62 protein-coding genes (2 of these 62 only partly in view) are annotated in these 54,678 nt (G+C 73.2%); 30 read left to right on the forward strand and 32 right to left on the reverse strand.

Features of this window, described 5'->3' with window-relative positions; translation table 11 throughout:
• Together HD595_RS43230 and HD595_RS43235 are read right to left on the reverse strand one after the other, a co-directional pair.
• Window positions 1–1,032, reverse strand: partial view of an amidohydrolase family protein gene (locus HD595_RS43230; RefSeq protein WP_253780047.1) — the 5' portion only. It extends 402 nt beyond the left edge of the window; 1,032 of the gene's 1,434 nt are visible here — the first part of the coding sequence; the start codon lies at window positions 1,030–1,032; its stop codon lies beyond the left edge, outside the window.
• Window positions 1,033–1,034: 2 nt separating this feature from the next.
• Window positions 1,035–1,784 (reverse strand): sulfite exporter TauE/SafE family protein, encoded by a 750-nt coding sequence (locus HD595_RS43235; protein WP_253780049.1) that lies wholly within the window; start codon window positions 1,782–1,784, stop codon window positions 1,035–1,037.
• Window positions 1,785–2,277: 493 nt separating this feature from the next.
• On the opposite strand from HD595_RS43235, the gene HD595_RS43240 reads away from it, so the two are divergent.
• Window positions 2,278–3,102 (forward strand): PIG-L family deacetylase, encoded by an 825-nt coding sequence (locus HD595_RS43240; protein ID WP_253780052.1) that lies wholly within the window; start codon window positions 2,278–2,280, stop codon window positions 3,100–3,102.
• Between the two features lie 234 nt (window positions 3,103–3,336).
• Here HD595_RS43240 and HD595_RS43245 read toward each other — a convergent pair whose 3' ends face one another.
• Window positions 3,337–4,023 (reverse strand): SDR family oxidoreductase, encoded by a 687-nt coding sequence (locus tag HD595_RS43245; protein ID WP_253780055.1) that lies wholly within the window; start codon window positions 4,021–4,023, stop codon window positions 3,337–3,339.
• Window positions 4,024–4,103: 80 nt separating this feature from the next.
• Here HD595_RS43245 and HD595_RS43250 point away from each other — a divergent pair, with 80 nt between their 5' ends.
• Window positions 4,104–4,760, forward strand: a complete 657-nt coding sequence (locus HD595_RS43250) for a TetR/AcrR family transcriptional regulator (RefSeq protein WP_253780058.1) — start codon at window positions 4,104–4,106, stop codon at window positions 4,758–4,760.
• A gap of 142 nt (window positions 4,761–4,902) precedes the next feature.
• Here the strand turns inward: HD595_RS43250 and HD595_RS43255 are convergent, their stop codons facing one another.
• The 5 genes from HD595_RS43255 to HD595_RS43275 form a co-directional block, all read right to left on the reverse strand.
• Window positions 4,903–5,433, reverse strand: a complete 531-nt coding sequence (locus HD595_RS43255; RefSeq protein ID WP_253780060.1) for a hypothetical protein — start codon at window positions 5,431–5,433, stop codon at window positions 4,903–4,905.
• A 130-nt stretch (window positions 5,434–5,563) separates the two neighbouring features.
• Window positions 5,564–6,577, reverse strand: a complete 1,014-nt coding sequence (locus HD595_RS43260; RefSeq protein WP_253780063.1) for a LacI family DNA-binding transcriptional regulator — start codon at window positions 6,575–6,577, stop codon at window positions 5,564–5,566.
• A 19-nt stretch (window positions 6,578–6,596) separates the two neighbouring features.
• Window positions 6,597–7,406: an ATP-binding cassette domain-containing protein gene (locus HD595_RS43265; RefSeq protein WP_253780065.1), complete on the reverse strand. Its 810-nt coding sequence runs from the start codon at window positions 7,404–7,406 to the stop codon at window positions 6,597–6,599.
• Window positions 7,403–8,365, reverse strand: coding sequence for an ABC transporter permease (locus tag HD595_RS43270; protein ID WP_253780067.1), 963 nt, complete (start codon window positions 8,363–8,365; stop codon window positions 7,403–7,405). The genes HD595_RS43265 and HD595_RS43270 overlap by 4 nt, the downstream gene beginning before the upstream one ends.
• A gap of 10 nt (window positions 8,366–8,375) precedes the next feature.
• Window positions 8,376–9,365: a sugar ABC transporter substrate-binding protein gene (locus tag HD595_RS43275; RefSeq protein WP_253780069.1), complete on the reverse strand. Its 990-nt coding sequence runs from the start codon at window positions 9,363–9,365 to the stop codon at window positions 8,376–8,378.
• Between the two features lie 203 nt (window positions 9,366–9,568).
• Here HD595_RS43275 and HD595_RS43280 point away from each other — a divergent pair, with 203 nt between their 5' ends.
• Window positions 9,569–10,522: a carbohydrate kinase family protein gene (locus tag HD595_RS43280; RefSeq protein ID WP_253780071.1), complete on the forward strand. Its 954-nt coding sequence runs from the start codon at window positions 9,569–9,571 to the stop codon at window positions 10,520–10,522.
• A gap of 158 nt (window positions 10,523–10,680) precedes the next feature.
• A complete protein-coding gene (locus tag HD595_RS43285; protein WP_253780073.1) occupies window positions 10,681–11,097 on the forward strand; it encodes an SRPBCC family protein in 417 nt (138 codons plus the stop codon).
• Between the two features lie 117 nt (window positions 11,098–11,214).
• On the opposite strand, the gene HD595_RS43290 is transcribed toward HD595_RS43285, so the two are convergent.
• The 7 genes from HD595_RS43290 to HD595_RS43320 all read right to left on the reverse strand — a co-directional run bounded on the left by HD595_RS43290 (window position 11,215) and on the right by HD595_RS43320 (window position 16,473).
• Window positions 11,215–11,583, reverse strand: a complete 369-nt coding sequence (locus tag HD595_RS43290; RefSeq protein WP_253780076.1) for a hypothetical protein — start codon at window positions 11,581–11,583, stop codon at window positions 11,215–11,217.
• A 236-nt stretch (window positions 11,584–11,819) separates the two neighbouring features.
• Window positions 11,820–12,323: a DUF6328 family protein gene (locus tag HD595_RS43295; protein WP_253780078.1), complete on the reverse strand. Its 504-nt coding sequence runs from the start codon at window positions 12,321–12,323 to the stop codon at window positions 11,820–11,822.
• A 122-nt stretch (window positions 12,324–12,445) separates the two neighbouring features.
• Entirely contained in the window at window positions 12,446–13,081 is a 636-nt protein-coding gene (locus HD595_RS43300; RefSeq protein WP_253780080.1) for a hypothetical protein, read from the reverse strand.
• A gap of 81 nt (window positions 13,082–13,162) precedes the next feature.
• Entirely contained in the window at window positions 13,163–13,939 is a 777-nt protein-coding gene (locus HD595_RS43305; RefSeq protein ID WP_253780082.1) for a hypothetical protein, read from the reverse strand.
• The gene (locus HD595_RS43310) at window positions 13,936–15,159 is read right to left on the reverse strand and encodes an NRAMP family divalent metal transporter (protein ID WP_253780084.1); all 1,224 of its coding nucleotides are present in this window, start codon (window positions 15,157–15,159) and stop codon (window positions 13,936–13,938) included. Before HD595_RS43310 ends, HD595_RS43305 begins: the two co-directional genes overlap by 4 nt.
• The gene (locus HD595_RS43315) at window positions 15,156–15,566 is read right to left on the reverse strand and encodes a hypothetical protein (protein WP_253780086.1); all 411 of its coding nucleotides are present in this window, start codon (window positions 15,564–15,566) and stop codon (window positions 15,156–15,158) included. Before HD595_RS43315 ends, HD595_RS43310 begins: the two co-directional genes overlap by 4 nt.
• Before the next feature lie 133 nt (window positions 15,567–15,699).
• Window positions 15,700–16,473 (reverse strand): oxidoreductase, encoded by a 774-nt coding sequence (locus tag HD595_RS43320; protein WP_308211386.1) that lies wholly within the window; start codon window positions 16,471–16,473, stop codon window positions 15,700–15,702.
• Window positions 16,474–16,514: 41 nt separating this feature from the next.
• Here HD595_RS43320 and HD595_RS43325 point away from each other — a divergent pair, with 41 nt between their 5' ends.
• Together HD595_RS43325 and HD595_RS43330 are read left to right on the forward strand one after the other, a co-directional pair.
• Window positions 16,515–17,024 (forward strand): LysR family substrate-binding domain-containing protein, encoded by a 510-nt coding sequence (locus HD595_RS43325; RefSeq protein WP_308211349.1) that lies wholly within the window; start codon window positions 16,515–16,517, stop codon window positions 17,022–17,024.
• Window positions 16,973–17,176: a type 2 periplasmic-binding domain-containing protein gene (locus HD595_RS43330; RefSeq protein WP_253780093.1), complete on the forward strand. Its 204-nt coding sequence runs from the start codon at window positions 16,973–16,975 to the stop codon at window positions 17,174–17,176. Before HD595_RS43325 ends, HD595_RS43330 begins: the two co-directional genes overlap by 52 nt.
• Before the next feature lie 34 nt (window positions 17,177–17,210).
• On the opposite strand, the gene HD595_RS43335 is transcribed toward HD595_RS43330, so the two are convergent.
• On the reverse strand, window positions 17,211–17,387 hold the full coding sequence (locus tag HD595_RS43335) for a YegP family protein (protein WP_253780095.1): 177 nt from the start codon (window positions 17,385–17,387) through the stop codon (window positions 17,211–17,213).
• A gap of 209 nt (window positions 17,388–17,596) precedes the next feature.
• On the opposite strand from HD595_RS43335, the gene HD595_RS43340 reads away from it, so the two are divergent.
• The 7 genes from HD595_RS43340 (at window position 17,597) to HD595_RS43370 (ending at window position 24,705) form a co-directional block, all read left to right on the forward strand.
• A complete protein-coding gene (locus tag HD595_RS43340; protein ID WP_253780096.1) occupies window positions 17,597–18,727 on the forward strand; it encodes a sialidase family protein in 1,131 nt (376 codons plus the stop codon).
• Window positions 18,728–18,818: 91 nt separating this feature from the next.
• Window positions 18,819–19,586, forward strand: a complete 768-nt coding sequence (locus HD595_RS43345) for an SDR family NAD(P)-dependent oxidoreductase (protein WP_253780098.1) — start codon at window positions 18,819–18,821, stop codon at window positions 19,584–19,586.
• A 43-nt stretch (window positions 19,587–19,629) separates the two neighbouring features.
• Window positions 19,630–20,763 carry an L-talarate/galactarate dehydratase gene (locus HD595_RS43350; RefSeq protein WP_253780100.1) on the forward strand — a complete coding sequence of 378 codons (1,134 nt, stop codon included), beginning with the start codon at window positions 19,630–19,632 and terminating at the stop codon, window positions 20,761–20,763.
• Window positions 20,764–20,766: 3 nt separating this feature from the next.
• A complete protein-coding gene (locus HD595_RS43355; protein ID WP_253780102.1) occupies window positions 20,767–21,447 on the forward strand; it encodes a FadR/GntR family transcriptional regulator in 681 nt (226 codons plus the stop codon).
• 44 nt (window positions 21,448–21,491) lie between these two features.
• Window positions 21,492–22,769: a GNAT family N-acetyltransferase gene (locus HD595_RS43360; RefSeq protein WP_253780104.1), complete on the forward strand. Its 1,278-nt coding sequence runs from the start codon at window positions 21,492–21,494 to the stop codon at window positions 22,767–22,769.
• A 107-nt stretch (window positions 22,770–22,876) separates the two neighbouring features.
• Window positions 22,877–23,806, forward strand: a complete 930-nt coding sequence (locus tag HD595_RS43365) for an NmrA/HSCARG family protein (protein WP_253780106.1) — start codon at window positions 22,877–22,879, stop codon at window positions 23,804–23,806.
• Entirely contained in the window at window positions 23,803–24,705 is a 903-nt protein-coding gene (locus HD595_RS43370) for an LLM class flavin-dependent oxidoreductase (protein WP_253780108.1), read from the forward strand. The genes HD595_RS43365 and HD595_RS43370 overlap by 4 nt, the downstream gene beginning before the upstream one ends.
• A 28-nt stretch (window positions 24,706–24,733) precedes the next feature.
• Here the strand turns inward: HD595_RS43370 and HD595_RS43375 are convergent, their stop codons facing one another.
• Window positions 24,734–26,059, reverse strand: a complete 1,326-nt coding sequence (locus HD595_RS43375) for a phosphotransferase (RefSeq protein WP_253780110.1) — start codon at window positions 26,057–26,059, stop codon at window positions 24,734–24,736.
• Between the two features lie 105 nt (window positions 26,060–26,164).
• On the opposite strand from HD595_RS43375, the gene HD595_RS43380 reads away from it, so the two are divergent.
• Both HD595_RS43380 and HD595_RS43385 read left to right on the forward strand, forming a co-directional pair.
• Complete coding sequence (locus HD595_RS43380) at window positions 26,165–27,097, forward strand: MerR family transcriptional regulator (protein ID WP_253780112.1); 933 nt, start codon at window positions 26,165–26,167, stop codon at window positions 27,095–27,097.
• 113 nt (window positions 27,098–27,210) lie between these two features.
• Window positions 27,211–28,359, forward strand: a complete 1,149-nt coding sequence (locus HD595_RS43385) for an FAD-dependent oxidoreductase (RefSeq protein ID WP_253780114.1) — start codon at window positions 27,211–27,213, stop codon at window positions 28,357–28,359.
• Window positions 28,360–28,374: 15 nt separating this feature from the next.
• Here HD595_RS43385 and HD595_RS43390 read toward each other — a convergent pair whose 3' ends face one another.
• Entirely contained in the window at window positions 28,375–28,836 is a 462-nt protein-coding gene (locus HD595_RS43390) for a TetR/AcrR family transcriptional regulator (protein WP_253780116.1), read from the reverse strand.
• Between the two features lie 45 nt (window positions 28,837–28,881).
• On the opposite strand from HD595_RS43390, the gene HD595_RS43395 reads away from it, so the two are divergent.
• Window positions 28,882–29,721: a hypothetical protein gene (locus tag HD595_RS43395; RefSeq protein WP_253780117.1), complete on the forward strand. Its 840-nt coding sequence runs from the start codon at window positions 28,882–28,884 to the stop codon at window positions 29,719–29,721.
• Window positions 29,722–29,879: 158 nt separating this feature from the next.
• Here HD595_RS43395 and HD595_RS43400 read toward each other — a convergent pair whose 3' ends face one another.
• Window positions 29,880–30,458 carry a hypothetical protein gene (locus tag HD595_RS43400; RefSeq protein ID WP_253780120.1) on the reverse strand — a complete coding sequence of 193 codons (579 nt, stop codon included), beginning with the start codon at window positions 30,456–30,458 and terminating at the stop codon, window positions 29,880–29,882.
• 650 nt (window positions 30,459–31,108) lie between these two features.
• On the opposite strand from HD595_RS43400, the gene HD595_RS43405 reads away from it, so the two are divergent.
• The 3 genes from HD595_RS43405 to HD595_RS43415 are packed head-to-tail and all read left to right on the forward strand — an operon-like array spanning window position 31,109 to window position 33,215.
• Window positions 31,109–31,729, forward strand: a complete 621-nt coding sequence (locus HD595_RS43405) for a TetR/AcrR family transcriptional regulator (RefSeq protein WP_253780123.1) — start codon at window positions 31,109–31,111, stop codon at window positions 31,727–31,729.
• Window positions 31,726–31,944, forward strand: coding sequence for a ferredoxin (locus tag HD595_RS43410; protein ID WP_253780126.1), 219 nt, complete (start codon window positions 31,726–31,728; stop codon window positions 31,942–31,944). The genes HD595_RS43405 and HD595_RS43410 overlap by 4 nt, the downstream gene beginning before the upstream one ends.
• On the forward strand, window positions 31,941–33,215 hold the full coding sequence (locus HD595_RS43415; protein WP_253780128.1) for a cytochrome P450: 1,275 nt from the start codon (window positions 31,941–31,943) through the stop codon (window positions 33,213–33,215). Before HD595_RS43410 ends, HD595_RS43415 begins: the two co-directional genes overlap by 4 nt.
• Window positions 33,216–33,264: 49 nt before the next feature.
• Here HD595_RS43415 and HD595_RS43420 read toward each other — a convergent pair whose 3' ends face one another.
• Window positions 33,265–34,041, reverse strand: coding sequence for an SDR family NAD(P)-dependent oxidoreductase (locus HD595_RS43420; protein ID WP_253781461.1), 777 nt, complete (start codon window positions 34,039–34,041; stop codon window positions 33,265–33,267).
• A 91-nt stretch (window positions 34,042–34,132) separates the two neighbouring features.
• On the opposite strand from HD595_RS43420, the gene HD595_RS43425 reads away from it, so the two are divergent.
• Window positions 34,133–34,795, forward strand: a complete 663-nt coding sequence (locus HD595_RS43425) for a TMEM175 family protein (RefSeq protein ID WP_253780130.1) — start codon at window positions 34,133–34,135, stop codon at window positions 34,793–34,795.
• A 9-nt stretch (window positions 34,796–34,804) separates the two neighbouring features.
• Here HD595_RS43425 and HD595_RS43430 read toward each other — a convergent pair whose 3' ends face one another.
• From HD595_RS43430 to HD595_RS43450, 5 genes are all read right to left on the reverse strand, one after another.
• Window positions 34,805–35,965 (reverse strand): ABC transporter ATP-binding protein, encoded by a 1,161-nt coding sequence (locus HD595_RS43430; protein ID WP_253780132.1) that lies wholly within the window; start codon window positions 35,963–35,965, stop codon window positions 34,805–34,807.
• Window positions 35,966–35,974: 9 nt separating this feature from the next.
• On the reverse strand, window positions 35,975–36,805 hold the full coding sequence (locus HD595_RS43435) for a carbohydrate ABC transporter permease (protein WP_253780134.1): 831 nt from the start codon (window positions 36,803–36,805) through the stop codon (window positions 35,975–35,977).
• Window positions 36,805–37,701, reverse strand: a complete 897-nt coding sequence (locus tag HD595_RS43440) for a carbohydrate ABC transporter permease (RefSeq protein WP_253780137.1) — start codon at window positions 37,699–37,701, stop codon at window positions 36,805–36,807. Before HD595_RS43440 ends, HD595_RS43435 begins: the two co-directional genes overlap by 1 nt.
• Window positions 37,698–38,957, reverse strand: coding sequence for an ABC transporter substrate-binding protein (locus HD595_RS43445; RefSeq protein ID WP_253780139.1), 1,260 nt, complete (start codon window positions 38,955–38,957; stop codon window positions 37,698–37,700). Before HD595_RS43445 ends, HD595_RS43440 begins: the two co-directional genes overlap by 4 nt.
• 75 nt (window positions 38,958–39,032) lie before the next feature.
• On the reverse strand, window positions 39,033–39,524 hold the full coding sequence (locus HD595_RS43450) for a MarR family winged helix-turn-helix transcriptional regulator (protein ID WP_253780142.1): 492 nt from the start codon (window positions 39,522–39,524) through the stop codon (window positions 39,033–39,035).
• Window positions 39,525–39,593: 69 nt separating this feature from the next.
• On the opposite strand from HD595_RS43450, the gene HD595_RS43455 reads away from it, so the two are divergent.
• The 5 genes from HD595_RS43455 to HD595_RS43475 all read left to right on the forward strand — a co-directional run bounded on the left by HD595_RS43455 (window position 39,594) and on the right by HD595_RS43475 (window position 44,321).
• Window positions 39,594–40,370 (forward strand): SDR family NAD(P)-dependent oxidoreductase, encoded by a 777-nt coding sequence (locus tag HD595_RS43455; RefSeq protein WP_253780144.1) that lies wholly within the window; start codon window positions 39,594–39,596, stop codon window positions 40,368–40,370.
• A complete protein-coding gene (locus HD595_RS43460) occupies window positions 40,367–41,086 on the forward strand; it encodes an NAD(P)-dependent oxidoreductase (protein ID WP_253780146.1) in 720 nt (239 codons plus the stop codon). The genes HD595_RS43455 and HD595_RS43460 overlap by 4 nt, the downstream gene beginning before the upstream one ends.
• Window positions 41,087–41,166: 80 nt before the next feature.
• Entirely contained in the window at window positions 41,167–43,002 is a 1,836-nt protein-coding gene (locus HD595_RS43465; RefSeq protein WP_253780147.1) for a DUF2264 domain-containing protein, read from the forward strand.
• Window positions 43,003–43,085: 83 nt separating this feature from the next.
• Window positions 43,086–44,042: a helix-turn-helix transcriptional regulator gene (locus tag HD595_RS43470; RefSeq protein WP_253780148.1), complete on the forward strand. Its 957-nt coding sequence runs from the start codon at window positions 43,086–43,088 to the stop codon at window positions 44,040–44,042.
• Window positions 44,043–44,102: 60 nt separating this feature from the next.
• Window positions 44,103–44,321: a cold-shock protein gene (locus HD595_RS43475; protein ID WP_253780149.1), complete on the forward strand. Its 219-nt coding sequence runs from the start codon at window positions 44,103–44,105 to the stop codon at window positions 44,319–44,321.
• Window positions 44,322–44,335: 14 nt separating this feature from the next.
• On the opposite strand, the gene HD595_RS43480 is transcribed toward HD595_RS43475, so the two are convergent.
• Window positions 44,336–45,004: a restriction endonuclease gene (locus tag HD595_RS43480; protein ID WP_253780150.1), complete on the reverse strand. Its 669-nt coding sequence runs from the start codon at window positions 45,002–45,004 to the stop codon at window positions 44,336–44,338.
• Window positions 45,005–45,106: 102 nt separating this feature from the next.
• Entirely contained in the window at window positions 45,107–45,703 is a 597-nt protein-coding gene (locus HD595_RS43485) for an Rv1733c family protein (protein ID WP_253780151.1), read from the reverse strand.
• Window positions 45,704–46,018: 315 nt separating this feature from the next.
• Between HD595_RS43485 and HD595_RS43490 the strand changes: the two genes are divergently transcribed.
• Both HD595_RS43490 and HD595_RS43495 read left to right on the forward strand, forming a co-directional pair.
• Window positions 46,019–46,297 carry a hypothetical protein gene (locus HD595_RS43490; protein WP_253780153.1) on the forward strand — a complete coding sequence of 93 codons (279 nt, stop codon included), beginning with the start codon at window positions 46,019–46,021 and terminating at the stop codon, window positions 46,295–46,297.
• Window positions 46,298–46,356: 59 nt separating this feature from the next.
• A complete protein-coding gene (locus HD595_RS43495; protein ID WP_253780154.1) occupies window positions 46,357–46,581 on the forward strand; it encodes a hypothetical protein in 225 nt (74 codons plus the stop codon).
• A 10-nt stretch (window positions 46,582–46,591) separates the two neighbouring features.
• Here HD595_RS43495 and HD595_RS43500 read toward each other — a convergent pair whose 3' ends face one another.
• From HD595_RS43500 to HD595_RS43515, 4 genes are all read right to left on the reverse strand, one after another.
• On the reverse strand, window positions 46,592–46,915 hold the full coding sequence (locus HD595_RS43500; RefSeq protein WP_253780155.1) for a sensory rhodopsin transducer: 324 nt from the start codon (window positions 46,913–46,915) through the stop codon (window positions 46,592–46,594).
• A 164-nt stretch (window positions 46,916–47,079) separates the two neighbouring features.
• A complete protein-coding gene (locus tag HD595_RS43505) occupies window positions 47,080–48,288 on the reverse strand; it encodes an acyl-CoA dehydrogenase family protein (protein WP_253780156.1) in 1,209 nt (402 codons plus the stop codon).
• Between the two features lie 123 nt (window positions 48,289–48,411).
• Window positions 48,412–49,368 (reverse strand): glucosyl-3-phosphoglycerate synthase, encoded by a 957-nt coding sequence (locus HD595_RS43510; protein WP_253780158.1) that lies wholly within the window; start codon window positions 49,366–49,368, stop codon window positions 48,412–48,414.
• Between the two features lie 81 nt (window positions 49,369–49,449).
• Window positions 49,450–50,922, reverse strand: coding sequence for a helix-turn-helix domain-containing protein (locus HD595_RS43515; RefSeq protein WP_420540739.1), 1,473 nt, complete (start codon window positions 50,920–50,922; stop codon window positions 49,450–49,452).
• Window positions 50,923–51,180: 258 nt separating this feature from the next.
• Between HD595_RS43515 and aceA the strand changes: the two genes are divergently transcribed.
• The 3 genes from aceA (at window position 51,181) to HD595_RS43530 (ending at window position 54,334) form a co-directional block, all read left to right on the forward strand.
• Window positions 51,181–52,467: an isocitrate lyase gene (gene aceA / locus HD595_RS43520; RefSeq protein WP_253780160.1), complete on the forward strand. Its 1,287-nt coding sequence runs from the start codon at window positions 51,181–51,183 to the stop codon at window positions 52,465–52,467.
• Between the two features lie 194 nt (window positions 52,468–52,661).
• Entirely contained in the window at window positions 52,662–53,171 is a 510-nt protein-coding gene (locus HD595_RS43525; RefSeq protein WP_253780162.1) for a SigE family RNA polymerase sigma factor, read from the forward strand.
• A complete protein-coding gene (locus HD595_RS43530) occupies window positions 53,168–54,334 on the forward strand; it encodes a TolB family protein (protein ID WP_253780164.1) in 1,167 nt (388 codons plus the stop codon). Before HD595_RS43525 ends, HD595_RS43530 begins: the two co-directional genes overlap by 4 nt.
• 19 nt (window positions 54,335–54,353) lie before the next feature.
• On the opposite strand, the gene HD595_RS43535 is transcribed toward HD595_RS43530, so the two are convergent.
• Window positions 54,354–54,678 carry the 3' portion of a siderophore-interacting protein gene (locus tag HD595_RS43535; protein WP_253780166.1) on the reverse strand. It continues 509 nt past the right edge of the window, so 325 of the gene's 834 nt are visible here — the last part of the coding sequence; its start codon lies beyond the right edge, outside the window; its stop codon occupies window positions 54,354–54,356.

The raw sequence follows: 54,678 nt of genomic DNA on the forward strand, positions 1-54,678 counted from the left end.
GCGGGCGGCCTCGACCGAGACGATGGCGCGCAGGTGGCCGAGGATGTCGGCGCTGGTGGGCATGGCCAGGGTGTCCAGGGACAGCGACACGCGCACGCCCGCGTCGAGCAGCTCGGTCAGCAGCGGGAAACCCATCGTCCGCATCTCGGTCATCGGGCTCAGCGACACGCGGGTGCGGGTGCGGGCGAGCGCCCGGATGTCCTGCTCGCCGGCGTGGACGGCGTGGATGACCTGCACGTCCTCCCCCAGCAGGCCGAGCTCCTCCAGTCGGGTCAGGCCGCAGCTCCGGCAGCCCTCCTCGCGCAGGCAGCGGTCGCAGTGCATGGTGATCGGCAGGCCGAGCGAGCGTGCCGTCGCCCACTCCCGCTCGTACACCTCGGGCGGGGTGCGGTACGGCCCGCGCACCGCGATGCCGAAGTCGAGCCGCCCGTCCAGGCGGGCGGCCGGCCAGCGGGCGCGCAGCGCCGCCAGGTCGTCGAGGTCGTTGGGGCTGTCGGGCGCGGCGGAGTCGGGCGGGCCGTAGGAGAAGCGGCCGCGCAGGCCGGAGTCGAGGTGCGCCCGGATGTTGGCGTCGGCGTCCTCGGGTCCGCGGACGTTGTGGTCGAAGTTGTGCACCGTGGTGATGCCGCCGCTGACCGCCTCGGCCAGCCCGAGCCGGGCCGCCCAGTAGAAGTCGTCGAGCTCGAAGTGCGGGGCGAGCGCCCGCTTGACGGTGAAGTAGTCGGTGCCGGGCCGGTCGCCGACCGTGCCGCGCAGGAGCGAGTTCCACAGGTGCCAGTGGGTGTCCACGAAGCCGGGCAGGGTCACCGTCCCGGTCCCGTCGATCACCGTCACGCCACCGTGATCGGCGGGCCTGCGCCCGGGGGCGGCCGGCTGGTGGGCATCGGGGTGCGCGACGGGGTCGTGCGGCCGCACGTCGACGATCCGGCCGTCGCCGATGAGCACGTCGGCGCACGGCAGGTCGCCGACGTCCGGATCCATCGAGATCAGGTACGTGCCCGAGATGAGCAGGTCAGTACGTTTCGGAAGCATGGTCACCTCAGGAAGAGCACGGCGGACAGGACGAGACCCACGCCGACGACGAGCCTGCGCAGGACACCGGGCGACACGCGCCGGGCGAGCAGCACGCCGCCGCGACCGCCGGCGAGCCCGGCGAGCGACATGACGGCGACCGGCAGCCACTGCACGGGGCCGAAGGCGGCGAAGCACAGGGCGGAGACCCCGCCGACCACCAGCGACAGCGCGCCCTTGAGGGCGTTGAGCCGGTGCAGGTCCTCGGCGAGGAACGCGCCGAGGACGGCGAGCATCATGACGCCGAGCCCCGCGGCGAAGTAACCCCCATACATGGAGACGACGAACTGGGCGGCGAGCAGGCCGACCCCTCCCCCGGCCGCCCTGGCGCTCGCCAGCCGCCGCGCCACCAGACCCTGCGCCGCCAGCGCCGCGACCGACACCAGCACGAGGTACGGGACGACGGACGTGAACCGCTCGGCGGGCGCGACCAGCAGGATCACCGATCCGCAGGCCGCGCCGCCGACGCTCACCGCCGCCAGGCGCGGCACGCGCCCCCGGACCTCGGCCAGCTCGTCGCGGTAACCGGCCAGGCCGCCCGCGTAACCAGGCAGGGTGGACAGCGCGCTGGTGACGTTGGCCGTGAGCGGCGGGTAGCCGAGGGCCAGCAGGGCGGGGAAGGAGATCAGCGATCCGCCGCCGGCCACGCCGTTCACCGCACCGGCCAGGAAACCGGCCACGGTGAGAACGGTCAGGCGCAGCACCTCCGGCACGGCTTCCTCCTTGGTCGGCGTCGCTCGAAGGCTAAGGTATGCATTGCATGCAAAGTATGTCAACAGAGCGACGTCGCTGGTGAGACGCCTCGCGAGCCGCCACGCGGCACGCCAGGGCGACGTCAGCGAGCGGACGGCCGGGCGGGCGTGAGACGCTCGCGTCCGGGGTGGAGGACGGGAGCGAGCAAGGCGGGCGGGTGGGGGCGGCTCACCGAGGAGCTGTGGCAGGGCTCGGAGCCCGCGTGCAAGCGATACGCAGTCGCGGTGGCCGGGTGGGGCACGCTTCGCCGTCGCGGCAGACGCTCTGGGGATGATGCGCCTCACCGTCGCGGGGGCGAGCTTCGGTCGCGGCCCGGATCAGGCCCTACCGTCGCGAGCCAATTCGGATTCGCGGCGGGTCAGCGGGACAGGGTGACCTGCCGGGAAGCACCCGGCCAGGCAGGACGGACGACTTGGCCGCGGGTTGTCGGTGCCGGGGAGTAAGGTCGCTCCCATGGATCGGCAACTCACCCTCATGGCCGTACACGCCCACCCCGACGACGAGTGCCTGAGCACCGGCGGCGTCCTCGCCCGCTACACCGACGAGGGCATCCGCACGGTCCTCGTCACCTGCACCAACGGCGAGCAGGGCGACGGCCCGGGCGGCGTCAAGCCGGGCGAGCCCGGCCACGACGACGCGGCGGTGGCCGAGCGGCGGCTGGAGGAGCTGCGCGAGTCCGTGGCCCACCTCGGCATCGACCACCTGGAGCTGCTGGGCTACCGCGACTCCGGCATGGAGGGCTGGGAGACCAACGAGCATCCCGAGGCGTTCGCCAACGTCCCGGTCGAGGCCGCCGCGGCCCGGCTGGCCGAGCTGATCGAGCGCTACCGGCCGCAGGTCGTGGTGACGTACGACGAGACCGGCGGCAGCGGCTACAACCACCCCGACCACGTGCAGACCCACCGCGTCGCCGTGGCCGCCGTGGAGGCCACCGGCATCCCCGACAAGCTCTACTACACGGCGATCCCGCGGGCTGCCATCAAGCGCATGTTCGAGCTGATGGCCGAGTCCGGGGTCGACTTCGGCGACTTCCAGCCGTCCGACGACTTCGGCACGCCCGACGAGCTGGTGACGACCGTCGTCGAGGTCGCGCCGTGGGTCGAGCGCAAGTTCAAGGCGCTGCAGGCGCACGAGAGCCAGGGCGACAACATCTTCCTGCTCAGCATGCCGGAGGAGACACAGCAGGAGGCGTTCTCGCACGAGTCGTTCACCCTGGTGCGAAGCAGGGTCGACACCCCCGACCACGAGGACGACCTCTTCGCCGGCCTCCGCCCGTAACCGGCATCCACCAGGGCACCTCCCTCCCCCACGGCGGCGAGGTCTGAAGGCGACTACTTGGCGGGCGCACGTGCTGGTGCCGACGCGCGGGCGGGCCCATGGGAATGTGAGTCCACATGGCGAACGTCGGCGTACGAGGCTCCGGCGTGCGTGGGCGAACCGCCGCAGGAGTGCCGGTCACGCCGTCGCCCGGGCGACCATGAAAGGACGCCCGGGCGACGGTTGAGCCAGCCCTCAGGCGACCGTGAACCCGCCGTCCACCGGCAGGATCGTGCCCGTCACGTACGTCGCGCCCACGAGGTACCGGATCGCCTCCGCGACGTCGTCCGGGCGGCCGACCCGCTTGGCCGGCAGCCCGCTCGCCATCGCCGCGAACTGCTCCTGCCTGGCCTCCTCCGGCAGGAACGACCACCACGGCGTGTCGATCACGCCGGGCGACACCACGTTGACCCGGACCGGCGCCAGCTCGGCGGCCAGCGGCGGCACCATCCGCTCGATCGCGCCGTTCACGGCGGCCAGCGTCACCGTGCCGGGCAGCGCCGCCCGCGCGGAGGCCGCCGAGATGAGCACGATCGACTCCGTCACCCTGGCGTGCCGGATCGCCGACAGGTAGGCGAACAGCTTCCCCTCGAACGCCGCCCGGACGTCATCCGCCCCGGTCTCGGTGACCGGCCGGATGCCGCCGCCGCCCGAGCTGAACGCGAGCACGAGGTGATCGACGGGGCCGATCCGGTCGAAGAACGCCGCGACCTGCTCCTCGTCCATGCCGTCCACCGCCTCGGCCTGGGCCACCCGGTCCTTGACGGCGGCCAGGCGCTCCGGGTCGCGGCCGGTGACGATCACCTCGGCGCCGTCGGCCGTCAGCCGCTCGGCCGTCGCCAGGCCGATGCCCGAGGTCCCACCCATGATGACAACGCGCATCGCGCGCCCCCTTTTCTAGACACATCGTCTCGATATGTCGTCAGACTAATCCGAGACACAGTGTCTTGTAAAGTGAGGGCATGACGGATCAACGGGGCCCCGGGCGGCCACGCAGCGAGGCGGCGCGGCAGGCCATCCTCAACGCCGCCATGCTCGACCTGGACGAGCACGGCTACGCGGCGCTGACCATGCAGGGCATCGCCGCGCGCGCCGGCGTGGGCAAGCAGACGGTCTACCGCTGGTGGTCCTCCAAGGCGGACGTCGTGCTCGAAGCGCTGATCGAACGTGCCGAGCAGGTCGTCGTCGCGCCCGACGCGGGCACGCTGGAGGGCGACCTGGACGCGTTCCTGACGGCGACGTTCCGCGAGCACGGCCTGCGGCGGGTGCTGACCGGGTTGATGGCGCAGGCGCTGCTCGACCCGGAGTTCGCCAAGGCGTTCCGCGACCGGTTCCTGTTCAGCCGCCGCGCCGCGCTGCGGCAGATCCTCGACCGCGCCGCCGCCCGCGGCGAGATCCCCGCGGACGTGGACCGGGAGCTGCTCATCGACATGGTGTACGGGTTGCTGTGGTACCGGCTCATGCTGGACCACGCCCCTCTCGGGGAGCCGGTGGGGCGGCAGCTGACCGGCCTACTCCTGCGCGCCGTCTCCGCCCCGCCTCCCGGCACCGGCGCCGCGTCGACGTCCCCCTCCGGCCCCACGTCTTCCCGCCCGACGTCCTCTCGCCCGACGTCATGACGCTGCCTCCCTTTGTTCTGGCGCCTCAGGAGGTCGTGTCCGCACTGTTCTGACGTATGAGGAGGCTGCGCCCTCACTGCTCCGACGTCCAGGAGGGCGCGCCTCCGACCGCCCGCACGTCCCGGAAAGCCGCACCCCCACCTCAGGGCGAGGCGCGTAGCGACCGGATGGCGGCCAGCACCTCCTCGCGGTTGCCCGCCGCCTTCATCCAGGCGGGCAGCCGTTCCAGCATCGTCTGCGACCCGGCCGGCACCGGCCGCTCCCGCAGCGGCGCCGCCACGTACGCCTCCAGCGCGTCCAGGTGCGCCACGTTGTACGCCCAGAGCGTCCCGCCGCGGCAGGGCCGCCGCAACCACAGCGGCAGCCCGAAGTACGGGTCCTCCGGTCCGCCGAGGCGCGGCACCACGTACGGGCCGCCGGAGGTGAAGTACGGGTCACCTCGGCCGGGCTCCCAGCGGGCCGGCGCCCAGTCGGCCGAGCGCCCGCACCCGCCGCACGTCAGCCGGTGCGGCGCCGTCAGCCACCCGACGGCGTACGCGTGCCGATCCCGGTGCTCCGGATGGACGGCGACGAGCGCGCGGCCGTCGCAGCGCGGGCACCGCACGAGGATCTCCCGGGCGAAGTGCCACAGCCGCCATCCCGGGTCCCGGAACCGCTCCCCCACCTCAGCCACCGACCTCCCGGCGAAACCGCCGATCTCCGAGCGAAACCGCCGACCTCCCGGCGAAGCCGCCGACCTCCAGGCCAAGCCGCCGCTCTCCGAGCCAAGCCGCCCGCCTCCAGGCGCACGCCGCGATCCCGCCTCACCGGGCAGGGGGCAGTTCTCCCGACCCCCTGGCGATCAGCCGGGTCGGGATCTGCTCGCGGCGGGCGGCGCGCGACGGCCGGCCGTCGAGGCGCGACAGCACCAGCTCGGCCGCCGCCGTGCCGATCGCGGCCGGGTCCTGGGCGACGACCGTGAGCGGCGGCTCCAGCACCTCCGCCAGCGGCAGGTCGTCGAACCCGACCAGCGCCACGTCGCGCCGCCCGGCCCGGGCCAGCGCGACGACCGCGCCCATGGAGGCGAAGTTGTTCGCCGCGAACAGCGCCGTCGGCGGGTCGGGCAGGGCGAGCAGCCGGACCACGGCCGCGCTGGCCGCCTCCTGGTCGTGGCCGCTCTCCACGAGCGCCCGGTCGAACGGCAGGCCCGCCGCCTCCAGCGCGTCGCGGTAGCCCTGGAAGCGTTCGCGCCGGGTGTAGAGGGCCGCGGGCAGGTCGCCGACGAACCCGATCCGGCGGTGGCCGTGGGTGACGAGGTGGGCCACGCCCTCCCGGGCGCCGTCGCGGTTGCCGCTGACGACGTGGTCGGCGGCCATGCCGACGGCGGGCCGGTCGAGGAAGACGATGGGCAGCCCGGCGGCCCGCTCGGCGCGCAGGTAACGGTGGTCACCGGCGGCCGACGGCACGATCATGAGCCCGCTGACCCGGCGGGCCAGGAGCGTCGCGACCAGGGAACGCTCCAGCTCGGCCGTCTCGCTGGAGGAGCCGACGATGAGAGTCAGCCCGCGCGGGCGCACGACGCTCTCGACCCCGCCGGCGACCGTGCCGAAGAACGGGTTGCCCATCTCGGGGATGACCAGCCCGATCGCCGCGTCGCGCGCCCCGACCCGCATGTTGCGGGCCATGAGGTTGGGCTGGTAGCCGAGCTTGCGCACCGCCTCCATGACGCGCTCGCGCGTCTCGACCGCGACGGGCCCGTCGTCGTTGAGCACCCGCGACACGGTCTTGGCCGTGACACCGACCTCGCGGGCGACGTCTGCCATCGTGGGGGGCCGCATTCCGACCATGGTAGTGGCGTCAGGAGAGGCCGATGGCCTCCGCGGCGCCCTTGTCCGCGACCACGGCCTTGCCGTCCGTGACGGTCATCGCCCCGGTCATGATGGCCACGACCTCGGCCATGTTGTGGTCGGCCGGCTTGAGCTGGGCGACGCGGCGGCCGAGCCGCTGGACGTGGATGCGGTCGGCGATCTCGAAGACGTGCGGCATGTTGTGGCTGATGAGGACGACGGGCGTGCCGCGGTCGCGGACCCGCCGGATCATGTCCAGCACCTGGCCCGACTCCTTGACGCCGAGGGCGGCGGTCGGCTCGTCCATGACGACGACGTTCGAGGCCCAGGCCACCGCGCGGGCGACGGCGACGCCCTGCCGCTGGCCGCCGGAGAGCGACTCGACCGGCTGGGTCAGGGAGCGCAGCCCGATCTTGAGGTCCTCCATGTGCTTGGCGGACTCCTCGCGCATGCGCTTCTTGTCGAGCATGCGGAACAGCGTGCCGAGCGGCCCGGGCTTGCGCACCTCGCGCCCGAGGAACATGTTGGTCGCGATGTCGAGCGAGGCGGCGACCGCGAGGTCCTGGTAGACCGTCTCGATGCCGTGCTTGCGCGCCTCCAGCGGGTCGCGGAAGCGCACCGGCTTGCCGTCGAGGAGGATCTCCCCCTCGTCCGGCTGCAGGGCGCCGGTCAGCGCCTTGATGAGGCTGGTCTTGCCGGCGCCGTTGTCGCCGATGACCGCGAGCACCTCGCCGGGCATGAGGTCGAAGTCGGCGCCGTCGAGCGCCGTCACGTGGCCGTAGCGCTTGACCAGGCCGCGCGCCTGGAGCACGGGTGTCATCGGGTCCTCCTGCGGGAGAGCTGGTCGACGGTGACGGCGAGGATCACCAGGATGCCGGTGATGAGGGTCTGGTAGATCGACGGTACGCCCATGAGCTGCAGGCCGTTGCGGAAGACCCCCACGATGAGCGCGCCGATCAGCGTGCCGAGCACGGTGCCGCGCCCGCCGAACAGGCTCGTGCCGCCGAGGACGACCGCGGTGATGCTGTCGAGGTTGTCGGTCTGGCCGGCCTGCGGGTCGCCGACGCCGGTACGCGAGACCAGCAGCAGCGCCGCGATGCCGTACACGAGGCCGGCGACCGTGTAGACGCCGACGATGAGCCGGTTCGTCCGGATGCCGGTGAGCCGGGCCACCTCGGGGCTGTTGCCGAGCGCGTACACGTGGCGGCCCCACGCGGTCTGGCCGAGCAGGTACGCGAACAGCAGGAACAGCAGGATGGTGAGCAGCGAGCCGTAGGTGACGTTGGTGCCGCCGACCCGGAAGGTCTGCCCCAGGAACGTCATCTCCGGCGGCAGGTTCGTCACCGTCTGGTCCTGCGAGTAGATGTGGGTCAGCGCGAAGACCACGTTCAGCATGCCGAGCGTGACGATGAACGGCGGCAGGTTGATCTTCATCACCAGCAGGCCGTTGGCCAGGCCGAAGGCCGCGCAGACGGCCAGGCCGGCCGCGATGGCCAGCAGCGGCGGCAGGCCGTTCTCCACGGCCAGCTTGGTCATCACGATCCCGCCGAACGCCATGATGGCGCCGTTGGACAGGTCGATGCCCGCGGTCAGGATGATGAGGGTCTGGCCGATGGCCAGCGTGCCGACGACCATCACCTGCTGGATGATCAGCGAGAAGTTGCCGCCGGTGAGGAACTGGTCGCTCTTGAACGCGAAGAACACGCACGCCAGCACCAGCGCCGCCAGCGGCCCCGCGGTCGGCGTGGACAGGATGCGGCGCGGGAGCGTCGCCTGCATGACGGCCATGTCAGCCCCAGCAGTTCGCCAGGCCGAAGGCGGTGTCCTTGGCGTCGACGCCGGAGACGGCCTTGTCGGTGATCAGGGTGACGCCGGTGTCGGTGTAGCCGGAGGGCTTCTTGCCGCTCTTGGCGTACTCGGAGACCGCGGTGACGCCCTGCTCGGCCATCTTCAGCGGGTACTGCTGGGAGGTGGCCGCGATCTGGCCGGCCTTGACGGCCTTGACGCCGGTGCAGCCGCCGTCGACGGAGACGACGAGCACGCTCTTGTCCTTGCCGTCGGCCTTCAGCGCGGTGTGGGCGCCGAGCGCGGCGGGCTCGTTGATGGTGTAGACGACGTTGATGTCGGGCGCCTTCTGCAGGCAGTTCTCCATCGCGGTCTGGCCCTTGGCCTGGTCGCCGCGGGTGTCCTGCGAGCAGACGATCTGCGGGTCGCCCTCGGCGATGCCGAAGCCCTTGAGGAAGCCGTCGTGGCGGAGCTTGCCGACCGTGATGCCGGGGGCCAGGTCCAGGGTGGCGATCTTGGCGGGCTTGCCGGCCATCGCCGCCTTGGCGTACTGGCCGATCAGCTCGCCGGCCTTGAAGTTGTCGGTGGCGAACAGGGCGTCGGTGGCGTCCTGCGGCTCGGTCGGCGTGTCGAGCGCGATGACGACGACGCCGGCGTCGCGGGCCTTCTTGATCGCGGGGACGATGGCCTTGGTGTCGCTGGGGGTGATGAGGATGCCCTTGACCCCGGCGGCCACCATGTTCTCGATGGCGGTGATCTGCGTGGCGTTGTCGCCGTCGAACTTGCCGGCCGCCGTCATGAGTTCCATGCCCTCGGCCTTGGCGGCCTTCTCGGCGCCTTCCTTCATCTTCACGAAGAACGGGTTGGTCTCCGTCTTCGTGATGAGCCCGACCTTGGCGGCGCCGGCCTGACCGCCGCCGCCTCCGCTGTTGCCGCCGCATCCGGCTGCCAGCAGAGCGACAGCCAGGAGACCGGCCGAGAGCCTTGCATTCATGGTGGCTTCCTAACAGAGTGGTCTCGGATTTAATCGTACTATCAGGGAGAACGCGATGTCATCGTTGACACATGTCAACGTTGACATCCGCTGTGTTGTGATGATGAACTCCGGGCCTGGAAACGTCAATGCTTTCGCCCCGTAACGAATCGGCAACACGAGGAAACCCGGCCGTCGGGCAAGAGGGCGGAAAGGGAGATCCGATGATCGCTGTCCTCGGCGAGTGCGTGGCCGACGCCTTCGCCGAACACGAGCCCCGAGCCGGGTCGGGCGCGCCGGCCGGCGAGCTGACGCTGCGGGTGCACGCGGGCGGCGGCCCCGCCAACACGGCCGTGGCGCTGGCCCGCCTCGGCACGCCGACGAGGTTCCTGGGCCGGCTGTCGGGCGACGTGTTCGGGCGGCTGTTCCGCGACCGGCTCGCCTCCTCGGGCGTCGACCTGTCGGCGTGCGTCGAGGCGGCCGAGCCGAGCACGCTCGCGGTCGCCTCGCTCGACGAGCGCGGGCAGGCCGCCTACGGCTTCCACGCCGAGGGCGCCGCCGACTGGGCGTGGACGGCCGCCGAGCTGGGCTCGCGCGACCTGGGCGGCGCGTCGTGCCTGCACACCGGCTCGCTGGCGCTGGTCAGGGAGCCGGGCCGCGACGCGGTCGAGGCATTCGCCGCCGACGCGGCGCGGCGCGCGACGGTGTCGATCGACCCGAACGTACGGCCCAGCCTGGCGCCGCGCGTGGCCTACGACGTGACCCGCTGGTGCGCCTTCGCCGACATCCTCCGGCTCAGCGAGGACGACCTCGCCTTCCTCGCCCCGGACGAGCCGGTAGAGCGGGTCTGCGATCTCTGGCACGCCGCCGGGGCGCCGCTGGTCATCGTCACCAGGGGCGGGGCCGGCGCCCTCGTCTCGCTGAACGGCGAGCGGGCCGAGGTCGCGGCGCCCCGCGTGACGGTCGTCGACACGGTCGGCGCGGGCGACGCGTTCACCGCCGGGCTGCTGCACCGGCTCGACCGGGGCGGCCTGCTCGGCGGGCGGCTGGACGGGCTGGACCTGGGGACGGCCGTGGACGCCGCCGCGTTCGCCGCCCGGGTGGCGGCGCTGACCTGCGCGGTCGCGGGCGCGAACCCGCCGTGGGCGCGCGACCTCGGCGATCGGGCGAGCGCGTAGAGACCGGCGCGCGGGGGTTTGCGAGCGGCTGGCGCAGGCGCGGGAAGGCGGCGGGCGCGGGGACTTGGAAGCGGCGGGCGCAGGCGCGTGAAGGCGGCGGCGCCGGGTGATCGTTTGTGTCCGGCGGCGGTGGGTAGAGCCGGGCCGGAGGTGAGGAGATGGCCGAGTACGAAGCGACGCGAGAGATGCCCGCGTCCAGCGCGACCGTGTTCGAGGTGGCCTCCGACGTGGACCTCGTCAACCGGTGGCTCCCGCACGGGCTGCACGTGCGCGACGGCGGCGAGGGCGTCGTCGAGGCGGCCGGCGACGTGGTGCCGGGCGGCGGGGAGCACGAGGGCCTGTTCGGGGCCTCGCGCGAGCAACTGCGCGTGGAGTGGGGCGGTCGCGACCACCCCGAGTACGCGGGCTGGCTCCAGGTGGCCGACCGCGCCGACGGGGCGAGCGAGGTGACCGTGCACATCTCACTGCTCGACGAGCCCGAGGACGGGACGGCGCCGGAGCGGCGCGAGCAGGTGCGTTCCATGCTCGACGAGTCGCTGGACCGGCTGGCCGGCGAGGTCGCGCGGCGCGCCTGACCGGCGCCCCCGCGCCCCGGCCCGGGTCAGGGCCCGAATCGGGCGCACCCCACGGGTCAGGCACGCCCTCCCGGGTGAGGACCGGGATCAGGCGCGCCCCTCAACCGTCCGGACGGGTCAGCCGTCCTCGCGGTCCGGGTTCTCCAGGCGGAAGAAGTTGCTCTCCTTCCCGTCCTTCGTGTGCTCCTGGTAGATGAAGTTCAGTTTCCGCGCGTCGAACGTCTCGAACCAGTCGTCCCAGGAGATCTCCTGGAGGTCCTGGCCGCCGTAGCCGGGGAAGTCGAACCTGAGCACGCCGGCACGTCCCTCGTGCTCCGTGCCCGGCACCGTGGCGGGACGGGCCTTGCGATGCTCGGCCCACTGGCGGATCACGTCGTGGTCGGTGGTGATGAGGCTGCGTCCGGGCCGCTCCTCGTGCTCGTCCGGCGAACCGATGTGCTGCTGGTACTTGTGCTCGCCCTCGACGGGCCGGTCCTGCTCTGCCACGATTCCCCCCGATGAGTTTCCCCTGGTGACATGCCTTCCCGGGTCCGTTACCCCGCATCCGGAACCGCATGCGCGAGGGCTGGGGGCCGCCGCCGCGCCGGCCCGGTGCGCGGCGGCGAGACCGCCCTCGGCTCGTCTCGCCGCCGGCCGTCGGCGGGCGGGCGAAACGCGTCCTCCCCCTTATACGGTGCCGGGGGCCGTTCGTCACCCCTGGCACGCCCACAGGGAGGGACACGTCAGCTCGGGTCGTCGGCGCCGCCGCCGTCCTCCGGCAGCCGGTTGCGGTCGAGCGCCGGCTGACCGAACCACGCCCACGCGGCCACCAGCGCCACGATCCCCGCCGTGACCATGCCGATCACGCTGTGGAACAGGAAGTCCACGACCAGCATGGTGGCCGCGGTCATCGACACGGCCAGCGCGAGCGCCCCCGCGATGCCGTACCTGTTGGAGCGCCGTACCAGCGTCTCCTTCAGCCCCTGCCGGAACAGCACGCGGTGCTGGGTCGCCGGCGCGATGTAGCAGATGGAGGCGAGGGCCGCGCTGACCAGCGCGACGTAGAACAGCCGCCGGTCACCCTCGCCCAGCCGCTCGAAGCCCGGCGAGAACGGCACCGTGAGCAGGAACGCGAACAGCACCTGGACCCCGGTGACCGCCACGCGGGCGCCCTGCAGCAGCTCGACGAAGTTGCGGTCGGCACGCGCGCGCGCCGTCTCGTTCCTGCCCTTCAACCCCTGGTCCACCTGGGCCGCCCTTCCGCCTCCGATGACACTCCGACGCGCTACGACTTTCCGCGTGGTCATCGTCGAAACCTCGTTCGGTACGCGGGTCGCGGGCCGCGGCCCCGGAGGCGTCCGGGGCCGCCCTACGCCCCCGGGGAGTAGAACCAGGGGTCGCGCAGGTCGTGGTAGACCGGCGAGGTCTCGAACAGGCTCATCAGCTCCTCGAACTCCTCGCGCAGCCGGGCCGGCGGCTCCGCGCGCTCGCCCATGCGGGCCTCCCCCTCGGAGGTGAAGTACGCGGTCTCGACGTAGTCCCCCTCGGGGGACACGGCCGCCAGACCGCCGATGAGGTCGGGCCTGAACCCGGCGAGGTCGGGCTCGCAGCGGCGCAGCAGCTCCCGCACGCGCGCCGGGTCGCCGACCCGGCCCTCGATCACCTGGACGAACCCCGCCGCGTCGGACCCTCCGCGCAGGTACACGTCCACCTGGTCGCAGTCGTGGAAGGTCACCTCGCCGGCGAACAGCTTGGCCGTCTCCATCCACCACTGGGTCTGCTCGGGCCGGTCGGAGTTGCGCCGCGCCTCCTCCCGCGACTCGAAGCGGGCCACGGCCACGAGCGTGCCTCCCTCGGTCACGCCCGCGGTCGTGCCGAGCCAGCCGTACGAACCGGGCGCCAGCTCGCGCGCCCACCGGTCGAGCGCCTCGCGCGCCTCCCCCGTGTCGGCCACCGGTCCCTGGAAGACCTGGACGAACATCGCCGCCTCCCCTCTCCGGGTCATCCCCGCACGTCCCACGCTAGGAGCGGGCGGCGGGCCCGGTCGACCGGCCGGTGCCCTCGGGGGTCCCAAGAGTTGGTGAGGCTATCGGCGGCGCGGGTCGGGCTCGTACAGGTCGGTGAGCGGAGCCAGCCGGGAGGCCGGCACGTTCAGCACGAACCCGTCCAGCCCGAAGGTCTCCACCTGGTCCCAGGCCACCAGCCGGGCACCGGCGAACCGGCCGCGGATGAGGGCGCTGACCAGCTTGGGAGCCCGGCCTCCCGGGCCGCGCTCGTACCCGAACAGGCGGGAGTGCCAGTGCGGCACCACGATCAGCTCGGCGACGGTGAACGCCTGCTGCACCTCCATCAGCAGCGGGCCGTCCTGGCGCAGCCGGACGTCGGCCACGTTCCCGACGCGCGTGCCCTCCGCGTCGAGCACCGGCTTGTCGAGGTAGGCCCCGAGCCGCGCGGCCGGATGCCGCTCGTGGCGGGCGGGCCGCTCCCGTGACACCTCTTCCGTGCCGCTGCCGGGGATCCTGGCGATGATGTTCCGCCTGGTCCAGGTCTCCAGCGCGGGCTCCTCCGGGTCTCCGCCCACCTCGACGGCGCTGCCCAGCTCGGTGAGCAGGTGCATGGGGATGCGCCACGGCTGCGGGTCCTCCAGCGGGCTGAGCAGCTCGGCGACCGCGACCATGAGCCGGCCGGGCACGCCGCCGATGCGGGGGCCGAGCGCGAGCGGACCCGCCAGGATGGCCGTCACGTGCGGCGGGTCGCCGGTCAGCTCCAGGTCGTCCACCTTGCAGACGAGCCTGCCGGTGGAGGCGCGTACCACCTGCCGGTCGAGCAGGTGCAGTCCGGCGTGGATCTCTCTGGCTCTCATTGCCCCGCCTTCGTCGCGAGCATCAACGGGATCGCCGCCACGGCGACCACCGTGAGGAGCACCATGTAGAACGTGCCCAGGGCGTTGGTGAACCTGCCGTTGACGTGGTCGCCCATGTAGTCGGGATCGTTGGCGATCATCAGGACGGGCAGGTACGTCAGCGGCAGCGCCGCGGCCGAGAACACCAGCGAGTACTCCGTGACCATGATCGGGTCGACGGTGGTGAGGATGAGTGCGGCGGCCAGCACGACCGTCACCAGCAGCACCGTGTGGAAGCGGGCGGCCTCGACGGGCCGCACCAGCTTGCCCCACTGCCAGCCGAAGTACTGGCTGATCGAGTAGCCGCACGACAGCGCGGTCTCCAGGGTGGCGCCGAACGTGGCCGCGAACACGCCGAGGATGACCAGCGCGAGCCCGATCCTGCCCAGGCTCAGGCCGACCGGCAGCATCATCTGGCCCAGCGTCTCGACCTCGGCCTGCACCGGCAGGAACACGGTGGCCGCGCACGCCGCGATGGCCAGGGACAGCAGGCCTCCGAGCGGGAAGCCGACGAACACGTTGGCGCGGGCGACCGTCAGGTCCTCGCGCGTCCACTTCTCCTCCACGCCGCCGGAGGAGAAGAAGAACACCTCGTACGGCGTCATCGCGGCGCCGAGCAGCGCCACGGCGTAGTACCAGTAGGTCGGCGCGCCCTCGGCCTGCGGCGGGGAGGTGAGCTGGCCGGCCAGCTCACCCCAGTCGGGCCCGAGCGCCCACAGCGCGACCGCGAACACCACGAGCACCAGCCCGAGGAGCCCGAAGACGCGCTCCATGTTCTCGAACTTGACCCGCCACATCACCAGCCAGGCCACGAACGCCACGCCCGGCACCCACAGCAGGTAGTTGACGCCGGTGGCCAGCTCCAGGGCGAGGGAGGCGCCGCCGATCTCGGCGGCGAGCGTGAGCAGGCTGACGAAGAAGGACGCCGCGAGGTTGACCACGCCGGCCCGCGGGCCCAGCCGTTCGCGGACGAGGTCGAAGACGGGCCGCCCCGAGACGGCGGCGATGCGGCCGGACATCTCGGCGAACAGGCAGATCCCGATGACCCCGACCACGACCACCCAGGCCAGCGACATGCCGAACCGGGCGCCCACCAGGGCGTTGGCCACGAGGTCGCCGATGTCGACGAAGCCGCCGATGGCGGTGAGGATGCCGAGCGTGACGGCGAACGCCTTCTTCACCGCAGCTCTCCGGCCAGCTTCTCCAGCCGCGCCGCCGCCTGCCGCGGCTGCTCGATCCCGCCCCGCCGGACCTGGATGAGCAGCGCGTCGATCTCGTCCTCGGCCTGCTGCACCTTCTCCAGCGTGCGCTCGCGCACCTGGTCGGAGGCGTCGGAGGGCGGCTGCACGCCGCCGAACTGCTGCGCGACCTCGCCGAGGTCCACCGCCGCGTCGGTCAGCACGGTCTTGAGGTACGGCCCGTGCAGCTCGCCGGAGTGCTGGACGGCCAGCCGTGTCATCTCCACGACGGAGTGCGCCGTCTTGGTGGTCTGCTGCGCCTTGAGCGCGTAGTCGTGGTCGTCCCAGGCCGGGCTCACGCATCCGCCGAGCGTCACCACCAGCAGGACGGCGGCCAGGAGGGCCCTCATGCCCGCCCGCGCAGCAGGAAGTAGGTCAGTACGCCGAGCAGCGCGATCAACTGCCCCCAGGCCATGAGCAACACCAGCCCCTCGTCGGTCATGGAGGCAGGCTTCCCTCAGACGGCGATCATAGTCGCGCCCGTCAGTCGAGCCGGGTGTCGCGGCTCACCTTCTCCCAGGCGGCGATCTCGGCGCGGACGGAGTCGAGGTGGCCGACGATGGCGTCCACGGCGTCGTCGCCCAGCGGCAGGCGCAGCGGGGTGTCCTCGGCGTCCAGGGCCGCGAGGACGGCCGCGGCGGCCTTGGCCGGGTCGCCCGGCTGCGTGCCGTCGCCGGACTCGGCCATCCGCCGCGTCGGGCCGACCGTGGCGGCGTAGTCGTCGATCGGCTCGCTGGTGCTGATCTTGGCGAACAGGGCGGTGCGGAAGGCGCCGGGCTCCACGATCAGCACCTTGATCCCCAGCGGGCCGACCTCCTGCGCGAGCGCCTCCGACATGCCCTCCAGCGCGAACTTCGTGGCGCTGTAGGCGGAGAAGCCGGCGAAGGACATCTGCCCGCCCATGCTGCTGAACTGCACGATCGCGCCGGAGCGGCGGGCGCGCATGTGCGGCAGCACGGCCCGCGTCAGCGCGGCGGGGCCGAACACGTGCACCTCGAACAGGTCGCGCAGCTCGGCGTCGGTGGTCTCCTCGGCCGCGCCGACGTGGCTGCGGCCCGCGTTGTTGACCAGCACGTCGATCCGCCCGTGGCGCTCCGCCACGTCGCGTACCGCCGCGTCGATCGCGGCCGTGTCGGTCACGTCCAGGGGCAGCGCCTCGACCTGTCCCGGGTGCGCCGCCACCAAATCGTCCAGGGCCGCCACGCGGCGGGCGGTGGCGACGACCACGTCCCCGGCGGCGACGGCCGCCTCGGTGATCGCCCGGCCGAAACGCGGCGTGGGACGAGTCCTGGGAGGCGGTGGTCCGGGCCCGCAGTGAGCAGCGCGCCACGCTGGTCGTGGGCATGAGCACGAGTCCCGGACGGGGCGGGCTGCTGCCGGCGATCCGGTCGCGGTTCACGGCCCTGCACCCGGAGGCCACGGTCCGGCTGCGGCAGGTCGGCTGGGAGGACGCGACGGCCGGGCTGGCCGACGGCGCGGCCGACGTGGCGTTCGTGTGGCTGCCGGTCCCGGCGCCCGAGCGGTACGCCTGGACGGTGGTGGCCGAGGAGCCGCGGCTGGTGGCGATGCCGGACACCCACCGGCTGGCCGGGCGCGGGGTCGTCGACTTCGCCGAGCTGCTGGACGAGCCGTTCCTGGCGCTGCCGGAGTCGGCCGGGCCGCTGCGCGATCATTGGCTCGCCTGGACGCCCGCGGCGGCCGGCCGGTGCGCGTCGGCGCGGAGATCGCCGGCACGGACGAGACGTACGAGGCGCTGGTGGACGGCCGCGGCGTCTGCCTGCTGGCCGGGGGCAACGCCCCGCTCCTGACGCTGGGCGGCGTGGTGACCCGGCCGGTGCGCGGCCTGTCGCCGGCCCGGCTGGCCCTGGCCTGGCGCGCCGACGACCGGCGGCCGCTGGTCCAGGACTATGTGAGGGCCTGCCGCGAGGCCAGGAGCGGGCGGGCGGCACCGGCCGGGTAGGGCCGTCGCCGGTGCGCGGCCCGGTCGAGCGGGATCAGGCCGTCTGGTCCTCGACGGGCGCGCCGGCGTTGGCGCGGACCGACTCGATGCCCTTCAGGGCGTTGGCCTTGGTGGTGTAGGACTCGCTGGTGGCGATGATCTGCCCGTTGGTGGCGACGAGGTTGAAGCGGTAGCCGTTGGACGCCTTCTTCAGCACGTAGCGCGCTGCCATGACTTCCTCCAGTTCGTCGGATTCGATGAGTTTCACGACTTCCCAACCGAATGCCTTCTATGCCAGGGCTTTGCCGCGTGATGACCTGGGCGGCGCGGTGCTCCCGTGGTGTTCACACCTCCTTTCCCCCGTGTGCACCCGGTGGCCGCGCGCCGCGGCGATCATGCTGGGTCCGCACGAGGAGCAGCCGCGACAGGAGAGGGACGCCCATGCCCGCCCACCCCACCTCCGTCCCCTACCGGGCCGGCACGCCCACCTCCGTGCCGTACCGGGCCGGCACCGAGGGCTACCACACCTTTCGCATCCCCGCCGCCGTGGTGACGCCGGCGGGCACGGTGCTCGCCTTCGCCGAGGGGCGGCGCGACTCCGCCGGCGACGCCGGCCGCATCGACGTGGTGCTCAGGCGTTCGTCCGACGGCGGCGCCACGTGGGGCCCGCTCCAGGTCGTGGCGCGCGAGCCGCGTGGCGGCACCGCCGGCAACCCCGCCCCGGTAGTCACGCGTGACGGCCGCGTGGTGCTCGTCCACGTGCGCAACGCCGCCTCCGCCACCGAGGAGCGGATCCGGCGCGGCCAGGTCGCCGCCGCCGACGGGCGCCGCGTGTACGTCCAGACGAGCCAGGACGACGGGACGACGTGGTCGGAGCCCCGCGAGATCACCTCCGCGGTCAAGAAGCCGGAGTGGCGCTGGTACGCCACCGGTCCCGGGCACGCCGTCGAGCTGCGGCAGGGGCCGGCCGCCGGGCGGATCGTGGTGCCCGCCAACCACTCGCTCCCGCCCGCCGGGGCCGACGACGGCACGGAGGGCAAGTACGACGGCGGGCACGCGCTGCTCAGCGACGACGGCGGGCGCACCTGGAGCATCGGGTACGCCGACGACAGGCCCGACGGGTACGTCAACGTCAACGAGACGACGGCCGCGGAGCTGCCCGGCGGCCGCCTCTACCTCAACTGCCGCACCGACTCCACCGCGCCCGGCACCCGCGCCGACGCGTACTCGGCCGACGGCGGGCGCACGCTGGAGCGGCCGTTCCGCCCGCAGGCCGGGGTCGTGTGCCCGGTCGTGGAGTGCAGCGTCCTGGCCTGGGACGATCCCCGCGTGCTGCTGCTGTCCGGCCCGGGCGTCCCGGACGCGCGGGCGGTGATGACCGTGCGGGTCAGCCACGACGACGGCGTCACCTGGAGCGTCGCGCACACGGTGTCGGGGCTGCCCGCGGCCTACTCCGACCTGGTGCGCGTGGACGCCGGCACGGTGGGGCTGCTGTTCGAGACGGGCGACTTCTCCGCGTACGAGACCATCGCCTTCCGGCGCCTGCCGATCGCCGACCTGCGACGAACGTGAGCCCCGCTCCATTGTGGAGATCGTTCCAAGGGAGTGATCATTGCCTCGGCGGCCGGGGACGGCCCGGCCGGTCGAGCGAAGGAGCCCCGCCATGAGCACCGCCACGGGTCTGCGCGGCAGAAGCGTCATCGTCACCGGAGCCGGCTCCGGCATCGGCCGGGCGGCGGCCCTGCGCTTCGCGGCCGAGGGGGCGAACGTGGTGATCGCGGACCTGGACGGCGAGCGGGCGCGGGCCGTGGTGGCGGAGGTCGAGGCCGCCGGGGGCACCGCGGTCAGCGTGGTCGGCGACCTCGGCGACCGGGCGGTCGTGCAGCGGGTGGTGGCGACGGCGGTGGAGGCGTTCGGCGGCATCGACGTGCTGGTGAACAACGCGGGCGTGATGGACCGCATGTCGGCGGCCGGCGACACCGGCGACGAGGAGTGGGAGACGGTGCTGCGGGTCAACCTGACCGCGCCGTTCGTGCTGACGCGGGCGGCCCTGCCGTACCTCATGGCCTCGGGTGCGGGGGCGATCGTCAACACCGCGTCGGAGGCGGCGCTGCGCGGCAGCGCGGCCGGCGCCGCCTACACCGTCTCCAAGCACGGCATCGCCGGGCTGACCAAGTCGCTGGCCGTGATGTACCGGGACAAGGGCGTGCGGGCCAACGCCGTCGCCCCCGGCGGCACCGCCACCAACATCCGGGTCGAGATCGACCAGGACGCGCTCGGCCCGTCGGTCGTCATGTCGTACCTGGCCAACGCGGGCCGCGTCTGCGACCCGGACGAGCAGGCCGCGGCGATCGTCTTCCTCGCCTCCCCCGCCGCGGCCAACGTCAACGGCGTGATCCTCGCGGTGGACAACGGCTGGTCCGCGGTCTGAGCCGTAGTCATATGACAACATCTGGAGTTGTACGATGACTCGTATGGCTTCCCCCTCCGACCGCATCACCTGGGTGCGGCTGTCGTCCGTCACCCTCCCCCTCGGCACCCCGATCAGCGACGCCAAGGTGCTCACCGGGCGGCAGCGGCCGATGACCGAGATCGCGTTCCTGTTCGCCGAGATCGGGGCGGAGAGCGGTCACCAGGGCTTCGGGTTCGGCTACTCCAAGCGGGCCGGCGGCCCCGGGCAGTACGCCCACGCCCGCGAGATCGCCCCCGAGCTGCTCGGCGAGGACCCCAGCGACATCGCCCGCCTGTGGGACAAGCTCGTCTGGGCGGGGGCGTCCGTCGGCCGCAGCGGCCTGTCCACGCAGGCCGTCGCCGCGCTCGACATCGCCCTGTGGGACCTCAAGGCCAGGCGCGCCGGGCTCTCCCTCGCCAAGCTGCTCGGCGCCCACCGCGACTCGGTGCGCTGCTACAACACCTCCGGCGGATTCCTGCACGCGCCCGTCGAGCAGGTCCTGGACAACGCCACCGCCGCCCTGGAACGCGGCATCGGCGGCATCAAGATCAAGGTCGGGCATCCGGACGCGCGCGTGGACCTCGCCCGCGTCACCGCCGTCCGCGAGCACCTCGGCGACGCCGTCCCCCTCATGGTGGACGCCAACCAGCAGTGGGACCGTCCCACCGCGCAGCGGCTCGGCCGGGCGCTGGAGCCGTACGGGCTGGTCTGGATCGAGGAGCCGCTGGACGCCTACGACAGCGCCGGCCACGCGGCCCTGGCCGCCTCGCTCGACACGCCGATCGCGACCGGCGAGATGCTGACCAGCGTCGCCGAGCACGCCGAGCTCATCCGGGCGGGCGCCGCCGACGTCGTCCAGCCCGACGCGCCGCGCATCGGCGGCATCACCCCGTTCCTGCGCCTGGCCGGCCTGGCCGAGCACGCCCGGCTCCAGCTCGCCCCGCACTTCGCCATGGAGATCCACGTGCACCTCGCCGCGGCGTACGCGCTGGAGCCGTGGGTGGAGCACTTCGAGTGGCTGGAGCCGCTGTTCGAGGAGCGACTGGAGATCCGCGACGGCCGCATGCTGGTGCCGTCGCGACCCGGGCTCGGCCTCACCCCGAGCGGGCGGGCCCGCGCGTGGACCACCGACCGGTGCGAGTTCGGCGGCCGGTAGCCGATGACGAGCCGAACCCAGCGCCTGGTCGAGACCCTGACGGCGCGCATCCGGGAGGGCGTCGTGCGTCCCGGCGAGCGGCTGCCGACCGAGAGCAGCCTGGTCGAGACGTACGGCGTGAGCAGGACCGTCGTCCGCGAGGCGATCTCCCGGCTGCAGGCGGCGGGCCTGGTGGAGACGCACCACGGGCGGGGCACCTTCGTCCTCGCCCGACCCGCCACGGCTCGCTTCCCGGCCGGCCCGCAGGGCGAGGTCACGCTGGAGGAGGTGACGGGGCTGCTGGAGTTCCGGACGGCGTTCGAGGTGGAGGCCGCCGCGCTGGCCGCCCGCCGCCGCACGGACGCGCACCTGGCCGGCCTGCGCGAGGCGCTGGAGGCGTTCGCGGACGCCGCGGACCACCCGAGCGCGGCGGTCAACGCCGACTACCGCTTCCACCTGCGCGTCGCCCTCGCGACCGGCAACCACCACTTCGCCGATCTGGTCTCCGCGCTGGGACCGTCCATGATCGTCGTTCCGCGGGAGCGCCTGGACCCGGGCGGCCGGTTCGCGGGGATCGTGGCGGAGCACCAGAACATCTACGCGGCGATCGCGCGCGGCGACGCCGACGCGGCCCGCGCGGCCGCCCGCGTCCACCTCGCCAACAGCCGCGCCCGCCTCCTCCGGCCGGAACCCGGGGACGCCTGAATATCGGGTGGCGTGGCCTCTCCACGCCCGGCGAGACTCGTCGCGTGCGACAGGAACTCAGATCGCCCGACGGCGACGTCGCGCTGTCCCCGCTGACCATGGACGACGCGGAGGCGCACCTCGCCGGCGAGGACGCCGAGCTGGTCCGTTACCTCAACGGCGGCCCCGGCACGCCCGCCACGGTGGGGGCGCACCTGCGGCGGTGCGAGGAGCAGTGGCGGGCCGGCGGGCCGGTCCACGCGTTCGGCGTGCGCGTCGGCACGCCTCCGGTGCTGGCCGGGACGGTCGAGGTGCAGTTCGACCAGCCGTACCTGCCAGCGGGGCAGGTCAACCTCGCCTACGGGCTCTACCCGCGGTGGCGGGGACGCGGCATCGCCACGCGGGCCGTCGAGCTGGCCTGCCTGCACGCGGCGTCGGCCGGCGCCACCCTCGCCGTCATCAGGGTCGAGCCGGAGAACGCCGCCTCGGCGGCCGTGGCCGTACGGGCCGGATTCGCTCACGCGGGGCGTGGCGAGGACGGCTTCGACCACTACACGCGGCCGCTCGCCACCACGGACCTCGTCGAGCTCTACACGACCGAGACCTCCGAGAGCACCCGCCTGACCAGATCGCCGCACGGCGTGCTGGAGTACCGGCGCACCCGTGAACTGCTGCGGCGGGCGTTGACGCCGCCTCCGGCGCGCGTGCTCGACGTCGGCGGCGGCACGGGCGCGCACGCGCGGTGGCTCGCCGCGGACGGCTATGACGTCCACCTGGTCGACCCGGTGCCCGCGCACGTCGAGGCCGCTGCGGCGCTGCCCGGCGTCACCGCCGAGGTGGGCGACGCCCGGCGGCTGCGCGCCCCGGACGGGAGCGCGGACGTCGTCCTCCTGCTCGGCCCGCTCTACCACCTGACCGAGGCCGCCGACCGGGCGCGGGCGCTCGCCGAGGCGCGCCGGGTGCTGCGTCCGGGGGGCGTGGTGGTGGCCGCCGGCATCAGCCGCTACCTGTCGCTCCTGGAGGCGGGCACGACCGGGAGGCTCACCGAGGGGATGGCCGCCGCGGTGCGGCACCTGATCGCCACCGGCGACTACGACGGGCATCTCGGCTTCGTGCCCGCCCACTTCCACACCGCGGCGGGCCTGCGGGCGGAGCTGGAGAGCGCGGGGCTGAGGGACGTGGAGGTCTACGGGGTCGAAGGACCGGCCTGGCCCGCGCTGGACGCCGCCGGGGAAGGAGAGTTCGACCGGCTCGTGGAGGCGGCAATCCGGTGCGCCCGCGTCGCGGAGCGGGACCCTCTGCTGATCAACGCCAGCGCCCATCTCCTCGCCGTCGCACGCTGACGGACCCCTGCCGCCTTGCTAAGTGGGGTGGCCCTCCGTATCATCGCAGACGTTAAACGGAGTGGCACCCCACTTAGTCGCGCCTGCGCGCGGAGGAAGAGGAGACAGTGACGCCGACGAACAAGACCGTCGTGGTCGTAGGGGCGACGGGCCTGCAGGGCAGGGCCGTGACCCGGCACCTGCTGCGCGACGGCTGGCGCGTGCGGGCGCTCACCCGCGACCCGGACGGCGCCCAGGCCCGGACCCTGGCGCGGGCCGGCGCCGAGCTCGTACCGGCCCGGATGGAGGACGTCGGCGCCCTGACCGCCGCCGCCCAGGGCGCCTGGGGGCTGTTCAGCGTGCAGCCCACGGTCGGCTCGCCCGGCACCGCACCGGACTTCACCACCGAGGACGAGGTGCGCTGGGGCGTGAACGTCGCCGAGGCGGCGCACGCCGCCGGCGTCGGGCACCTGGTGTTCACCTCGGTCGCCGGCGCCGACCGCCACCCCGGCGAGAAGGTGCCGGTGAACCTGGTCAGCAAGTGGCGGATCGAGCGGCGCATCGCCGAGCTCGGCCTGCCCGCGACGATCCTGCGGCCGGTCTCCTTCATGGAGAACTTCACCGGCGGCTACGCGCTGCGCGACGGGACCCTGTCCACCGGCATCGCACCGGACACCGTCCAGCAGCTCATGGCGGTCGACGACGTCGGCGCCGTCACCGCCCTGGCCTTCGCCCGGCCGGAGGAGTGGATCGGGCGGGCGGTCTCCCTGGCCGCCGACGAGCTCACGCCGGTCCAGGTGGCCGAGGCCATCGGGACGGCGCTGGGCATCTCGCTGCCCTACGTCCGGATCCCGATCGAGGTGATCCGGAGCGTCGACGAGGACTTCGCGCAGGCCATGCGATGGCTCGACGAGCACGGCTACCAGGCGGACATCGCCGCCACCCGGCGCATCCTCCCGGCCGCCATGGACTTCCCCACCTGGCTGGCCCGCACCGGCGCGGCCCAGATCGCCGCGTACCTGGACTCCACGCGCGCCGCCGACCAGGACGCGCGATGACGGCCCGCACCCCCACCCTCGGCCGCGTCGGCATCTGGGCGGGCGACTTCGACGCGCTCCCCGCGCCCGAGGTCCGGCGGGCCGCGGCCGCGATCGAGGACCTCGGCTACGGCGCCCTGTGGATCCCCGAGACCTCGGGGCGCGAGGCCGTCGCGCAGGCCGCGATCCTGCTGGCGGGCACCCGGCGGATCACCGTCGCCGCCGGGACGACCGACGTCTACGCCCGCGACGCGGTCACGGCCGCCGCCGCGCAACGCACTCTGGACGAGGCCTTCCCCGGACGGTTCCTGCTCGGCCTGTGGGACAGCCACCCGAGCCTGGCCGAGGACGTCCGCGGACACCGCTTCGGCCCGCCCCTGGCCACCATGCGCGCCTACCTCGACGCGCTCGACGCCGCCCCGTTCGGGCCGCCCGGCACGACGGCCTCGCCCCACCGCGTCCTGGCCGCCCTCGACCCCGGCATGCTCGCCCTGGCCGCCGGACGCGCGTGGGGCGCGACCGTGCTCGGCATGCCGGTGGAGTACACCCGCACCGCCCGCGAGACGCTCGGCGGCGACCGCTTCCTGGCCGTCACCCAGTTGTGCGTGCTCGGCGACGATCGCGCGCACACCGCCGAAGCGGCCCGCGCCACGGCCGCGGCCGCCCTGCCCAACCGCCGCGAACTGCTGCGCGGGCTCGGACACCCCGCCCCGGACGCGAGCGACGACCGGCTCGTCGCGGCGATCGTCGCCCACGGCCGCGCCGAGGACGTCGCCGAGCGCGTCCGGCAGCACCTCGACGCCGGAGCCGACCACGTCAGCCTGCACGTCGTGACCGGCGAACCCCACTCCCCCGCCGTCCGGCAGCGGGAGCCGGCCGTCCGGCAGTGGCAGCTGCTCGCCGCGCACCTGCTCACCTGAACCCGCCCCGCCATCGGCGCGGCGGGGTTCAGGCCAGGGAGTCCCAGGGGGCCGGCGGGCCCGAGGCGAAGAAGCGGAGCAGGCCCAGCAGCCGGCCGGCCGGCGGGGCGCTCCAGTGGCGTTCGCGCGGGCGCGGCACCGGATCCGCCAGGCGTCCGAGCGCCCAGACGAGATGGAACCACAGCACCCGCGCTTCCCATGCTCCCTCGCCGGCCTCCCATGCTCCCTCGCCGGCTTCCCGCCGGTAGCCGTCGAGCGCGGCCGGGACGCCGTTCAGGGGGATCTTGGCGAAGTCCGTGGCCGGGTCGGCCCACTGGGCGTCGCCCCAGTCCACGATCGCGTCGAGCCGAGCCGTCTCCGGGGCGACGACCAGGTTCTGCGGCGCGATGTCGCCGTGGACCAGGACCACCGGAGGGTCTTCGGGGAGACGCGCCGAGAGCCGGTCGAGCCAACCCGTGAGCCAGCGGGCGTGCCCGGCGTCGATCCACCCCTCCTCGAGCAGACGCCCGGTGAGCGCCCAGGGGTCCGCCGCGCCGTCGTCCACGGGCAGGGCGGCGAGGGCGGGGGCGGTGGCCGGGGACAGCCGATGCAGCTTCGCCAGCTCCCGTCCCACCTCGCGGAAGACACGTTCCATGCCTGCGGCGGGCAGGTCCAGATCCGCGAGGTCGGCTCCCCGCGCCCGGGCGAGCACCATGTACGGCACGCCCGCCACCGAACAGGTGTCGTCGAAGGCGACGACCTCCGGAGCGCGCACCCCCGCGCGCCGGGCGGCGGGGATGACCGCGGCCTCCTTGACCAGGTCGGGCAGGAACCGCCCGGCCCGCGGGACGCGCAGGACCAGGTCGTCCCCGAGCAGGTAGACCCGGTTGGCCACGCCCCCCGCCAGCGGGCGCACCTGCCCGGCGGCGCCCCCGTGCCGTCGGGCGATGACGGCCAGGGTCTCGTCGCTCGGCTCGTACTCCGCCATGGTGCCGCATGCTGACACACCCGCCCGGACTCCGTCTTCCCCTTTTCGACGGCGTCCGGGGTCAGACACAGGCACCGGGTACGGCGGCGCCGAGAACGGGGCGGCGTCCCCGATCCGCCTGACGGTGACGATCTCCGGTCCTTCCGGCATGGTGTGGTCCGCGTCCCTGATCGGCCGGATGTCCGCGTCCGCGGCGCCGAGCCGGCGGAGCACCTCGCGCCCGTCGAGCCCGCGGGCGAGAACGACCGTGGAGATGCCACCGAGGCTGCTGCCACGGTCACTGGCGGGATGGCCGTTCGCCCTCGCCCATGCGCGGATGCGGCGGGAGGTGTCACGCCCGATCGTCCGGTAGGTGACGCGAAGGGGGGTGAAGTCGTCATCAGCCACGATGCGGGAGGCGACCTTCCAAGGCTCTGCTCCTCACCGGGCCCCACGTGAAGACCCCGGTTCTGCGGTTGAGCCTCCCCTGAGGGGAGGCGGCAGAGTGTGCTCATGGACGGCGACGCGCTGCTGACGATCGGAGACCTGGCCCGGCGCACCGGGCTCACGGTGAAGGCGATCAGGTTCTACTCCGACCGCGGGCTCGTTCCGCCCACCACCCGTAGTCCCGCTGGTTACCGGTTGTACGACGTCGGCGCGCTGGCCCGGCTGGAGTACGTGCGCGCGCTGCGCGAGCTGGGGATCGATCTGCCCACCGTACAGCGCCTGCTGGACCGTGATCTTCCGGTGGCGCAGGTCGCCGAGGAGTACGCCGAGGCGCTGGACAGGCAGATCCGCGTCCTGCGGTTGCGCCGAGCCGTGCTGCGCGTGGTGGCCAGACGGGGATCGACGTTAGAGGAGACGGAACTCATGCACAGGCTCGCCAAACTCTCCAACGAGGAGCGCCACCGCCTCGTCACCGACTTCATCGACGAGGTCCTGGGCGATCTCGACGCCAACCCCGAGTGGGTCGCGATGATGCGCTCGGCCATGCCGGACCTGCCCGACGACCCCGATCCCGCGCAGGTGGACGCCTGGGTGGAGCTGGCCGAACTGGTCCAGAACCCGGACTTTCGCGCGGCGGTCCGCCGGCTGGCCGAGTACCAGGCGGCCGAGCGCGCCCAGGGCGACACCACGGGGCTGCACCACGAGCTCACCGAGGAGGTCCGCGACCGCGTCGGCGCGGCGGTGGCCGCGGGGGTGGACTCCGCGTCGCCGCAGGCGGCCGCCATCGTCGGCGCCCTCGCCACCCGGTACGCGCAGACCTTCGGCCGCGCCGACGACGCCCGTCTGCGGGACTGGATGCTGGACCGCCTGGAGGTGGCCGACGAACCGTTCGCCGAGCGTTACCTGCAGCTGCTCGCCGTGATCAATGGCTGGCCGGCGCCGCCGAGCATGGCGCCGCTGTTCGGCTGGTTCATGCAGGCCCTGCGCGCGGGCCGGTGAGAGTGACGGCCGGCGGAGCCGCAGGTCCCGCGTGTGGCGACGGTGTGAAGGTATGGGGCGGGTAGCGTGCAAACGGTCGGGCGGGCAGGGCGTCGCCCCTACCGTCGCATGGTATGCGGACCGTGGATGTACTGGTCGTGGGTGCGGGGCTGGCCGGCCTGCACACAGCCCGTCTGCTGGCGCTACGGGGACTGGATGTGATGGTGGTCGACCGCCGCAGGTCGCTGTCGACTGGCATCCGCACGACGGGGATCTTCGTGCGTCGCACACTCGATGATTTCGACCTGCCGGACCACCTGCTGGGGCCTGGTGTCCGGGACGTGCTGCTCTATCCGCCGTCGCGGCGGGCACCGATCCGGCTCACCAGCGACCGGGACGAGTACCGCGTGGCCGACATGGCCGCGGTCTACGAGCACGCGCGTCGCGCGGCGGAGTCGGCCGGGGCACTGGTCGTCCTGGGCATACGGTATGTCGACTCGTCGATGGGTTTGGTGCGGTTCACGGGTGCGGAACCGGTGACGGCCCGGTTCATCGTCGGCGCGGACGGCGCCCGCTCCCGGGTGGCCCGTGATCTCGGCCTCGATGCCAACCGGAGCTTCCTCGTCGGCGCCGAGATCCTCCACTCCGTCGCGTCGGGCACGACCACCCCGGCGTTCCACTGCGTGCTGGACCCCCGGATCGCTCCCGGATACCTGGGGTGGGTCATCGACGACGGCCGGGACACGCATGTCGGCGTCGCGGGCTATCCCGACGCGATGCCCACCGGCGTCCGCCACCTGCTGGACGCCTTCGCCGCAGACGCGCCCGGCCGAGCGACGCCGACCGGTCCCGTCGGCCGTCGAGGCGGACCGATCCCGGTCGGCGGCGTGCTGCGACGGCTCGCCTGCCCGGCCGGGCTGCTCGTGGGAGATGCGGCGGGCGCGGTGTCGCCGCTGACGGCCGGTGGGCTGGATCCCTGCTTACGGATGTCCGAACTGGCCGCGGCGGTCACCGCCGTGTACCTGCGTACCGGCGACCCCCGCGCGTTGAGCCGGTATGACGGGTCTGCGTTGCGGACACGATTCCGCGGCCGGCTGCTGCTGCGCCGCCTGTTCGCCGGCATCCGGTCCCCCGCCGCGGCGGAGGCCGTGGTGAGCGCGCTCCGCAGCCGCGCCGGTCGTGCCCTGGCAGCGCGGATCCTGTTCGGCGACGGCTCGTTTCCCGACGTCAACCCACGACTCCGGCACGCCCGATCGGCGACCTCGCCGGACACCTCCGTGTGACGGGCCGCGACAGCGTCAGTCCTGAGCTCCGGTGTCAATGCCGTCGACGGTCAGGTCCGTCAGCGCCGCGATGGCCGCGGCGACGGTGGCACGCCCTCGGTTCAGCTCCGCGGCGATCGCCTCGGCCGCGCCCAGCACGCCGACGCAGCGGAGCCGGAGGGCTTCCCGCGTGAGCCCGGAGTACGGCCGCAGGGCGGTGACCATCAGGTCCGTGTAGCCGTCGAGCAACTCGCGCTCGATCTCCTCCATCTCCTGGCTCCCCTTGAGCGCGGCCGAGATGGCGGTCCACTCCGGCATGTCGGTGGCGCAGGCGAAGTAGGCGGCGCTCAGGACGCGGGCGATTTCGCGGGGGACGGCCGGGGCGTCACGCAGGGCCTCCTCCGCGGCGGCCCGGTGCCGCTCGTCGAGCCGCCGGTAGAGCGCGATCAGCAGGCCGGGGCGGGTGCCGAAGTGGTCGTAGACGATCGGCCTGCTCACTCCGGCGGCCTCCGCCAGGCTGAGCAGCGTGAGGCTGTCGGTGCCGTGGGCGCGCGAGGCGACCTCGGCCTCCAGGAGACCGAGGGCTACTCGGCGGTCGTGGCAACGGTGTGGGACAGCCACCTGAACGGACTGCGTTTCGCACAGGACCGCGGCCTGCCGTACGTCAGCATCTCCAGCGGCCTGGTCGACCTCGGACCCGAGGTGGTCGCCGCCGGCCTGCGAGCCGGCGCGGCGCCGATCCTGCTGGCCAGCCACTGGTACGCGGGGCTCGTCGTCCTCGCGGTGCTCGGCCTCGCCAAGGAGTTCGACCGGCTCGACACCATCGAGGTCAGCGGCGTGCTGGACGAACAGGACGGCGGCGGGCCCGCGGCCATGGCGGACATGGAACGCCTGCTGGCCGCCACCTCGGCGGGGCACGTCCGCCGCGACGGCGTCTTCCACTGGGTCAGCGGCCCCGACGCGGAGGTGGAGGTCACCGGCGTCGACGGCACCGTGCTGCCCGGCCAGATCGTCCCCATCCTCGACGTGCCGAGCCTGGCCCTCGCGACGGGCGCGCCCAACGTCCGCTTCGCGTTCGCGGTCGGTGAGTCGGTGGGCAGGCGGCGCGGCGGGCCCGCGTCCGCGGAGGTCAGGATCGACCTCGAAGGCGTGGACCGCGCGGGCGCGCCGCTCAGGATGAGCCGCTACCTCTTCCACCCGGAGGGGCAGCGCCCGCTGACGGCGCTCGGCGTCGCCCTCGGCGTCGAGCGACTGCTCGGCCTGCGCGGCGCCCCCGTGCCGCCCGGACTCCACACCCCCGAGGCGTTGATCGATCCCGGGTACGCGGCCGAGCGGATGGCGGAGATCGGCACCACCTTCGTCGGCGCGCACGGCGATCGTTGACAGACAAAATCTGGACGCAGCGAAGATGACAGTAGAAGCCGCTCCCGACCTGGACGGCCACTTCGATAGACGTCGAAGTATGGACGCTCGCGTTATCGAAGTTGACAGTAGTCGACCGAAGATCGTTCTTTTTAGCCCGCGCAGGGATCAGGTGACCTTTAGATAACCAGGGAGGGTGAGATGATGAACAATCCCGACCAATCGAGGCGAACGCCGCTTTCGGCTTCGACCACAGCTAGGCAGGCTGCGACGATGTCCACTGACGCATCCGCCTCCTCACTGTCATAGCACCTGTTGAAGAGACCGACATAGGCACTCAACGGTCCGAGAAGCTCGGTCCAGGGTGTGAAAGGTCCGGAGGCCGGCTCGGGACCTTCAAGGTCACCTTCGGCCTGTCCGTAACGGACGTGCATGCTGGTGTAGCCGTTGATGTCGAAGGCCACGTACCAGTGCCGGAAACCTTCGCCGCCCAGCCGGTCAGTCATCTGTCGGCGCTCGGGCACGGGGAAGACCCAATCCAGGGTGACGATGCCGGCACCGACCTGGTGAAGCGAGATGCTGTCGCCGGGGTGCGGCAGGTCGTCGGGGTCCTGCAGGTCGGTAGCGGTGTATCCCATGCGACGCACAGCGTCGTCGATGGTGAGGACGCCCGAGTCGGGAACCGTCACCGTGTAGGCCATGTCCTCACCGAACTGATCGAGCATGTCGGCGTAACGAGCAACAGCCTCATCCAACACGACTGACTGGCCTTTCCATGTGAAAGGAGCGTCCCCCAAGACCAGCAGGTGAGAAGGCTCAAAGGGTCTACTTTATCTTGAAACCGCACGGTGGTGGCGTACGGAGCTTAAGATCAACTGTTATGCCCGTGCTCGCTTCAAGGATGCCCGGACTGCTGCGGTGGTGTGCCAGGGACGAATACCTTCGCCGGCCAGGAGCAGCGCCGCCCCGGGCAGGTCGAGCTCTTCAGCGGTCCTGGGTGGCTGCAGGTGGTGGGGTGGTGCCAGAGCGTTCCGGCCCAGGGATCGTAGCGGCGTTGATCCATGAAGTAGCGCAGCGCGTCCAGCAGGGGGCCGGTGAAGCTGAGCTCGCCGACGATGAGCATCGCGGCCGCGCGGATCCGGCGGTGAGCGCGAGTTGGTCGCGGAGATGGCAGAACTCGTGGAAGGTCCACCACAGGTCGGTGTCAGTGTCGGCGGGGAGCATCTCCGGGGGCTGCGTTCGCCCAGTCCTGACGCCTCGACCATCATCGACGCCGGACATCCGTTCCGCAGTGCCATCTGATCCACCCATGACGCGAACGACTCGCCGAACGCCGGTGCCCCCACCAGCACCAGACGGCAGCGTCACAGCCCTTGACGCGTTAAATGAATGATCTTTTAATTCGTTCATGGGGCGCATCCCCGGGGTCACCGCCGCCGAGACTCGCGAGCGTCTGCTGCGCGCCGCCGCCGACGTGTTCGCCCGGCGCGGGTACGACGGCACGCGGGTGGCCGACATCGCCGCCGCCGCGGGCGTCAGCAACGGCGCCCTGTACGCGCACTTCGGCTCGAAGGCCGAGCTGCTCGTCGCGGCGCTGCGCGCGCACGGGCGGCGGCTGCTGGCCGACCTGCTCGCCGCCGACCCCGGCCGCTCGGTCACCGACGTGCTGCTGGTCGCCGGCCGGTCGCTGCCCCGCCGCCCCGACCCCGACGGTCATCTCATCGTCGAGGCGCTGGTCGCGGCCCACCGGGACGAGGAGGTCGCCCGGCCGATGCGCGACTACGTGGGCGAGCGCGCCGGCTGGCTCGCCGCCCTCGTCCGCGCCGCCCAGCACGGCGGCGAACTGGACCCCGCGCTGTCGCCGGACGCGCTCGCCCACTTCTGCCTCCTGCTGGCGATGGGCAGCGCGCTCGTCCCGCCGGACCTGCACACGGTCGGCGACGAGGAGTGGGCCGCGCTGCTCACCCGGGTCGTGACCGCGCTCGCCCCGCCCGACACCCATCGAGAAACCGAGGAGAGCACGCGGTGAACGTGCACATCGACTCCGGGCTCTGCCAGGGGCACGGCCGCTGTTACACGCTGGCCCCCGCCCTGTTCGAGGAGGACGACGAGGGTTACGGCCACGTGGTCGGCGACGGGGCCGTGCCGCCCGGCGAGGAACGCGCCGCGCGCCTGGCGGCGTCCAACTGTCCTGAGCGCGCCATCGGCCTGGACGAGGAGACTGGACGAGGAGACGTGACATGACGCTCGACGACCGTTTCGCCGAGGACTACCGCGAGCAGCGCGGCGACGCTCCGCTCCAGGGCACGCGCACCGAGCCCGTCGTCGGGCCCGTCTCCGACTGGGCGACCGACTTCTCCCACATGGAGCCGGAGTGGGCGGCCGACCCGTACCCCATCCAGGACGACCTGCGGCGGCGCTGCCCGATCGCCCGCACCGGCCGCTTCGGAGGCGGGTGGCTGCCGACCCGCTACGAGGACGTCGCGGCGATCGCCTACGACACCGAGCGCTTCTCCTCGCGCGCGGTCGTCATGAGCAACTTCCGGCCGCCCCGCGAGATCGCGCCGGTGGGCGGCGTGCCGCCGATCTCCTCCGACCCGCCGTTCCACCACGACGCGCGCAAGCTGCTGCTGCCCGCGTTCACCAGGACCGCGGTCTCCAGACGGGAGGCGGCGACGCGGGCGCTGTGCCACGAGCTGATCGACGCGCTGGAGGGGCGGGACGTCGTGGACGCCGCCCGCGACTACGCCCAGCACATCCCGGTACGCGTCATCACCGACATGCTGGGCTTCCCCGCCGACGACGGGCCGCGCTTCCGGGAGTTCATCGAGAACACCCTCGAAGGGGTCAACCTGCCCCCCGAGGAGCGCATCCGGCGGATGGACGAGGTGTTCGACTACCTGCTGCAGCAGATCCGCGACCACGTCGCCCGCCCGCGCGACGACCTGACGACGTACCTCATCGAGGCCGAGCTGCACGGCCGCAAGCTCGAACCCTCGCACGTGGCCGGGACGATCGCTCTGCTGCTCATCGCCGGGATCGACACCACCTGGAGCGCGATCGGCGCGTCGCTGTGGCACCTGGCCCGCACACCCGCCGACCGCGAGCGGCTGGTCGCCGAGCCGGAGCTGCTGCCGACCGCGATGGAGGAGTTCCTGCGGGCGTACGCGCCGGTCACGATGGCCCGCCTGGTCAAGCAGGACATGCGCTGGGGCGGCGTCGAGATGAGGGCCGACGACTGGGTGCTGCTGTCCTTCCCGGCGGCCAACCGTGACCCGGCGCAGTTCGAGCGGGCCGGCGAGGTGGTCATCGACCGCGAGGTCAACCGGCACGCCGCCTTCGGCCTCGGCATCCACCGCTGTCTGGGCTCCCACCTCGCCCGCATGGAGCTGCGGCTGGCGCTGGAGGTGTGGCTGGAGCGGATGCCGGTCTTCGAGCTGGCCGACCCGGCGGCGGTGAGCTGGGCGTCGGGTCAGGTCCGCGGCCCGCGCACGCTACCGCTGCGCGTCGGCTGAGCTCCCCGGCCGAGACGGTCCTCACGAGACGGTCCTCACGAGACGGCCCTCAGTGGACGGACAGGCCGCCGTCCACGAAGATCGACTGCCCGGTGACGTACGCGGAGCCGGGCCCGGCCAGGAACACCGCCGCCGCGGCGAAGTCCTCGGCCAGCCCGTTGCGGCCGACCATGGTGCGCGCGGCCAGCTCCGCCACCTTCCGGGGGTCGGCCGACAGCCGCGCGTTGAGCGGCGTCATCACGAACCCGGGCACGAGCGTGTTGCTGGTGACGCCGCGCGACGACCACGCCTCGGCCTGCGAGCGGGCCAGCGACTCCAGGCCGCCCTTGGAGACGCCGTAGACGCCGCTCTGCACGAACGCCCGGTGCGCCTGCTGCGAGCTGACGTGGATGATCCGTCCGTAGCCGCGCTCGGCCATGCCGGGGCCGAACCGCCGGCCGAGCAGGTGGGGCGCCTCCAGGTTGACCGCCATGGTGAGGTCCCAGACGTCGTCGGTCATCTCGTCCATGGGCGGGCGCAGGTTGATCCCGGCGCTGTTGACCAGTATGTCGGGCTCCCCGTAGACGGCGGCCGCCTCCTCGGCCGCGGCCCGGACGGCGTCGCGGGTGCTCAGGTCCGCGCTGACCCAGGCCGCGCGGCAGCCGTCGCCGGTGAGCTCCTCGACGGTGGCGGCCAGCTCCGGCTCGCGGCGCGCCACGATCACCACGCTCGCGCCGGCGCGGGCGAGGGCCCCGGCGATGGCCCGGCCGATGCCGGAGCTGCCGCCGGTCACGACGGCGACCCTGCCGTCGAGGGAGAAGAGCTGGGAGAGGTACGTCTGCGACATCACGCCCGCACTCTAGCCGCGCCGGGGTGCGGCGGACACGCCGCCCGGTGGCTCGCGTGCGTCGGCGTCGCGCGATCCCTGGTTACGCTCCGTGACGGGGGTGGGATCGTTGGGCGAGCCGGAGCCGGTGGCGGCGGGGATGACGCACGAGCGGGTGGGCGCGTTCGTCGACGCCGTGTTCGCCATCGCCATGACGCTGCTCGTCGTGGAGATCCACCGCCCGCCCGCCGGCGTGGTCGAGGGCGACGAGCCGCGCCTGGTCATGGCCGCCCGGCTGTGGGACTTCCTGAGCGGCAACTGGACCACGTGGCTGGCCTTCGTCATCGCGTTCCTCATCCTGTGGGGCGTCTGGCGGGAGCACCACCGCACCCTCGACCTGGTCACCCGCGTGTCGCCGCGGATCATGGCCAGGCACGTCCCGCTGCTCGTCGTCGTCGTGCTGCTGCCGTACGCCACGGGGCTCATCGGCGAGTCGGTGTCCAACCCGCTGACCGTCTGCGTGTTCGCCGCGGCGGTGGCGGCGCTGCTGTTCGCGCAGGCGGCGCTGTTGCGGGCGATCCTGCGCGACGACGTGCTGCGGCCGGGGACGGACGTGGCCGCGATGCGGGTGCAGGCGGCCACCCTCCTGACGGTCGGGGCGTTCTGGCTGCTCACGGCGGGCCTGACCTGGCTGGTGGAGGGGGTGCCGCTGCTGTGGCTGCTCTCCCCGGTCGTCGGTGCGGTCTCGGCACGCCGTCTCACCGCCCGGGCGTGAGGCCGGCGGTCAGCGTTCGGTGAGGTTCTCGCCGGTCTCCGGGTGGAACAGGTGGACGGCCTGCGTGTCGTACCAGAGCCGCACCGGCTGTCCCCGGCGCGCCCCCGACTTCGGGTCGAGCTGCGCCACGAGCTGGCACCCCTCCCCCGCCTCCTCCTCCCCGCCCGCCTCGGTCAGGTGCTCCGAGCGGACGGCGCCGGTGTCGAGGGTGAAGTACGCGAGCTTCTCCGGCCCCATCGACTCCAGCAGGTCCACGGTCCCGGTGAACGTGCCGCCCCCGTCCGCGTCGTGCACCAGGGCGGCGTCCTCGAACGACTCCGGCCGGATGCCGGCGATGACGTCGCGCGGCACGTCCGGGCCCTCGACCGCGCGCCTCAGCCGGCCGCGCAGCGGGATGTCGCCGATGGGCGTGCGCAGCCGGCCCTCCTCCAGCCGCGCGGGCAGGACGTTCATCGACGGCGAGCCGATGAAGCCGGCCACGAACAGGTTGCGCGGATGGTCGTAGAGCTCCTGCGGCGGGCCGATCTGCTGGATCAGCCCGGCCCGCATGATGACGATCCGGTCGCCGAGGGTCATCGCCTCGGTCTGGTCGTGGGTGACGTACACGGTGGTGGTGCCGAGGTTCTTCTGCAGCCGCGAGATGGAGGTGCGCATCTGCACGCGCAGCTTGGCGTCGAGGTTGGACAGCGGCTCGTCCATGAGGAACGCCTTGGGGTCGCGGACGATGGCGCGGCCCATCGCCACGCGCTGCCGCTGGCCGCCGGACAGGGCGGCGGGCTTGCGGTCGAGGTACGGGGCGAGGTCGAGCAGCCCGGCGGCCCGCTCCACCCGCTCCTCCATCTCCGCCCGGCCCATCTTGGCCAGCTTGAGCGGAAAGGCGATGTTCTCGCGGACCGTCATGTGCGGGTAGAGCGCGTAGGACTGGAAGACCATCGCCATGTCGCGGTCGCGCGGCGCCCGCTCGTTCATGCGCCGGCCGTCGACGCGCAGCTCCCCCTCGGTGATGTCCTCCAGGCCCGCGATCATGTTGAGGGTGGTGGACTTGCCGCAGCCGGACGGGCCGACGAGGATCACGAACTCGTGGTCGGCGATGCGGACGTCGAAGTCGTCGACGGCCACGGTCCCGTCGGCGTACCTCTTGGTGACGTGGTCGAGCACGATCTCAGCCATGGCGTGGCGTCATCCCTTCACCGCCCCGGAGGTGAGCCCGGCGACGATCCGCCGCTGGAAGAACAGCACGAAGATCACGATGGGGATGGTGATGACCACGGCCGCCGCCGAGATCGAGCCCGTCGGGTCCTCGAACTGGGTGCTGCCGGTGAAGAAGGAGATCGTGGCCGGGGCTGTCCTGGCCGCGTTGGAGGAGGTGAGGGAGATCGCGAACAGGAAGTCGTTCCAGCAGAAGATGAACGCGAGGATCGCGGTCGTCACCATGCCGGGTGCCGCGAGCGGCACGATGACCTGCCAGAACGCCTGGAACGGCGTCGCGCCGTCCATCTTGGCGGCCTTCTCCAGCTCCCACGGGATCTCGCGGAAGAACGCCGACAGCGTGTAGATCGTCAGGGGCAGCGCGAACGTGATGTACGGCAGGATCAGTCCCGCCCAGGTGTTGAACAGGCCGAGCGCCCGCTCGATCTGGAACAGCGGGCTGACCAGCGAGATCTGCGGGAACATCGCGATCAGCAGCGACACGCCGATGAGCAGCCGCTTGCCCGGGAAGGTGAGCCGGGCCACGGCGTAGGCCGCCATGGTGCCGAACACGATCGCGACGAACGTCGAGATGAGCCCGATCCCGATGGAGTTGACCAGGCCGCGGACGAAGTCGGCGTTGGTGAAGATGCCGGCGTAGTTGCCGAGCGTCCACTTGCGCGGGATGAACGAGCCGTCGGTGAACGTGCTGGGGTCCTTGAACGACAGCGACGCGATCCACAGCACCGGCACCATCGCGTACAGCACGACCACGACGTTGGCGACGGTCCAGCCGGAGACGCTCCGGCGGCCGGCCTCCATCACCGCTCGCTTCCGGGCGCGGCCGTGCCGAACCCCAGGATGAAGACCACCGCGATGATCGCGACGGTGACGAGGATGAGCACGGACATGGTCGAGCCGATGCCGAGGTTCAGGCCGCCGATGAGGTTGTGGTAGGCGCTGATCGAGACCGAGCCGGTGCCCTGGGAGCCGTTCGTCAGCACGTAGATGTTGTCGAAGATGCGGAACGCGTCGAGGGTGCGGAACAGCAGCGCGACGAGGATCGCCGGCTTCATCAGCGGCAGCGTCACCCGCGTGAACCGCTGCCAGAGGGTCGCCCCGTCCACCGACGCGGCCCGCATCAGCTCCTCGGGCACCACGGCCAGGCCGGCCATGAGCAGCAGCGCCATGAACGGGGTCGTCTTCCACACCTCCGCCAGGATGATGATCGCGATGGCGGGGCCGCGCTCGGTCAGCGGCGCCGAGCCCTCCGGCAGCAGGCCGGCCAGCCAGCCGGTGCCGGGCGTCCAGGCGTACTTCCAGCCGTAGGCGGCGGCGACCGTGACGATCCCGTACGGGATGAGCACGACCGTGCGGATCAGGCCGCGGCCGACGATCGCCCGGTACATCGCGAAGGCCAGCAGCATGCCCAGCACCAGCTCGATCGCGACGCTGACGACGGTGATGAGCAGCGTCACCCAGAAGGCGTTCCACCACACCTCGCTGGTGAGCACGGTGGCGTAGTTCGACAGCCCGATCCACGCCTTGTCCTCGGGGAAGCGCAGGTCGTAGCGCTGGAGCGACAGCAGCACCGAGTAGACGATCGGCCAGCCGGTGACCACCACCATGACGATCGCGGCCGGGGCGCACAGCCACAGCCCCAGCCGCCGCTCGGCCCGCTGCCCCTCGGTGAGCGCCCGGCCCTTCCCGCGGTTCACGGCAGGACCCCCTGGCTGCGCAGGGCGAGGGCGATCTGCTCGCGCAGCCTGGCCAGCGTGACGGGCGGGACGATGGAGGCGGGCGGCGACAGCGCCGCCGAGATCGTCGTGGAGACGTTCTGGTAGGTGGGCGTCTTCGGTCGCGGCGCGGCCGTCTTGAGCGCGTCGAGGATGGCCTGGCGCATCGGGTACGGCCCGGCCATGGCCGGGTCCCGGTACACCGCCTCGATGGTGGGCGGCAGGCCGTCCCGGACGGCGGCGGTGCGCTGGCTGACCGGGTCGCGCAGGCACAGCGCCGCCTGGAACGCCTGCTCGGGATGCGCGGAGTACGAGCTGACCGCGAAGTTGGCGCCGCCCAGCGGCGAGGCGCCCGGGCCGTGGATGCCGGGGTAGGGCGCCCACTTGAAGTGCGGCAGCAGGTCGGGCTTGTTGGCCGCCATCGACGCGTAGACGAACGGCCAGTTGACCTCGAACGCGGCCCTGCCGCCCTCCATGGCCAGCCGCGCCGAGTCCTCCTGGGTGTTGGGCAGCGACGGGTCGGCCGCCTTGGAGCGGGCGTAGTCGCGCATCACCGTGAGCGCCTCCAGGGCGGGCGGGCCGAGCGCCACGCGGGTGCCGCCGAGCTGCAGGATGCGCCCGCCGGCGGAGGCGACGACGCTGTTGAACCAGACGACCAGGCCCTCGTACTGGGCGCCGGTCACCTCCCCGTAGTGCGGCAGGCCGCGCGCCGCGAGGCCGGCGGCGACGGCCGCCATCTCGCCCCAGGTGCGCGGCGGGCGCGGCACCAGGTCGGAGCGGTACCACAGGAGCTGCACGTTGGTGTTGTACGGCGCCGCGTAGAGCCTGCCGCGCCAGGTGGCGGTGTCGAGGGGCTTGGCCAGCGTGCCCGCGCGGGCCTGCTTGGCGTGCTCGCCGGTCCACTCGCGGATCCAGCGGGCCTCGGCCAGCTCGGCGGTCCAGGTGACGTCGAGGCCGAGCACGTCCAGGCCGGGATCGGCGGCGGCCAGGCGGCGCACGAGCTGCTCGCGCTGGCCGTCGGCGTCGCGCGGGAGGGTGTTGAGCACGATCCGGTAGCGGCCCCCGGCCTCGGTGTTGCAGCGGGCGACGATGGCGGCGAGGTTCTCCTGGGGCGAGTTGTAGAGGTTGATGAGCGGGACGCCTGCCTGGCCGCCCGTGGCGCAGGCGGCGGGCAGGAGCGCGATCCCGGCCGCCAGCGCGGCCGCGGCCCCCCGTCTCCTCCTCGCCGCACGGCTCACGTCACAGGCTTACCCGTCCTACCTGTGCATATCACCATGAGTAGTCAATCGCCTGCCGCAGGCGCGCGGGCGCGGTCAGCGGGGCGGCGCGGACGTCTGCCGGTAGCCGGGGTGGACGCCGGGGGTCAGGTTCTGCTGGGCGGCGATGGCCTCCAGCAGCGCGGCGAGCTGGTTGCGCTGGTCCTCGTCGAGCGCGGCGCAGATGTCGTCCTCGTGCGCGGCCCCGAGGGTGCGCATCGCGGCCATCACCCGGCCGCCCTCCTCGGTGAGGTGCAGCTCGTGGTTGCGGCGGTCGCGAGGACTGCGCCGCCGCTCGACCAGGCCCTTGCGTTCGAGGCCGTCCACGAGCGCGACCACGCGGCTCGGCACGACGCCCAGCTCCGCGGCCAGCGACTGCTGGCTGCGGCCCGGCTGGAGGGCGATCATGCGCAGCAGCCCGATGTCGGACGGCGCGACCCCCAGCTCGCCCACCCGCTCGGCGAAGCGTGCCGCCGCGTGGGCGCCCACCTGGGACAGCAGGAACGCGGTGCCTCTCGGCCGGCCCGGCGGGGCGAAGTCCGTACTCATGAGGCGATGGTAGCGTCGTCCAATAGTTCTGTGCTATGAATGATTCAGTCAAGAGAACGGAGTTCGTCGATGTCCCCCGGAACGCAACCCCGCTATCCCGACCTCGCGGGCAAGGTCGCCCTCGTCACGGGCGGCTCCAAGGGCATCGGCGCGGCCACCTGCCGCGCCCTGGCCGCCAACGGCGCCCGCGTCGCCGTCAACGGCCGCGACCCGGCCGCCGTCGAGGCGCTCGTCCGCGCGATCGAGGAGGCCGGCGGCACGGCCGTGGCCGCGCCCGGCGACGCCACCGACGAGGACGCGCTGCGCCGCGTGCGCGAGACGGCCGAGCGGGCCTTCGGGCCGGTCGAGCTGCTCGCCGCGTTCACCGGCGGCAAGGGCGCGCCCGCGCCCGTCGTCGGGCTGGGACCCGAGCGGTGGCGCGAGGTGATCGAGACCGACCTCACGTCGGTCTACCTGGCGCTCCACACGTTCCTGCCGGCCATGTACGAGCGCGGCGCGGGAGCCGTCGTCACCATGTCCTCCTCGGCCGGGCGCGGCCCGAGCGGCGCCAACGCCGCCTACGCCGCGGCCAAGGCCGGCGTGTCGATGCTGACCACGCACCTCGCCGCCGAGCTCGGCCGCCACGGCGTGCGCGTCAACTGCCTCGCGCCGTCGGCGGTGCTCGTCGAGCGGATGCGGCAGGCGATGCCGCCGGAACGGCTCGCCGAGATGGCGGCCTCGTACCCGCTCGGCCGGGCCGGCAGCCCGGAGGACGTCGCGCAGGCCGCGCTCTACCTGCTGTCGGACGCGTCGTCCTGGGTCACGGGGACCACCCTCGACCTGACCGGCGGGCGCGGCGCGGCATGAGACTGCTGATCTTCGGCGGCACCGGCCCCACCGGCGCCCGGCTGATCGAGCAGGCGCTCGACGCCGGGCACCACGTCACCGCCGTCGCCCGCGACCCCGCCCGCCTTCCCGTCACCGCCGGTGTCACCCACGGCACCGCCCGCCTTCCCTCGGCCCACGACCCCGCCACCCGCGACCCCGCCCGCCCCGCCGGCGCCGGGCACGACCGGCTGACCGCCGTCAGCGGCGACGTCCTGCGGCCCGGCGCCTGGCAGGACGCCGTCGCCGGGCAGGACGCCGTGGTGTCCTGCCTCGGGACCCGCGACCGCCGCCACCCGACCACCGTCTACTCGCGCGGCACGGGCACGATCGTCTCCGCCATGCGCACCGCCGGCGTCCGGCGCCTGGTGTGCCTGTCGTCGGCCGGTCTCGACATCCCGCCCGGCACGCCGCTCGCGCAGCGGCTCGTCACGCGCCTCGTGGTGCAGCGCCTGTACCGGCACGCGTACGCGGACATGGCCGTCATGGAGCGGCTGGTGGCGGAGTCCGGGCTGGACTGGACCGTGGTCCGGCCGCCGATGCTCACCGACGGGCCGCTCACCGGGCGGTACCGCACGGCGGCGGGAACGCACCTGGAGCGGGGGTCCAGGATCTCCCGCGCCGACCTCGCCCACTACCTGCTGCACCACCTCGACGACCGCGACGCCTGGGGGCGCGTCGTCGAGATCTCGGCCTGACCTGGGCCTTGACGGGCGGGGTGCGGCGTCCCTAGGGTCTCCTGAAGGCGGAAAGCGCTTACCTAGCCTGAGGGGGCACCGTGGGATCCCGCGAACACTGGGTGTCGGTCGCCGACCGGCTGCTGGACGCCGTGGTCCCGTACGCCACCCCCGGCTTCGCCCAGTACCGGCTGCCCGGACGCGCCAGCGCCTCCGGCCCCGACTCCGACGGCCTGGAGGGGTTCGCGCGCACGTTCCTGCTCGCCGCCTTCCGCGCCGCCGGCGACCCCGGCGCCGCGCCCGGCGGGCTGCTGGAGAGGTACGCCGAGGGCCTGACCCACGGCACCGACCCGGGCCACGAGCACGCCTGGCAGCCCATCGCCGACGGCCACCAGACGATCGTGGAGGCCGCCTCGATCGCGCTGGCCCTGCACGAGACGCGGGAGCTGCTGTTCGACCGGCTCGACCCGGCCGTGCGCGAGCGCGTGGTCGCCTGGCTGGGCGGGATCGTCGGCAAGCGCGCCTGGCCGTGCAACTGGGTGCTGTTCAAGGTGATCGTGGAGCAGTTCCTGGCCAACGTCGGCGGGCCCCACGATCCCGCCGAGATCGAGCGGCACCTCGCCGACGTCGAGGGCTGGTACGTCGGCGACGGCTGGTACACCGACGGCGCGGGCCAGAACTACGACTACTACTGCGGCTGGGCCATGCACCTGTACACGCTGTGGTGGACGCGGATGTCCGGCGCCGATCCGGGCGTCTACCGGGAGCGGCTGCGCGCGTTCCTGGAGTCCTACCGGCACCTGTTCGCGCCCGACGGCGCGCCGATGCACCAGGGCCGGTCGCTGACGTACCGGATGGCGGCCGTGGCGCCGCTCTGGCTCGGCGCGATCTTCGACGCCACGCCCCTGTCGCCGGGCGCGACCCGGCTGCTGGCCGGCCGCACCCTCACCCACTTCGAACGGCACGGCGTGCCCGACGCGGACGGGCTGCTGAGCCTCGGCTGGCACCGGCCGTTCCTGCCGGTCACACAGGCGTACTCGGGGCCCGCCTCGCCGTACTGGGCCGCCAAGGGCTTCATCGGCCTGCTGCTCGGCCCCGGCCACCCGGTGTGGACCGAGCCCGCCGACTCCGCCGACGATTCCGGCGACCGGGAGGACCTGACGGTGGCGATGCCCGCGCCCGGCTGGCTGCTGCACCGCTCCGGCGGCGTCGTGCGGCTGCTCAACCACGGCAGCGACGGCAACGACCGCGACAGCTCAGGCGACGACCCCCACTACGTCAAGCTCGCCTACTCCACCCACACCGCACCCGAGACCGGACCCGAGGGCCGGGCCGCCGGCCTCGACAACAGCCTCACCGTCATCCGCCCCGACGGGAGCACCACCCGGCGCCGGCGCATCGACCGGCTAATGGTCGTGGACCGGCTCGCCGCCTCCCGCTACTTCGACGGCGAGGTCGTGGTCGAGACGGCGTCCGTGGTGGACGGGCCGTGGGAGGTGCGCGTCCACCGGGTCGCCGCCCCCGAGGGCAGCCACGTCCGCGACGGCGGCCACGCCCTGGCGGGCGACGAGCCGTGCGGCACCCGGCTCGACGGCCTGGAGTCCCGCGTCTCCTCGGGCGCGCTGGTCAGCTCCATCACCGGCCTGCACGGCTGGTACGGGGCGCGGGTCGAGGCCCGTACCGGCGAGAACGCCTTCGGGGAGCACTCGGCGACGCCGTACCTGGTGGGCGAGCACCCGGGCGGGCGGGCGCTGTTCGCGTCGGCGGTGCTGCTGGGATGGGTCGAGCCGGCCACGCCGCCGCCCGCGGTGGAGCCGGTGGGCGACGGCTTCACCTGGAAGGACGCCGACGGCGGCCGGATCGAGGTGCGGCTCGGCCGCACGCCGGGGTACGTGCGCGAGCACCCCTCGGGCGAGCGCGTCACCTGGACCGGCTGACCCGCGCCGCCCGTTCGCCGGGAAAGGACGAACAGGGCGCATTGCGGACGGGCCCTGTCCGCTTTACCTGCCATCCTCGGGCCATGGCCAGTACGCCGTCCCGCATGATCCGCCTGCTGTCCCTGCTGCAGACCTGCCGTGGCTGGCCGGGCCCCGAGCTGGCCGCCCGGCTGGGCGTGAGCCCGCGCACGCTGCGCCGCGACATCGACCGGCTGCGCGAGCTCGGCTACCCGGTGCGGGCCGCCCCCGGCATGGGCGGCGGCTACCGGCTGGAGGCCGGCACGGCGATGCCGCCCCTGGTGCTCGACGACGAGGAGGCGGTCGCGATCGCGATCAGCCTGCGCACGGCCGCGGGCGGCACGGTGGCCGGCATCGAGGAGACGTCGGTGCGCGCCCTGGCCAAGCTGGAGCAGGTGCTGCCCGGCCACCTGCGGCGCCGGGTGAGCGCGTTGCAGGGCTACACGGTGCCGCTGACCTCCCAGGGCCCGGCCGCCGACCCCGAGGTGCTGACCGTGATCGCCCAGGCGTGCCGCGACCGCGAGCGGCTGAAGTTCGCCTACCGCAAGCGCGACGGGGAGGACGGCACGCGGCTGGTGGAGCCGTACCGGCTGGTCCATCTGGCCCGCAAGTGGTACCTCGTGGCCTGGGACGTCAACCGCGACGACTGGCGGACCTTCCGCGCCGACCGGCTGACCTCGCCGGCGCCGGCCGGGCAGCGGTTCCGCCCGCGCGAGCTGCCCGCGCCGGACATCGCCCGCTACGTCGCCGAGTCGGTCACCTCCTCGCTGGCCCGCCACCGGGCGGTGGTGACGCTGCACGCGCCGTTCGCCCGGGTGGCCGAGCGGCTGCGCCCGCAGGACGGGGTGCTGACGGTGGTGGACGAGCGCACGTGCCGGCTGCACACGGCGGCCGACTCGCTGCAGTGGCTGGCGCTCACGCTCGGCATGTTCGACGTGGACTTCGAGGTCCACGAGCCGCCGGAGCTGATCGCCTACATCCGCACCCTGACCTCCCGCCTGTCGAGGGCGACCCCCGCCTAGCACGCCGTCATCCGCCTTATCGGCTGGCGCGTGGCCCGCCGGGTTTGCCACTGTGAGGCCATGACACGGGGAATCGTGAAGTTCTGGAAGGCCGAGAAGGGCTGGGGCGCGATCTCCTCCGCCGCCCTGCCGCCGGGCCGCGACGCGTTCGGCCACTTCAGCGAGGTCGTCGCCACCGGCTACCGGGCGCTGGAGGAGGGGGACGAGGTCGAGTTCGACGTGGTCGAGCAGAAGCAGGACAGTTTCGACTACGTGGCGGTCAACATCCGCAGGCTGTGACGGGCCCGCGCCGTTCAGGTGGCGGGCTCCTCGCCCTCGACGAGCCGCGGGGCGGGGCCGGCAGGCAGCGGCGAGTACGTCCCGAGCAGCCAGTCCGCGAGCAGGTCGCGCTCGATCACGATCAGCGGCTCACGGGCGCCCAGCGCCTCCTGCCGGGCCTGCCGGGTGAGGCGGCCGGACGTGACGAGCACACCGGTGTGGCCGGCGAAGGTGTTGGCGAGCGCGCCGAGGAAGTTCCGCACCTCGGGGGCGCCGACCGACTTGCTGTAGCGCTTGCACTGGACGGCGTACCGCCCGTGGCCGGGGGCGACGGCCGTGATGTCGACGCCGCGGTCCCCGCCGCCTCCCCGCTCCCGCACCTGGCGGAACCCGTCGGCGCTCATGCGCTCGGCGACCAGGTGCTCGAACTGGGTGCCGGTCATCCGGTCCACCTTCTCCAACTGGGCGTTCCCGGCCAGGAACCGTAACCGGGCCGCCTGGATGGCGCGGTGCCGCAGCACGAGACCGCCCACGACCAGCACGACCAGCAGGCAGGCGATCGCCGCCGCCCACCCCGGATGGGCGCGCGCGAACTCCGCCACGAGCGCCCCCACGGCGAGCACGCCGACGAGCGCCAGGAACCACCGGTCGCCGTTGCCGCGCGACGCGCGCCGGCCCTTCCCACGTCCGGATCCCCTCGCCATGGGTCCCTCCTGTCCTCGACGGGTGGACGGTGTCACGGTGAGTGTGAACGCGGGGTACGACAGAATCCGCCAGGATCACCTCGAAGTACCGGAAGGGGTGGGTCAGGCGCGGCGCCAGCGCCGGGCGGCCTCGGCCCAGGCGGCGTCCCACGCCGCGTACCGTCCCCGGTCGAGCAGGCATCTGAGCCCCCGGAAGCCCGAGAGCGACACCACCGCGCCCGCCGCCAGCACCAGCAGCGCCGCCGTGACCGTGTCGAACACCGTCTCCCCGTGGCGCCGCGGCGGCGAGGCCGGGACGCCGCGGGCGTCCACCCACACGGACACCCGCGTGCCCGCCCTGGCCCCTGCCGGGGCGGTGACCGGCCCGGTCATCGGCTTGCCCGCCGGGCCGGTCCAGCGGGCCACCGCCTCGACCTTGGCCCCCAGGTCGACGTGCTCCTCGGCGATCGTGGTCGGCGCGTCCCGCACGAGCGTCGCCGTCACGGCCCGGCGGGCGCTCGCCCCCGCCCGCTCGGCCCGCGTCCCGTTGTCGTAGGCCATCCGTCCCACGACGACCGCGGGCCAGACGCTGAGCAGCAGCAGGGCCAGCGCCACCACCGCGCCCACCGCCTCCAGCCGGTCGGAGCGGCGGCGCACCGGATTGCGGTCGGGGCGGTACAGGCGCACGCGCAGCACCACCCACCGGATCATGTCCCCCATCGCGCACCCCCGCCGCCGCTCGGTCAAGCTCGCGGGCCACCCGGTCCAGCGCCACCGGTTCCGGTTCCAGCCCGCCGCCTCTCGTTCCGGCCCCACCGGTCCTGCTTCCAGCCTCGCGCGCTCCTCCGTCCAGCCTCGCGGCGGGGGTGGGGTCCGGGCAGGGCCATACGGCACGGCGGTCCGGGACCTTGGCCCCTCTCCCCCGTGCCGTGGGGGGACGCGGCCTGGCAGGACTCGGCGCGAAGAGGTGGATATCATCACTGAAGGGATGGCTTCTCGCCCCAAGGGACGGACCTTCGAGAAGGGACGGCGGTCGTGACACCCGACGACGCCGAGACCGAGTTCCGCGCCGCCGCGGCACGCCTGGCGCAGGTCATGCGCCACCACCCGCCCGCCCTGACCCCGCTCATCGAGTCCGTACGGCACCTGGCGGTCCTGCTGGCCGCGGACGCCGAGGTGGACCACCTGGAGGACGCGGCCCTCACCGTGATCGACACCTGCGACCGGTCGGGGCTGGAGTTCTCCGACCCGGCCGTCCTGGCGGCCATGGAACGGCTGCGGGAGGCGGCGGCCGACCTGGACCGCAGCACCTGAACCAGCATCCCCCGGACCGCGCGGAACGGCCCGCGACGAGAACGTGCACGGGACTTCGGATGCGAGGGGGGCGGGCCACGCGGGTCAAGACCGCGAAGGTGGCGTTCGGGACCGGGCAGCAGGCGCAGTTCACCGAGTGGAAGGTGTCGTGCGACGGCGCCAGGACGAACGTCGCCTTCTACACCCAGCGCGTCTGGTACGTGCGGGCCAAGAAGGTGATCGTCGTCGACCACTGGAAGACGCCGGGTCTCGACGCCATCCTCGGCAAGGCCGTGTGGAAGTGACAGCCGGGGCTCAGGCCGCCGGCCGCCGTGTCTGCGCCGCGTCCTGGTCCGCCGGGTGGGGCCGCACGAGCACCGGCACGTCCGACAGCACCACGACGCCGTACGGCACGCGCCGGGACGCAAGGCCGGAACCGGCCAGCTCCTCCAGCGTCGCGGACCGCGTGCGCTGCGGCGGGACGACCACGCGGAACGGCCCGAGCGGCCGGCCGCCCTCCGCGCAGAACGTCAGCTCGACGTGGGCGTTCCCGGCTCCGGCGTTGAACAGGACGAGCCGGTCGCCGGGCATGCACCCGTCGGTGATCGCCATCTTCCAGTTGCCCACCATCGTGCTCATACGTGACTCCCGTCTCCTGCGGCAGTCGTCCAGCTACCCCGGCAGGGCGCGAACTATCGTGCGTTCCGGCGGATCGGTGACGGCGGCGCGGGTCTCACCATCCGGGGTGGCGGCGCCACCGGAACGGGTCCTCCGGAGGTCGCCGGAGAGCGGCACCGGATCTCTCAGCGGACCGGCAGGCCCGTCACCGCGCGGCCGATGATGAGCCGCTGGATCTCCGACGTCCCCTCGAAGATGGTGTAGATCTTGGCGTCGCGGTGGAAGCGCTCCACCGGGTGCTCCCGCGTGTACCCCGCTCCGCCGAGGATCTGGATGGCCTGCTCCGTCACCCACACCGCCGTCTCGCCCGCGACGAGCTTGGACATCGAGCCCTCGGCCTGCTCGAAGCGCTTGCCGTTGCGGGCCATCCAGGCGGCCCGCCAGGTGAGCAGGCGGGCCGTGTCGACCCGGGTCGCCATCTCGGCCAGCAGGAACGCGATGGCCTGGTTCTCGCCGATCCGGCGGCCGAACTGCTCGCGTTCGCGGGCGTAGTCGCGGGCGTACTCGAAGGCGGCGCGGGCGATGCCGACCGCCATCGCGGCGACCGACGGGCGGGTCGTCTCGAACGTGCGCATCGCCGCCTGCTCGCCGGCGCGCTCCCCGGCGCGGACGCGGGCCAGCCGGGCGTCGAGCTTCTCCTTGCCGCCGAGCAGGCACGAGCCGGGCACGCGGACGCCGTCGAGCACCACCTCGGCGGTGTGGGAGGCGCGGATGCCGTGCTTCCGGAACTTCTGTCCCATGGACAGGCCGGGCGTGCCCGGCGGGACGACGAAGGTGGCCTGGCCGCGGGTGCCGAGGTCGGGGTCCACCGAGGCGACCACCACGTGGACCTCGGCGATGCCGCCGTTGGTGGCCCACGTCTTGACGCCGTCGAGCACCCAGTCGCCCCGGTCGCGGACGGCGCGGGTGCGGATGGCGCCGACGTCGGAGCCGGCGTCGGGCTCGGAGGCGCAGAAGGCGCCCAGCTTGACGTCGTCGGGGGTGCCGAACATCTGCGGCAGCCACTCGCCCATCTGCTCGGGCGTGCCGTTGGCGGCGAGGGCCGCGGCGGCCAGGCCCGTGCCGACGATCGACAGGCCGATGCCGGCGTCGCCCCAGAAGATCTCCTCGAACGCCACGGGCAGTGCCAGCCCGCTCTCCTCGAACCACTGCGTGGAGAAGAAGTCGAGGGAGTACAGCCCGATCTTGGCGGCCTCCTGGATGATCGGCCAGGGGGTCTCCTCGCGTTCGTCCCACTCGGCGCCCGCCGGGCGGATGACATCGCGGGCGAACGCGCGCACCCAGTCGCGCACCTCGATGACGTCGTCGCCGAGCTCCAGACCGAACCCGCCCATACACGCTCCCTGAGAAGAGGCCGGCCGGCCCTTGAGGGCCTGAGAGGAGGCCGGGCCATACCCTACCGGTGAGTAGCTCTATGGACCAGAACCCTACCGGCCAGTACGCCGTGCGGCCAGGGCCTACGGGCGGCCCGTGGCCCGTCCGGGCCGGGGCTCGCGCACGGTGCTCATCGGCGGCCGCTCGGCGATGGAGACGTCCTGGACCACCGCCTCGTGGCCGTGCTCGCCGCGCCGGAACTGCGTCAGCCGCGAGCCGGGCCGGTGGAACGCCTGGATCTTGCCCTGCCGCTCCAGCCGGGACCACGCGGCCAGCATGATCTGCGCCGCCATCGCCCCCAGGGCCTCGGTGGACTGGTGCGAGTGCTCGCGCACCCCCAGGTCCACCTGGGCCAGCGCGTCGAGCCCGGCCAGCTCGGCGAGGTCGACCAGCAGCCCGAGCTCCACGCCGTAGCCGGTGATGAACGGCACCCGCTCCAGCGCCGAGCGCCGTCCCGCGTACTCGCCCGCCAGCGGCTGGACGAAGCCGGACAGGTGCGGCCAGTGCAGGTTGATGAGCGGCCGGGCGACCAGCTCGGTGACGCGCCCGCCGCCGGTCGGCGCCCCGCCGAGCGGCCGGTCGTAGCAGCCCTTGACGTAGACGACGCCGGGGTCGGACAGCAGCGGCCCGAGCAGGCCGGTCACCAGCTCGGCCCGGAAATGGCGGATGTCGGCGTCGACGAAGGCGAGGATGTCGCCCTCGGTGACGGCCAGCGACTTCCACAGCGCCTCGCCCTTGCCGCCGAGCGGTTCGAGGTGCGGCAGGATGTCGTCCTGCGCGTGGACGCGGGCGCCGGCGCGGGCGGCGACGGCCGCGGTGTCGTCGGTGGAGCGCGAGTCGATGACGACGACCTCGTCCACCAGGGCGGCCAGCTCGCCGCGGATCACCCGGACGATGTCGCCCACGGTCTCGCGCTCGTCGCGCGCCGGCAGCACCACGCTGACGGTGGTGTCGCCCTTCGCCTCGGCCAGCGCGTGCGCCGGCCAGTCCGCGACCCGTGAGCTGCGGCGGCGCGTCCAGGCGCGCACCTCAGCAGGCACACAATCCTCCCCCGTCCACCCCATGGCCCAAGCTTAGGGTGCGCCGTTCCGCGGCCCTCCACCGCCCGGTCCCCTGGCGGGTCAGACGGTGATGGCGTGCCGTTCGAGGAAGGTGTAGACGTCCGCCTCGTCCACGCCGGGGAACGAGCCGGGCGGCAGCGCCGCCAGCACGTGCGAGTTGGCGCGGGCCGACGGCCAGGCGTACCCCTCCCAGCGCTCGGCCAGGTCGGCGGGCGGGCGGCGGCAGCAGTCGCCGCTGGGGCAGTTGCTGCGGGTGCGGTGGGTGGTCTCCCGGCCGCGGAACCAGCGCGACTCCCGGAACGGCACGCCGAGGGTGATCGCGAAGTCCCGCTCGCGCGACGGGTCGACGTGGGCGACGCAGAAGAACGTGCCGGTCGGCGAGTCGGAGTACTGGTAGTAGACGGAGAAGCGGTCCGGCGAGACGAACACCTGGCGCCCCGACCACTGCAGGCACATCCGCTGGCCCTCGATCGCGCCCTGCTCGTCGGCGGGGAAGACGATGCCGTCGTTCTCGTACGCCTTGTAGATCGTGCCGCCGGCGTCGTTGCGGACGAAGTGGCAGACCAGGTCGAGGTGGTGGGTGGCCAGGTTGGTGAAGCGGTGGGCGGCCATCTCGTACGACACGGCGAACACGTCGCGCAGGTCCTCCACCGACAGCGCCCGGTCGGCCTTGGCCTCCTGGAGGTAGAGGGCGGCGGCCTTCTCGGGGACGAGCACGGCCGCGGCGAAGTAGTTGGCCTCGGTGCGCTGGCGCAGGAAGTCGGCGAAGTCGCGGGGCTTGCCGTGGCCGAGGGCGAGGTGGCCGAGCGTCTGGAGCAGGATCGTGCGCGGGGTGTGCATGCCGAGCTGCTCGTGCTTGACGTAGATGCGGCGGTTGCGCAGGTCGGTGATGGAGCGTACGGACCGGGGCAGGTCCTGGGCGGTGTGCACGGTGTAGCCGAAGTGGGTCACCAGGCTCTGGATCATGCTCTGGGACAGCGCGCCGGTGCGGTAGCCGACGGCGGCCAGCGCCTCGGCGGCAGCCTTCTCGATCTCGGGGAAGTAGTTGCCCAGCTCGCGCTGGCGGCGGCGCAGCTCGGCGTTGGCGGCCCTGGCCTCCTCGGGAGTGGCGGTGCCGCGGGCCTGGCGCGCGCGCAGCTCGCCGTACAGGCCGAGGATGTGCTCCAGCACGTCGTTGGGGACGCGCGCGGAGACCTTGAGCTTGGGCAGGCCGAGCGCGGCGTAGATGGGGTCGCGCTGGGCCTCCTCCAGGGCGATCTCCAGCTGGGCGCGGCGGTTGGGCGGCTGGCGGCGCAGCAGCTCCTCGACGGGCACGCCGAGCGCGGTGGCCAGTGCCTTGAGCAGGGACAGCTTGGGCTCGCGCTTGCCGTTCTCCAGCAGCGAGAGCTGGCTGGGGGCCCTGCTGACGCGCGCGCCGAGGTCCGACAAGGTCAGGCCACGCTGTTTGCGCAGGTGACGCAGGCGCTGCCCGAAGGCGATGAGATCCAGCTCCTGCGTCAAAAGCAGCGGTTCTTCCCCTACCAAGGACGCCATGTCGGCATCTTAGACAGAAATTCTGCTCATTTTCTAGCGCCTGGGCGATCTTCCGGGTCCCGGGCGCCCGGCGGCGTGCGCGCGCCGGATTGGTCTAGGCCAACGGGAAAACTCGCGATTTCTTCTCCATCGAATACCCGTCAGTATTCATCACATCGTGAAGTTCGGCGATTCTTCTGCGGCCTGCGGCCTGTCGATCAAGCGTTCCCCGGGCACAAACTCGGCACAGGCCCCAGGGGACGACAAAGGAGTGACACCATGAACGATCGCCTCAAGGGAGCTGCGGAGCAGCTGCGTGAAGAGTGGGAGAACGACCCTCGCTGGCAGGGCGTCGAGCGGACCTACAGCGCCGAGGACGTGATCCGGCTGCGGGGCAGCGTCCAGGAGGAGCAGACCCTCGCCCGGCTCGGCGCCGAGAAGCTGTGGCGCCTGCTGCACACCGAGGACTACGTGCACGCGCTGGGCGCGCTGACCGGCAACCAGGCCGTCCAGCAGGTGCGCGCCGGGCTGAAGGCGATCTACCTGTCCGGCTGGCAGGTCGCCGCCGACGCCAACCTCGGCGGGCACACCTACCCCGACCAGAGCCTGTACCCGGCCAACTCGGTGCCGGCCGTCGTGCGGCGCATCAACAACGCCCTGCTGCGCGCCGACCAGATCTCCTGGTCCGAGGGCGAGCAGCGCGACTGGCTGGCGCCCATCGTGGCCGACGCCGAGGCCGGCTTCGGCGGCGTGCTCAACGCCTTCGAGCTGATGAAGGGCATGATCGCCGCCGGCGCGGCGGGCGTGCACTGGGAGGACCAGCTCGCCTCCGAGAAGAAGTGCGGCCACCTCGGCGGCAAGGTCCTCATCCCGACCGGCCAGCACGTCAAGACGCTCAACGCCGCCCGGCTCGCCGCCGACGTGGCCGGAGTCCCGTCCCTGATCATCGCGCGGACCGACGCCCAGGCCGCGACGCTCCTGACCAGCGACGTGGACCCCCGCGACCAGCGCTTCACCACCGGCGAGCGCACCCCGGAGGGCTTCTACCGGGTGCGCAACGGCGTCCAGGCGTGCATCGCCCGCGGCCTGGCCTACGCGCCGTACTCCGACCTGCTGTGGATGGAGACCGGCACGCCCGACCTCGACGTCGCCCGCGAGTTCGCCGAGGCGATCAAGGCCGAGTACCCGGACCAGATGCTCGCCTACAACTGCTCGCCGTCGTTCAACTGGAAGAAGCACCTCGACGACTCCACGATCGCCAAGTTCCAGAAGGAGCTGGGCCACATGGGGTACAAGTTCCAGTTCATCACGCTGGCGGGCTTCCACTCGCTCAACTACTCGATGTTCGACCTCGCCCAGGGCTACGCCCACCACGGCATGACCGCGTACGTGGACCTCCAGGAGGCCGAGTTCGCCGCCGAGTCCCGCGGCTACACCGCCACCCGGCACCAGCGCGAGGTCGGCACCGGCTACTTCGACCTGGTCAGCACGGCGGTCGCGCCCGACTCCTCGACGACCGCGCTCAAGGGCTCGACGGAGGAGGAGCAGTTCGCCACGGCCCACTGACCGTCCAGGGGCCTCACGACTCGCCGGCCACCTCCTAGGGCATGGGAGGGTTCCCCCGGCGACCAAGGGCCGTGCCGATCTCCCCCCGGATCGGCGCGGCCCTTTCGCGTGCCCCACCTTTCCGCCGGAGCGTGCAACAGTTTCCGCACCCGACGCCTCTGGGAGGTGACCAAGACGACGAAGGGCTGACGCACGTGGACCAAGACCCCCGTTTCGCGGAGTTCGTCGCCGAACGCGGCGACGCGCTGCTGCGCTACGGATACGTGCTGGCCGGGAACCCGCACGACGCCGCCGACCTGGTGCAGGAGGCGCTGGTCAAGCTGCGCGCCTCCTGGGCGCGGGTGCGGCTGAAGGACAACCCGGAGAGTTACGCGCGCACGACGATGGCCAGGCTGCACATCCGCGCCTGGCGGTTACGGCGGCGCGAGCACCTGGCCTGGGACCCGCCCGAACGCGAGCACCACGACACGCTGCCCGACGGGGACGAGCAGCGGCTGTGGCACGCGCTGGCCGGGCTGCCGCGCCGGCAGCGGGCGGTGGTCGTGCTGCGCTACTACGAGCAGCTCACCGACGAGGAGATCGCCCGCGTGCTGGGCGTCTCGCGCGGCACCGTGCGCAGCCAGGCCGCCCGCGCCCTGGCCAAGCTCCGCGACTCCGTGTCCACGGAATCCGCCGTCCCGACCAGCCGAGGAGAGGCGCGATGAACCCGTTGGAGGATGCCCTGCGCAGGACGCTGACCGGCGCGGCCGGGCGGGCCCCGCAGGCCCCGGTCACGCTGAGCGGCGCGGTCGAGGCCCGCTACCGCAGGCGCCGCAACCGGACGCGGGCGGCGCTGGCCGCGGCGGCGGTCGTGGCGCTGGTGGGCGGGGCGACGTTCGCGCTGAAGGGCGGGACGCCACGGGCGATGCCCGCCACCCCGCCGACGACGAAGCTTCCGCCCGCCATCGAGAAGGTGTGGCCGCGGGCGATCCACGACTTGCCGGCCCGGCTGCCGGACGGGCGCGCCTTCTACCCGCACCAGCTCATCGACGAACGGACGCTCCTGGTGACGCCGGAGGACGACGCCACACGGCCGGACGCCGTCTACGCCTACGATGTGGAGACCCACGCCGCGCGCAAGATCGCAGACCTGACGGTGCCGAAGAGGACGGTGTCGTTCCCCAGCGGCTTCGCGGCGGGCAGCGGCCGGGTGGTGTGGTGGACGGCGCTGGAGGGCGGCCTGGGACAGATCTGGTCGGCGCCTCTGTCGGGCGGCCCGGCCCACCTCGTGGCGAGCCGACCTGTGGACGACGGAGGCTTCGACGCCCTGACCGTGGCCGGTGACCGGATCGTGTTCTCACTGGAGGAAGGCGGGGTGTTCACCGTTCCCCTCAGGGGCGGAACAGTGGAACCCGTCAAGGGCGGCGCGGACAGTCACCTGCTGGCGTGGCCATGGATCAGCCGACCGGGCAGAGCCAGCGTCGAGGGCGAGCCGATGTTCGGCACCATCCGCAACGTGGAGACCGGCCAGACCAGCACCGCGCTCACCCGGCGGGGAGAAGAGATGGTCTTCTGCGGTCTGGAGCTCTGCATGGGCAGGTCCGACCGCGGCGTCGGCTTCGTGCGCCGGCGTGACGGCTCCGGCGAACGGCCCGACCCGTGTGCGGCGGCCAGGCCGACAGGGGGGTCCGACCGCTTCTGCACCGAATCGGTGCACGGCACCGGCCGGAGCCGGGTCGGCGTCGTCCTGCGCGACAGGACGAGCGGGAAGTCCGCCGACCTGGGAATCCGGAACCCGGAGGAGCCTATGCCCCTTCCCGAGCCACACCTGATGTTCTACATCGTCCAAGGCCGGATGCGCCTCGTGGACCTCACCAAGATCCCGTGACCGGACGCCGGGGAGGCGGTCAGCCCAGTTCGGCCGCCTCCTCGGCCTCGATCTGCCGGTTCCACTCCTTCTTGACCGCCCGCCACGCCTCGTCGTCCACGCCGGAGCGCCAGTAGCCCGAGATGGACAGCCGCTCCAGCGGCACCCGCCGCTCGATGCGCAGGTGGTGGCGCAGCCGCCGCACGAAGCCCGCCTCACCGTGGACGAACGCGTGCACGTCGCCCTCCGGGAACTCCAGCCGGCACACCGCCTCGACCAGCGCCTCGCCGACCGGGCGGCCGTCGCGGTGCAGCCAGGTCACGCGGGCGTCGGCCACGGTCTCGACCTTCTGCTCCTCGTCCGGC

Origin of the sequence: Nonomuraea roseoviolacea subsp. carminata, assembly GCF_024172185.1 — a bacterium.
Classification (GTDB): Bacteria; Actinomycetota; Actinomycetes; order Streptosporangiales; family Streptosporangiaceae; genus Nonomuraea; species Nonomuraea roseoviolacea.

Bases quoted from the DNA above. Each gene is read 5' to 3' on its own strand.
- HD595_RS43475 (WP_253780149.1), top strand. From the start codon at position 44,103: ATGACACGGGGAATCGTGAAGTTCTGGAAGGCCGAGAAGGGCTGGGGC.
- HD595_RS43485 (WP_253780151.1), bottom strand. From the start codon at position 45,703: ATGGGGGACATGATCCGGTGGGTGGTGCTGCGCGTGCGCCTGTACCGC.
- HD595_RS43300 (WP_253780080.1), bottom strand. From the start codon at position 13,081: ATGACCCGGAGAGGGGAGGCGGCGATGTTCGTCCAGGTCTTCCAGGGA.
- HD595_RS43245 (WP_253780055.1), bottom strand. From the start codon at position 4,023: ATGCGCGTTGTCATCATGGGTGGGACCTCGGGCATCGGCCTGGCGACG.
- HD595_RS43430 (WP_253780132.1), bottom strand. From the start codon at position 35,965: ATGGCTGAGATCGTGCTCGACCACGTCACCAAGAGGTACGCCGACGGG.
- HD595_RS43370 (WP_253780108.1), top strand. From the start codon at position 23,803: ATGACGGCCCGCACCCCCACCCTCGGCCGCGTCGGCATCTGGGCGGGC.
- HD595_RS43285 (WP_253780073.1), top strand. From the start codon at position 10,681: ATGGCCGAGTACGAAGCGACGCGAGAGATGCCCGCGTCCAGCGCGACC.
- HD595_RS43305 (WP_253780082.1), bottom strand. From the start codon at position 13,939: ATGAGAGCCAGAGAGATCCACGCCGGACTGCACCTGCTCGACCGGCAG.
- HD595_RS43385 (WP_253780114.1), top strand. From the start codon at position 27,211: ATGCGGACCGTGGATGTACTGGTCGTGGGTGCGGGGCTGGCCGGCCTG.
- HD595_RS43345 (WP_253780098.1), top strand. From the start codon at position 18,819: ATGAGCACCGCCACGGGTCTGCGCGGCAGAAGCGTCATCGTCACCGGA.
- HD595_RS43415 (WP_253780128.1), top strand. From the start codon at position 31,941: ATGACGCTCGACGACCGTTTCGCCGAGGACTACCGCGAGCAGCGCGGC.
- HD595_RS43515 (WP_420540739.1), bottom strand. From the start codon at position 50,922: ATGGCGTCCTTGGTAGGGGAAGAACCGCTGCTTTTGACGCAGGAGCTG.
- HD595_RS43505 (WP_253780156.1), bottom strand. From the start codon at position 48,288: ATGGGCGGGTTCGGTCTGGAGCTCGGCGACGACGTCATCGAGGTGCGC.
- HD595_RS43435 (WP_253780134.1), bottom strand. From the start codon at position 36,805: ATGGAGGCCGGCCGCCGGAGCGTCTCCGGCTGGACCGTCGCCAACGTC.
- HD595_RS43280 (WP_253780071.1), top strand. From the start codon at position 9,569: ATGATCGCTGTCCTCGGCGAGTGCGTGGCCGACGCCTTCGCCGAACAC.
- HD595_RS43270 (WP_253780067.1), bottom strand. From the start codon at position 8,365: ATGCAGGCGACGCTCCCGCGCCGCATCCTGTCCACGCCGACCGCGGGG.
- HD595_RS43460 (WP_253780146.1), top strand. From the start codon at position 40,367: ATGAGACTGCTGATCTTCGGCGGCACCGGCCCCACCGGCGCCCGGCTG.
- HD595_RS43530 (WP_253780164.1), top strand. From the start codon at position 53,168: ATGAACCCGTTGGAGGATGCCCTGCGCAGGACGCTGACCGGCGCGGCC.
- HD595_RS43480 (WP_253780150.1), bottom strand. From the start codon at position 45,004: ATGGCGAGGGGATCCGGACGTGGGAAGGGCCGGCGCGCGTCGCGCGGC.
- HD595_RS43355 (WP_253780102.1), top strand. From the start codon at position 20,767: ATGACGAGCCGAACCCAGCGCCTGGTCGAGACCCTGACGGCGCGCATC.
- HD595_RS43455 (WP_253780144.1), top strand. From the start codon at position 39,594: ATGTCCCCCGGAACGCAACCCCGCTATCCCGACCTCGCGGGCAAGGTC.
- HD595_RS43335 (WP_253780095.1), bottom strand. From the start codon at position 17,387: ATGGCAGCGCGCTACGTGCTGAAGAAGGCGTCCAACGGCTACCGCTTC.
- HD595_RS43470 (WP_253780148.1), top strand. From the start codon at position 43,086: ATGGCCAGTACGCCGTCCCGCATGATCCGCCTGCTGTCCCTGCTGCAG.
- aceA (WP_253780160.1), top strand. From the start codon at position 51,181: ATGAACGATCGCCTCAAGGGAGCTGCGGAGCAGCTGCGTGAAGAGTGG.
- HD595_RS43450 (WP_253780142.1), bottom strand. From the start codon at position 39,524: ATGAGTACGGACTTCGCCCCGCCGGGCCGGCCGAGAGGCACCGCGTTC.
- HD595_RS43495 (WP_253780154.1), top strand. From the start codon at position 46,357: ATGCGAGGGGGGCGGGCCACGCGGGTCAAGACCGCGAAGGTGGCGTTC.
- HD595_RS43350 (WP_253780100.1), top strand. From the start codon at position 19,630: ATGGCTTCCCCCTCCGACCGCATCACCTGGGTGCGGCTGTCGTCCGTC.
- HD595_RS43500 (WP_253780155.1), bottom strand. From the start codon at position 46,915: ATGAGCACGATGGTGGGCAACTGGAAGATGGCGATCACCGACGGGTGC.
- HD595_RS43380 (WP_253780112.1), top strand. From the start codon at position 26,165: ATGGACGGCGACGCGCTGCTGACGATCGGAGACCTGGCCCGGCGCACC.
- HD595_RS43260 (WP_253780063.1), bottom strand. From the start codon at position 6,577: ATGCGGCCCCCCACGATGGCAGACGTCGCCCGCGAGGTCGGTGTCACG.
- HD595_RS43250 (WP_253780058.1), top strand. From the start codon at position 4,104: ATGACGGATCAACGGGGCCCCGGGCGGCCACGCAGCGAGGCGGCGCGG.
- HD595_RS43275 (WP_253780069.1), bottom strand. From the start codon at position 9,365: ATGAATGCAAGGCTCTCGGCCGGTCTCCTGGCTGTCGCTCTGCTGGCA.
- HD595_RS43265 (WP_253780065.1), bottom strand. From the start codon at position 7,406: ATGACACCCGTGCTCCAGGCGCGCGGCCTGGTCAAGCGCTACGGCCAC.
- HD595_RS43315 (WP_253780086.1), bottom strand. From the start codon at position 15,566: ATGAGGGCCCTCCTGGCCGCCGTCCTGCTGGTGGTGACGCTCGGCGGA.
- HD595_RS43405 (WP_253780123.1), top strand. From the start codon at position 31,109: ATGGGGCGCATCCCCGGGGTCACCGCCGCCGAGACTCGCGAGCGTCTG.
- HD595_RS43240 (WP_253780052.1), top strand. From the start codon at position 2,278: ATGGATCGGCAACTCACCCTCATGGCCGTACACGCCCACCCCGACGAC.
- HD595_RS43340 (WP_253780096.1), top strand. From the start codon at position 17,597: ATGCCCGCCCACCCCACCTCCGTCCCCTACCGGGCCGGCACGCCCACC.
- HD595_RS43420 (WP_253781461.1), bottom strand. From the start codon at position 34,041: ATGTCGCAGACGTACCTCTCCCAGCTCTTCTCCCTCGACGGCAGGGTC.